Source organism: Paenibacillus taichungensis (assembly GCF_003287275.1).
Taxonomy (GTDB): Bacteria; Bacillota; Bacilli; order Paenibacillales; family Paenibacillaceae; genus Paenibacillus; species Paenibacillus taichungensis_A.
Genome location: NZ_QEVW01000005.1, coordinates 57,672 through 115,342 on the forward strand (window position 1 = coordinate 57,672; position 57,671 = coordinate 115,342).

Annotated in this window: 45 protein-coding genes and 1 other annotated feature (2 of these 46 cut by a window edge); of the genes, 9 read left to right on the top strand and 36 right to left on the bottom strand. The window is 46.1% G+C overall.

Going from position 1 to position 57,671, the window contains the following annotated elements; translation table 11 throughout:
• Positions 1 to 234: the 3' portion of a LysR family transcriptional regulator gene (locus DC345_RS05545; protein ID WP_113052252.1), read on the top strand. The gene continues 717 nt to the left of window position 1, outside the view; 234 of the gene's 951 nt are visible here — the last part of the coding sequence; the start codon falls outside the window, past its left edge; the stop codon is at positions 232 to 234.
• Positions 235 to 282: 48 nt separating this feature from the next.
• Here the strand turns inward: DC345_RS05545 and DC345_RS05550 are convergent, their stop codons facing one another.
• From DC345_RS05550 to DC345_RS05585, 8 genes are all read right to left on the bottom strand, one after another.
• Positions 283 to 1,047, bottom strand: coding sequence for an SDR family NAD(P)-dependent oxidoreductase (locus DC345_RS05550; RefSeq protein ID WP_113052253.1), 765 nt, complete (start codon positions 1,045 to 1,047; stop codon positions 283 to 285).
• Positions 1,048 to 1,105: 58 nt separating this feature from the next.
• Complete coding sequence (locus DC345_RS05555) at positions 1,106 to 2,869, bottom strand: M28 family metallopeptidase (protein WP_258530568.1); 1,764 nt, start codon at positions 2,867 to 2,869, stop codon at positions 1,106 to 1,108.
• Entirely contained in the window at positions 2,805 to 4,058 is a 1,254-nt protein-coding gene (locus DC345_RS05560) for a M20 metallopeptidase family protein (RefSeq protein ID WP_113052255.1), read from the bottom strand. The genes DC345_RS05555 and DC345_RS05560 overlap by 65 nt, the downstream gene beginning before the upstream one ends.
• A gap of 15 nt (positions 4,059 to 4,073) precedes the next feature.
• A complete protein-coding gene (locus DC345_RS05565; RefSeq protein ID WP_113052256.1) occupies positions 4,074 to 5,063 on the bottom strand; it encodes an ABC transporter ATP-binding protein in 990 nt (329 codons plus the stop codon).
• Complete coding sequence (locus DC345_RS05570; protein ID WP_113052257.1) at positions 5,041 to 6,057, bottom strand: ABC transporter ATP-binding protein; 1,017 nt, start codon at positions 6,055 to 6,057, stop codon at positions 5,041 to 5,043. The genes DC345_RS05565 and DC345_RS05570 overlap by 23 nt, the downstream gene beginning before the upstream one ends.
• Positions 6,035 to 6,958 carry an ABC transporter permease gene (locus DC345_RS05575; RefSeq protein WP_397333634.1) on the bottom strand — a complete coding sequence of 308 codons (924 nt, stop codon included), beginning with the start codon at positions 6,956 to 6,958 and terminating at the stop codon, positions 6,035 to 6,037. Before DC345_RS05575 ends, DC345_RS05570 begins: the two co-directional genes overlap by 23 nt.
• Positions 6,959 to 6,974: 16 nt before the next feature.
• Positions 6,975 to 7,925, bottom strand: a complete 951-nt coding sequence (locus tag DC345_RS05580) for an ABC transporter permease (protein WP_113052258.1) — start codon at positions 7,923 to 7,925, stop codon at positions 6,975 to 6,977.
• Positions 7,926 to 8,018: 93 nt separating this feature from the next.
• Positions 8,019 to 9,626: an ABC transporter substrate-binding protein gene (locus DC345_RS05585; RefSeq protein ID WP_258530569.1), complete on the bottom strand. Its 1,608-nt coding sequence runs from the start codon at positions 9,624 to 9,626 to the stop codon at positions 8,019 to 8,021.
• A gap of 256 nt (positions 9,627 to 9,882) precedes the next feature.
• Here DC345_RS05585 and DC345_RS05590 point away from each other — a divergent pair, with 256 nt between their 5' ends.
• Positions 9,883 to 11,385, top strand: coding sequence for a carboxypeptidase M32 (locus DC345_RS05590; protein ID WP_181586496.1), 1,503 nt, complete (start codon positions 9,883 to 9,885; stop codon positions 11,383 to 11,385).
• Positions 11,386 to 11,482: 97 nt separating this feature from the next.
• Here the strand turns inward: DC345_RS05590 and DC345_RS05595 are convergent, their stop codons facing one another.
• The 3 genes from DC345_RS05595 to DC345_RS05605 all read right to left on the bottom strand — a co-directional run bounded on the left by DC345_RS05595 (position 11,483) and on the right by DC345_RS05605 (position 17,374).
• Positions 11,483 to 12,700 (bottom strand): MFS transporter, encoded by a 1,218-nt coding sequence (locus DC345_RS05595; RefSeq protein ID WP_113052261.1) that lies wholly within the window; start codon positions 12,698 to 12,700, stop codon positions 11,483 to 11,485.
• Between the two features lie 230 nt (positions 12,701 to 12,930).
• Complete coding sequence (locus tag DC345_RS05600; protein ID WP_113052262.1) at positions 12,931 to 16,182, bottom strand: bifunctional cytochrome P450/NADPH--P450 reductase; 3,252 nt, start codon at positions 16,180 to 16,182, stop codon at positions 12,931 to 12,933.
• A 262-nt stretch (positions 16,183 to 16,444) separates the two neighbouring features.
• Entirely contained in the window at positions 16,445 to 17,374 is a 930-nt protein-coding gene (locus DC345_RS05605; RefSeq protein WP_113052263.1) for an NAD(P)/FAD-dependent oxidoreductase, read from the bottom strand.
• A gap of 396 nt (positions 17,375 to 17,770) precedes the next feature.
• Between DC345_RS05605 and cyoE the strand changes: the two genes are divergently transcribed.
• Positions 17,771 to 18,694 (top strand): heme o synthase, encoded by a 924-nt coding sequence (gene cyoE / locus DC345_RS05610; RefSeq protein WP_373561693.1) that lies wholly within the window; start codon positions 17,771 to 17,773, stop codon positions 18,692 to 18,694.
• A 106-nt stretch (positions 18,695 to 18,800) separates the two neighbouring features.
• Here the strand turns inward: cyoE and DC345_RS05615 are convergent, their stop codons facing one another.
• The 4 genes from DC345_RS05615 to DC345_RS05630 form a co-directional block, all read right to left on the bottom strand.
• Positions 18,801 to 20,570 carry an ABC transporter ATP-binding protein gene (locus DC345_RS05615; RefSeq protein ID WP_113052264.1) on the bottom strand — a complete coding sequence of 590 codons (1,770 nt, stop codon included), beginning with the start codon at positions 20,568 to 20,570 and terminating at the stop codon, positions 18,801 to 18,803.
• Positions 20,567 to 22,312 carry an ABC transporter ATP-binding protein gene (locus DC345_RS05620; RefSeq protein WP_113052265.1) on the bottom strand — a complete coding sequence of 582 codons (1,746 nt, stop codon included), beginning with the start codon at positions 22,310 to 22,312 and terminating at the stop codon, positions 20,567 to 20,569. Before DC345_RS05620 ends, DC345_RS05615 begins: the two co-directional genes overlap by 4 nt.
• Before the next feature lie 137 nt (positions 22,313 to 22,449).
• A complete protein-coding gene (locus DC345_RS05625) occupies positions 22,450 to 23,181 on the bottom strand; it encodes a Stf0 family sulfotransferase (protein ID WP_113052266.1) in 732 nt (243 codons plus the stop codon).
• A gap of 482 nt (positions 23,182 to 23,663) precedes the next feature.
• A complete protein-coding gene (locus tag DC345_RS05630) occupies positions 23,664 to 24,884 on the bottom strand; it encodes an MDR family MFS transporter (protein WP_113052267.1) in 1,221 nt (406 codons plus the stop codon).
• A gap of 148 nt (positions 24,885 to 25,032) precedes the next feature.
• Here DC345_RS05630 and DC345_RS05635 point away from each other — a divergent pair, with 148 nt between their 5' ends.
• Positions 25,033 to 26,799 carry an ABC transporter substrate-binding protein gene (locus DC345_RS05635; protein WP_113052268.1) on the top strand — a complete coding sequence of 589 codons (1,767 nt, stop codon included), beginning with the start codon at positions 25,033 to 25,035 and terminating at the stop codon, positions 26,797 to 26,799.
• Positions 26,800 to 26,903: 104 nt separating this feature from the next.
• Here DC345_RS05635 and DC345_RS05640 read toward each other — a convergent pair whose 3' ends face one another.
• From DC345_RS05640 to uvrA, 6 genes are all read right to left on the bottom strand, one after another.
• Positions 26,904 to 29,543 (bottom strand): PAS domain S-box protein, encoded by a 2,640-nt coding sequence (locus DC345_RS05640; protein WP_181586497.1) that lies wholly within the window; start codon positions 29,541 to 29,543, stop codon positions 26,904 to 26,906.
• Between the two features lie 202 nt (positions 29,544 to 29,745).
• Positions 29,746 to 32,130, bottom strand: a complete 2,385-nt coding sequence (locus DC345_RS05645) for a polyprenyl synthetase family protein (protein WP_113052270.1) — start codon at positions 32,128 to 32,130, stop codon at positions 29,746 to 29,748.
• 189 nt (positions 32,131 to 32,319) lie between these two features.
• Positions 32,320 to 33,117, bottom strand: a complete 798-nt coding sequence (locus DC345_RS05650) for a sulfite exporter TauE/SafE family protein (protein WP_113052271.1) — start codon at positions 33,115 to 33,117, stop codon at positions 32,320 to 32,322.
• 471 nt (positions 33,118 to 33,588) lie between these two features.
• Entirely contained in the window at positions 33,589 to 34,344 is a 756-nt protein-coding gene (locus tag DC345_RS05655) for an SDR family NAD(P)-dependent oxidoreductase (protein WP_113052272.1), read from the bottom strand.
• 66 nt (positions 34,345 to 34,410) lie between these two features.
• The gene (locus DC345_RS05660; RefSeq protein ID WP_113052273.1) at positions 34,411 to 35,940 is read right to left on the bottom strand and encodes an MDR family MFS transporter; all 1,530 of its coding nucleotides are present in this window, start codon (positions 35,938 to 35,940) and stop codon (positions 34,411 to 34,413) included.
• 27 nt (positions 35,941 to 35,967) lie between these two features.
• A complete protein-coding gene (uvrA, locus tag DC345_RS05665; protein ID WP_113052274.1) occupies positions 35,968 to 38,472 on the bottom strand; it encodes an excinuclease ABC subunit UvrA in 2,505 nt (834 codons plus the stop codon).
• 209 nt (positions 38,473 to 38,681) lie between these two features.
• Here uvrA and DC345_RS05670 point away from each other — a divergent pair, with 209 nt between their 5' ends.
• The gene (locus tag DC345_RS05670; RefSeq protein WP_181586532.1) at positions 38,682 to 39,119 is read left to right on the top strand and encodes a MarR family winged helix-turn-helix transcriptional regulator; all 438 of its coding nucleotides are present in this window, start codon (positions 38,682 to 38,684) and stop codon (positions 39,117 to 39,119) included.
• Positions 39,120 to 39,236: 117 nt separating this feature from the next.
• On the opposite strand, the gene DC345_RS05675 is transcribed toward DC345_RS05670, so the two are convergent.
• A complete protein-coding gene (locus DC345_RS05675; protein WP_113052276.1) occupies positions 39,237 to 39,683 on the bottom strand; it encodes a DUF6376 family protein in 447 nt (148 codons plus the stop codon).
• Positions 39,684 to 39,854: 171 nt separating this feature from the next.
• On the opposite strand from DC345_RS05675, the gene DC345_RS05680 reads away from it, so the two are divergent.
• Positions 39,855 to 40,823, top strand: a complete 969-nt coding sequence (locus DC345_RS05680; protein ID WP_113052277.1) for a bile acid:sodium symporter family protein — start codon at positions 39,855 to 39,857, stop codon at positions 40,821 to 40,823.
• Positions 40,824 to 40,905: 82 nt separating this feature from the next.
• On the opposite strand, the gene DC345_RS05685 is transcribed toward DC345_RS05680, so the two are convergent.
• The 7 genes from DC345_RS05685 to DC345_RS05715 all read right to left on the bottom strand — a co-directional run bounded on the left by DC345_RS05685 (position 40,906) and on the right by DC345_RS05715 (position 48,782).
• The gene (locus DC345_RS05685) at positions 40,906 to 41,166 is read right to left on the bottom strand and encodes a hypothetical protein (RefSeq protein ID WP_240342874.1); all 261 of its coding nucleotides are present in this window, start codon (positions 41,164 to 41,166) and stop codon (positions 40,906 to 40,908) included.
• A gap of 376 nt (positions 41,167 to 41,542) precedes the next feature.
• Positions 41,543 to 42,628, bottom strand: coding sequence for an aspartate-semialdehyde dehydrogenase (gene asd, locus DC345_RS05690; protein ID WP_113052278.1), 1,086 nt, complete (start codon positions 42,626 to 42,628; stop codon positions 41,543 to 41,545).
• Between the two features lie 117 nt (positions 42,629 to 42,745).
• Positions 42,746 to 43,022 (bottom strand) — a binding site (T-box leader).
• Positions 43,023 to 43,212: 190 nt separating this feature from the next.
• On the bottom strand, positions 43,213 to 44,058 hold the full coding sequence (locus DC345_RS05695) for a class I SAM-dependent methyltransferase (RefSeq protein WP_113052279.1): 846 nt from the start codon (positions 44,056 to 44,058) through the stop codon (positions 43,213 to 43,215).
• Between the two features lie 148 nt (positions 44,059 to 44,206).
• Positions 44,207 to 45,079, bottom strand: a complete 873-nt coding sequence (galU, locus tag DC345_RS05700) for a UTP--glucose-1-phosphate uridylyltransferase GalU (RefSeq protein ID WP_113052280.1) — start codon at positions 45,077 to 45,079, stop codon at positions 44,207 to 44,209.
• A 1-nt stretch (position 45,080) separates the two neighbouring features.
• Entirely contained in the window at positions 45,081 to 45,518 is a 438-nt protein-coding gene (locus DC345_RS05705) for a GtrA family protein (RefSeq protein ID WP_113052281.1), read from the bottom strand.
• Complete coding sequence (locus tag DC345_RS05710; RefSeq protein ID WP_113052282.1) at positions 45,511 to 46,497, bottom strand: glycosyltransferase family 2 protein; 987 nt, start codon at positions 46,495 to 46,497, stop codon at positions 45,511 to 45,513. Before DC345_RS05710 ends, DC345_RS05705 begins: the two co-directional genes overlap by 8 nt.
• Before the next feature lie 32 nt (positions 46,498 to 46,529).
• Positions 46,530 to 48,782: a glycosyltransferase family 39 protein gene (locus DC345_RS05715; RefSeq protein WP_113052283.1), complete on the bottom strand. Its 2,253-nt coding sequence runs from the start codon at positions 48,780 to 48,782 to the stop codon at positions 46,530 to 46,532.
• 203 nt (positions 48,783 to 48,985) lie between these two features.
• On the opposite strand from DC345_RS05715, the gene DC345_RS05720 reads away from it, so the two are divergent.
• Together DC345_RS05720 and DC345_RS05725 are read left to right on the top strand one after the other, a co-directional pair.
• Complete coding sequence (locus DC345_RS05720; protein WP_063563521.1) at positions 48,986 to 49,669, top strand: response regulator transcription factor; 684 nt, start codon at positions 48,986 to 48,988, stop codon at positions 49,667 to 49,669.
• Positions 49,669 to 51,195, top strand: a complete 1,527-nt coding sequence (locus tag DC345_RS05725) for a sensor histidine kinase (RefSeq protein WP_113052284.1) — start codon at positions 49,669 to 49,671, stop codon at positions 51,193 to 51,195. Before DC345_RS05720 ends, DC345_RS05725 begins: the two co-directional genes overlap by 1 nt.
• A gap of 159 nt (positions 51,196 to 51,354) precedes the next feature.
• Here DC345_RS05725 and DC345_RS05730 read toward each other — a convergent pair whose 3' ends face one another.
• The 7 genes from DC345_RS05730 to DC345_RS05760 form a co-directional block, all read right to left on the bottom strand.
• Entirely contained in the window at positions 51,355 to 51,903 is a 549-nt protein-coding gene (locus DC345_RS05730) for an HAD-IA family hydrolase (protein ID WP_258530570.1), read from the bottom strand.
• Positions 51,904 to 51,985: 82 nt separating this feature from the next.
• Positions 51,986 to 52,561, bottom strand: coding sequence for a GNAT family N-acetyltransferase (locus tag DC345_RS05735; RefSeq protein ID WP_113052286.1), 576 nt, complete (start codon positions 52,559 to 52,561; stop codon positions 51,986 to 51,988).
• Between the two features lie 65 nt (positions 52,562 to 52,626).
• The gene (locus DC345_RS05740) at positions 52,627 to 53,130 is read right to left on the bottom strand and encodes a hypothetical protein (RefSeq protein ID WP_146752110.1); all 504 of its coding nucleotides are present in this window, start codon (positions 53,128 to 53,130) and stop codon (positions 52,627 to 52,629) included.
• 127 nt (positions 53,131 to 53,257) lie between these two features.
• A complete protein-coding gene (locus tag DC345_RS05745) occupies positions 53,258 to 53,833 on the bottom strand; it encodes a GNAT family N-acetyltransferase (protein WP_113052288.1) in 576 nt (191 codons plus the stop codon).
• A 644-nt stretch (positions 53,834 to 54,477) separates the two neighbouring features.
• A complete protein-coding gene (locus DC345_RS05750; RefSeq protein WP_113052289.1) occupies positions 54,478 to 54,783 on the bottom strand; it encodes a hypothetical protein in 306 nt (101 codons plus the stop codon).
• Between the two features lie 97 nt (positions 54,784 to 54,880).
• Complete coding sequence (locus DC345_RS05755; protein WP_113052290.1) at positions 54,881 to 56,647, bottom strand: ATP-binding cassette domain-containing protein; 1,767 nt, start codon at positions 56,645 to 56,647, stop codon at positions 54,881 to 54,883.
• On the bottom strand, positions 56,632 to 57,555 hold the full coding sequence (locus DC345_RS05760; RefSeq protein WP_113052291.1) for an ATP-binding cassette domain-containing protein: 924 nt from the start codon (positions 57,553 to 57,555) through the stop codon (positions 56,632 to 56,634). The genes DC345_RS05755 and DC345_RS05760 overlap by 16 nt, the downstream gene beginning before the upstream one ends.
• Positions 57,556 to 57,607: 52 nt before the next feature.
• Here DC345_RS05760 and DC345_RS05765 point away from each other — a divergent pair, with 52 nt between their 5' ends.
• Positions 57,608 to 57,671: the start of a biotin transporter BioY gene (locus DC345_RS05765; RefSeq protein WP_113052292.1), read on the top strand. It continues 527 nt past the right edge of the window; only the first 64 of its 591 coding nucleotides appear in the window; its start codon is at positions 57,608 to 57,610; the stop codon falls past the right edge of the window.

Here is a 57,671-nt window from a genome sequence, read left to right on the forward strand (position 1 = left end):
AAATTAGGCATAACTATTGCTCCGGTTGCAACAATCTGCCCCGCCATTCCAGGTACCGTTATTCAGAAAATTGCCGATCTCAAGGTTGGGCCCATTGCTGGCATTTTGCGTAAGCGAAATATACCGCTTGGCTCCGCGAGTGAAAAGCTCATGCTGGACATTCGGGCTGCGCTGCTTCAGAGCAATCTATATGTTCCCGAATTTGAACTCCCTTCACAGCTGGCTATACCGTAAATGGACTCACCAGCTGCCATTCTATTTTCTTTATTAGGGCGCAAACAGTTACTTAAGTCTCCCTGCCGTGCGTCCACCATCTACCGTTAATATGCTGCCTGTAATGAATGATGCCTGGTCAGAAGTCAGATACAATATCGCTTGGGGAGCGTCATCCGGACCTGATGTCCGGCCTAGCGGTGTAATTTTGATCATATGTTCCGTATGCTCCTTCGTCATCACACTAACCTCGCTGCCGGGTGCGTAACCCGGCACAACCGCATTTACCCGAATGCGATAGGGCGACAACTCCAGGGCAAAGGTTTTGGTCAGCATCTCGATTCCTACTTTCGAAACCGAATAATTCCCCATGCCGACTCCTGCGGTGGAAGCTGCTCCAGAGCTTATATTAATGAAGGAACCTTCTACTTCACTCGCAATCATCTGTTTGGCAAAATGCTGAGTGAGCAGGAACGGTGCTGCCAGATTCAGATCCATCGTCTCATTCCAATGTTGAAGCGTCATGTTCATGAGTGTGCGGTATGGATATATTCCCGCATTATTGATGACAATATCCGGCGCTTTCCATTGCTGCTTCACCGCTTGAACCAATTCATTAATGGAGTGTTCATCCACAAGATTCGTTACATGCCAGTGTACATCCACTCCCTCCTGCTTCAGCTTATCTACTGTACCCCTCAAAGCTTCCTCCCGGATATCGGACAAATAAAGGCTCGCGCCTTCGGCGGCGTATGCTTGTGCAATCCATTGGCCAAAAACACCTGCCCCTCCGGTAATGACTACCCTTTTCCCTGCAAATGTTCGTTCCGGCATGACAGTCGCTCCTCTATATCATGATGTTCTTGCTGTAAATAGGCTGCTTCAACTTGGGTTAATTCAAAACGAGATTCTTTTCGGCCTCAACGACAAGTCGCTCTGCCTGCTTTATTTCATAACCAATCCGATTCACCTGACGTATAAGTGATGTTTGGAGTCTGAGAAAGGCTTCACTGCCTACTTCGGCTGCCGCCAGAAGTTCGATGTCTGATAGCGCAGGTACAAGCGAATGACTGCCTGCGGCATCATGATCATACCGGCTGCCTCGAACATAATTGATGGGCACCAGCCATCTGCTAAGTGACAATATCGTTCGGTTCGCTTTTGTAATAGAAGCAGCCGGTAAGGACGTGGAACCTATCCGGTCATAGAAATGCTCCGTGGCATTCTGTAGCTGCTGGACCCTGCTTGTTAAGCGTGAAAGGTCAAACTTGTCTCCAATAAGCTCCGTATAATAGCCAATTCGTTCGGAAAGCGTTTGGATCGCCTGTCTCTGATCAATGGGAATAATGGGAGCAGAGGCAGCATTATGGACGGCTGCTACGTACACCTTGCAATCACGTGCCAGATAATCTGCGTCAATTTTGTCCAGCGTGTCCTCAGTCGTATGCCACCACCAGCCAAACCAGCCCTCAGGCTGATAGGACAGCCCCATAAAAGCAGACGGAAGTCCAGCACCCCAGAAGGACTGATCTCCCGACCTTCCAAACGGTGATCCGCGAAAAGGTTCATCCGTGACGATACGTATGGCATCTGCACAAAGTATCCGTGTCTCTGCCATTGTATTGGCTGCACCGAGATGACTCGCTCCCTTGGCGCCCACGGAATCAATATTGATATGCAACACCCCGTTTTCATGCAAATCTTCCCAATGAAGATCACTGTATAATGCAGAGCCGGCATATCTGCCGTGGGAATGGCCTGACCAAAATGCAAACCGAACGGAGCGCCGCAGCGTGTCACGATGTAATGATAGTACCCGCGCTGTCTCCACCATGACGGCGTTGGCGGAGCCGTTATCCATTGCGCCATAATGCCATGAATCCACATGCCCGCTAAACAGCACAAAAGATTCGGGCTCTTCCGTCCCCTGAATCTCAGCAATCAGGGTTGGAATGTTCACCCATTCTGTGCGAACTTCCACAGTCAATGTAATTGCTATAGTCTCTCCTTCTTCCGAGGCGATCAAAGACTTGATCTGCTCTCCATCCGAATGGTTGACCGACAGAACTGGAATGGACGGATAGCCATCATCCTGTGGTGTCGGATTTCCCCAAACGGAGGAAACAATCATTTCATGCGTATACGCACCGCTATTGATAAATATGACGGCTGCTGCGCCCAACTGCTGCAAACGATAAATCGTGGGTCCATTCGCAAGTCCGTGAACGATCACCGCATGACCTGTCACTTGATTGGTCCAGTCGGTCTGGTCTGAATCCTTTAGCTCTATGCATCTCAAAAACGTGTTCAACTGTTTCGCCTGGGCTGACATGGAATGCGTAATAGCTGCAAAAGAAATGCCGCCGACCTTAAGTTCTGCTCTGACAGGGATACTGATATAGGCTTTGTTAAACGTAAGCCCGGTGGTCAACCCAAAATCCTCAAGCTGTTCCTTAATATAATGGAAAGCCCGCAGTTCCTCTTCGGAACCCGACAAACGAATTTCCTTCGCAATCTGTCTGTTGTATTCAAGCAGGAGATCACGGTCGACCTCGTGCAATATGGAGTCTACCTCCAGTCGTTGCTGCAACTCAGTCATGTCGATCCCCCCTGTGCTCATTGCCTGCTGCAACGCCCAGCTCAATACTTGATTCATCATCACTGTTCTGATCCAAGTAACGGATGGCTGCTTCTCCAAGAACCGATATGCCTGTAACAATCGCTTGCTCATCAAAAATGATGGAATCACTGTGAAGGGGCAGTTCTGATCGGGCATCTTCTTCTGTAATCGTGCCGAGACGGAATATGGCACCCGGTACATATTCGAGATACGCACCAAAATCTTCGGCGCCCATGGATGGCTCCTTCAAATACACCACAGCTTCCCGGCCAATGGTATCTGCCGCTGCCTGTTCAATCACATCAACGATACGATCATCGTTTATTACAGGAGAACCGCCGCGGTAGTAATCAAATTCCGCTTTACCACCGAACCCTTCCGCAATGGTCTCAATGAGTCGCTTCATATATACGGGCACAGCTTCACGCGTCTCAGGATTGTGCGTACGAATGGTACCTCTGAGTTGGACCTCCCCAGCGATAACGTTATAAGCATGGCTATTGCTTTGCAGTTTCGTGATCGAGATGACGGAAGAATCAAGCGGAGACAAGTTTCGGGAGACTACCGTTTGCAACGCAGTTATAATCTGGGCTGCAATGATGACCGGATCGACGGTTCGATGCGGATAGGCAGCATGTCCACCTTTTCCCGTCACTCGAATATCAAAGGCATCGGCCGCCGCCAGCATGGCCCCTTTTCTCAAACCAATCTTGCCAGCAGGCAAATCCGGCCACACGTGGAGCGCAATGATCGCATTCACCTCCGGATTAAGCAATACACCTGCCTCAATCAGATCCGTTGCACCTCCCTGTACTTCCTCAGCAGGCTGGAAAATGAACTTCACCGTTCCCTGAAGCTCATCCCTGTGCTCGCTTAATGCCGCTGCTGTTCCAAGAAGAATGGCGGTATGCACATCATGCCCGCAAGCATGCATCACCCCTTCGTGAACACTGGCAAACGGCAATCCTGTCTTTTCTAAGATTGGCAGTGCATCCATATCGGCGCGAATTCCAATGGTTCTTCCCTCACGTCCACCTTTCAAAAGCCCAACAACTCCTGTGCCGCCTACACCCGTCTGGACTTCGAGACCAGCGTCCTCCAAAAATTGGGCAATCAGCTTGGCCGTTTCAAACTCCTGGTGACCAAGCTCAGGATTCTGGTGTATATGGCGGCGAAGCCGTATAGCTTCGTCCTTCCACTTTTCGGCTGAACTACGAAAACTCATTGTTTCATTCCTCCTCTATTCATCGTATAAATGACACTGCACTTCACGGTCTGGAGCGACGAATCGTTTCTGTGGAACGACCTGTCGGCATGTCTCCATAACGTATGGGCATCGGGTATGAAAAACACAGCCGGCAGGCGGATGAAGTGGCGATGGGATCTCACCGCTCAATACAACTCTTTCCCTTTTGACCCGAGGATTCGGGATCGGTACCGCAGACAATAATGATCTGGTATAGGGGTGCAAAGGTTCGGCGAACAAAGCTTCCGCTGGTCCCTGTTCCACCATCTCGCCCAAATACATCACACCAATGCGATCTGCAATATGGCGTACAACGCTAAGGTCATGTGCAATGAATAAATAAGAAATGCCGAGCTCCTCCTGAACCTCTTCCAGCAAATTAATGACCTGGGATTGAATCGACACGTCCAGCGCTGACACGGGTTCATCACATATAATGAGCTTCGGTCCAAGGGCCAACGCTTTGGCGATGCCCAGCCTTTGACGCTGACCACCTGAGAATTCATGGGGAAACCGCTCGTAATGTTCTTCACTGAATCCAACTTTGCGCAGCAACGACATGGCTGTTTCCATTCTGTCCCGTTTGTTGCCCTTGTTGTGGATTAATAGCGGTTCTTCAATGGAATAACCGATGCGTTTGCGAGGGTCCAGCGAGGTGTATGGGTCCTGAAATACCATCTGCATATGCTGCCTGTAGCTTCGCAGTTCTTTTTTACTTAACCCCAGGATATCCGTGCCCTCATAAAATGCTTCCCCTGACGTTGGCTCAACAAGTCTGAGAATCGACCGACCGAGTGTGCTTTTACCGCAGCCGGATTCGCCAACCAGGCCAAAGGTTTGTCCTGTGTGGATGTCGAAGGATACACCATTAACTGCCTTGACTTGCCCTCTGGTTCTGCCAAAAGAAGATCGAACAGGGAAATGTTTGTTCAGATTGCTAACCTGTAGCAGCGGCTTCGACTCAACCAATGATTTCGAGTTCATGTGTCTCCTCCTGAATCGTTGCTATTCCGGGATACCAGCAGCGTACCGAATGGTTCTCGTCCACCTGTTTCAAAGAAGGCGCTGCTCGCAGGCATTGTTCATCCGCATAAGCACATCTTGGAGCGAATCGGCAGCCTGCTGGAACCTGATGCAGCGCGGGTACCGTTCCCTCAATGACATGGAGCCTGCTGTGCTGCTCGCCATCAATACGGGGAATGGATTTCATTAAGCCTGACGTATATGGATGCTGGGGATTGAAAAATAAATCGTCCACGCTCGCCTCCTCCACGACCTGTCCAAGATACATGACCGCCACTCTTGTACATGTCTCTGCGACTACACCAAGGTCATGTGTAATCAGGATGACACCAAGTCCCGTCTTCGCTTGCAGACTTTCGATAAGCTCCAGTATTTGCGCCTGAATCGTCACATCCAGTGCCGTTGTCGGTTCGTCTGCGATAAGCAGTTTTGGATTACAGGCAAGTGCCATGGCAATCATGACCCGCTGTCTCATCCCTCCCGAGATTTCATGCGGATGCTCATCTACCCTCTTTTCAGGTGAGGGGATACCTGTCATACGCAGCAGATCCACGGCAGCCCGACGCGCCTGTCTGCCATTCATGCCTTGATGCAGCTTCAAGCTCTCGGCAATTTGTTTGCCAATCGTCTGAACCGGATTCAGGGAAGACATAGGGTCTTGAAAGATCATGGAGAGTTCATTGCCACGAATGCGTTCCATTTGTCTTTTGGACAAAGTTAAGAGATCGGTACCTTCGTAGAGGACTTCACCCGAATAATCCACGTAATCTTCATCAAACAGTCTGAGAATGGATTCGGCGGTTACGCTTTTCCCGCAGCCGGACTCACCTACGATGCCCAGCGTCTCCCCGGCAAGGACGTGGAAGGATACGCCTTCCACCGGGTGGATGGTTCCTTTTTCGGTTGAGATGGATACTTTCAGGTCCTTCACCTCAAGCAGCGGTTGTTTTCCCACGACGTCTCCCCCTTTTCACCTTATTTGCCTGCGGGTCGAGTAGATCTCTAAGGCCATCGCCGAACAGGTTCAGACCCAGTACAACGAGCACCAGGAAAATGCCCGGGAAGACAGTCATCCACCAAGCGTTGTAGATCACCGTTTTTCCGTCAAAAAGCATATTCCCGAGACTTGGGGACGGGGAAGGAATACCCGCTCCAAGAAAACTTAGAGAAGCTTCCGTCAGGATCGATACGGCAAAAATGAAGCTGGATTGGATAATGAGCGGAGACAGCGTATTGGGCGCCATATGAATCCAAATGATGCGCCAGCTGCTTGCTCCCTGCGCATGCAACGCTTCAATATAAGTTAACTCCCGAATGACCAGCGCCTTGGAACGAATAATCCGGGCCATCGATGGAATGAAGATAATACTTAGGGCGATAATGACATTGCCCGCATTCGGGCCAAGAGCCGCCATAATGGAGATAGCTAGCAAAATGGACGGAAAAGCGAACAAACCATCACAGATGCGCATAAAGATATGATCCAGTACCGAATAACTTGCGGATAATAACCCCACAATCATTCCGATCAAAGAAGATACAACCGTAACAGCGAAACCAACCGCAACCGAAATACGCAAACCATATACGGCGCGAGTGAATACATCACGTCCAAAGTTATCTGTGCCAAATATGTGCTGCCCGTTGGGCCCTTTAAGTCGATTCACCGGATCAATCTGTAACGGCCCGTATGGTGTAAGCATCGGCCCTATGATTACCAGAAGCACAACAACAAGCAGAATTCCCGCCCCTGTGCTTAACAACTGATTATGCATAAAGCGCCTGAATGCGCTGCGTCTGCTCTTCCCTTTTTGATATGCTGACGCAGCAATGGTGGTATCCGGGTTGGTTATCAAGTTGTCTCCACCCCCTTCATTTCTTGCTTAATCGAACTCGTGGATCGACCAAACCATACAACAAATCAACGATTAGATTTACGAATACATAAGCCACCGTAACCAGCAGCACTGAACCCTGAATAACCGAGTAATCCCTTCTGCTGATCGAATTGACGATGAGCTGCCCCACTCCCGGAATATTGAATAGCGTTTCTATAACCGCAGCACCAGTAACCAGCCCACCGAACGATTCCCCAATAACTGTGAGAATAGGGATGAATGCAACGCGTAATGCGTGTGTATACACGATCGTTTTTTCTTTCACACCCTTGGCTTTGGCGGTTTTGATAAAATTGCCGGACATCACATCCAGGATGGAGGATCTTGTCATTCGGGTAATGAGCGCTGCCTGAATGATGCCAAGCACGATGCCAGGGAGCAACAGATACTTGATATGCTGCCACAGACCCTCTGTGAGCGGCTGATACCCTGCAACGGGAAGCCAGCGCAGCTTCACGCTAAAGAACATGACCAGCAGTGATCCCAACAGAAAACTCGGAATGGAGATGCCCAGCATGGAAAAACCCATCACCGATTGGTCCACGATGGTTCCTCTTCGCTTAACCGCTGTAATGCCAAGGAACAAGGCAAGGAACACACCAATCACCTGGGCAATGATCGCTAGGGACAATGTAGGCGCCAGTCGTTCAAAAAAAGCCTCTGTCACAGGTTTGTCCAGAAAGATGGACTCCCCCAAATTCCCGGATAACAGCCCCAGCAACCAAATACCGAATTGCTCATAGATCGGTCTGTCCAACCCCAGCTTGCTTCTTAGCTCATCGATATCGGCTTTGCTCGCCTCTTCACCCAGCAGAATCGCAGCGGGATCCCCCGGTGTAACATGAATGATGGAGAACACCACGATTGCCACCACAAAAAGGACAGGTATCAAGGACAATAACCGACGAACAATATATCCACCCATATGAGGGCCACCTCACTTTCCAATGGCAAGCGGAAAGGCGTATTCCCGTGGAAGCGATGCTACGCCTTTTCATCCGCTGTCCTTTCCTTTTAACTATTTGTTATTGGTTGTATTCCAGAAGATCGGGCCCAAAATGTTCTGGAAACCACTGATATTTTTCGATAGCGCTGTAACCTGTTTGGTGTGCCCAATCTGAGAGAATGGAACTTCGGTCCATACAAATTGCTGCAATTCATCAATGAGCGGCCTTGCGGCCTCTACTGAATCTGACGTCCGGATTCCTTGAAGCAGCTCGCTCATTTTCTCACTCTTCAGCAGCCCTGCTCCGCCTCCCCAGAACGCATACTGGTAGAACGTAGGCCGGAACGCATAACTCATGGGGTAAATATCCCACTCTGTACCTGTCCCGAGTTTTTCCTGCAAAGTAGGCCAATCATAGACATCCAGCTTGACCCTGATACCAATCGACTCCAGCTCCTGCTGCAAAACAACGGCTACGTTATATTGATCCACATAATCTCTTGTTGTGAAAATTTTGATTTCTTCGCCGTTATAGCCTGCTTCCTGAAGCAATTGCTTTGCTTTATCCGCGTTCGCCTGGCTGTACGATTCCTTGCCCGCTTCTGAATACCAATTTGGATATTCCGGCAAGACCAGAGAGGATGTCTTCACATAAAATTGTGGATCACGGAATGCCGATGTCAGGATGTCATCCACGTTCTGAATGGCATTGACAGCCTGACGAAGTTTGACGTTCTTGAACAAGCCGTCATTACTGTTATAGAAATATCCAATCATGCCTCCCGGACTGAGGAAGGTTTGCAAATCAGGATTGTCCGCAATCTGCTGTTCATTATCCACAGAGATATTCAGCGCAATGTCGTATTCCCCGGAAGTAATCCCGGCAAGACGGGTCGACTCGTCCGTTACAAAGCGGAAGTACAGGTCATCAACCAGCGCTTCCTTTTTACCGCCTGCTCCATCACTCGGCTCGGTACGGGCGGAGTAATCGTCATACTTTTTCAAATGAATATACTGATCCTGCTTCCACTCCTCCAATTGAAACGGACCTGTACCGATGAATGATTTGATCCCTTTATCATCTGCTTCATCAACCACTTCTTTCGGGTAGATCGCCGCTGCGGGAATCGGATCAGCAAGAAGTTGCAGTGTTAGCAGAAATGGTGTTTTCAATTGAAGTACCACGGTATAGGGGTCTGTTTCTTTGGCCTCTGCACCCACAAAGTTTGCTTTACCATGACTCGACAGTTTGATCCAACGGTTAAGGGAAGCGACAACATCCTCCGCCTGAAGTTCTTTGCCATTATGGAACTTCACATCTTGACGCAGATGGAACGTATAGGATAACTTGTCGTCGCTGATCTCATAGGATTCTGCAAGCAGCGGAATGACCTGTGCATCTTTATCTAACGTTACCAGCTGCTCATAGATCTCGCGTGAAATATCCTTGACCGCTGTATTGGAAGACACATGTGCATCCAGTGTGACCGGTTGTGTTGGATAGCCAATGTTCAGTGTCCCGCCTGTCTTGCCTTCTGCCGATGTCTGCTGTGACGAGCTTTCTCCGGTTGATGAAGAGGCCTGTGTACTCTGCTGGCCTTCTCCACTTGAAGCGCAACCTGCCAGAAGCAGGAATGCCAGAATCATCATTAAAGCAGGCTTGGTATGTTTTCTCATCATGTAACCCCTCTCGCTCTCATGCATAATGTTAAATCCGATTTAACTGTCCTGAATGATATACAAGTGTTCATGTCGGATTAGTGAAAATTGGTATTTTCAGGCTAAGGGAACAGAGGTCTTTTGTAAAATAAGCAATCCTAATGGGTTGATTCATTTTTTGTAATCTACGAAAAAAGCGTGATTCTATGTACTTCCAACTATTCCGATGGTAATATACAACTTAAATTTCATCCTTTATCTGGAAGGAGACACGAACATGACAACGATACAACGTTTGGATGCTGCACTTGCGGCACATATCGAGAAGGTTGAGCATTATAAACAGGTACAAACCCTGCTTGCCTGGGATGCTCGCACAGGTGCACCTCGAAAGGGCGCACCCTACGCCGCACGAGCCAAAGCAACATTGGCTGGAGAACTTTTCAAGTTACAGACCGATGCTGAATTCGGTTCGCGATTAGAGGAAACAGCACAACAAGAGGACCTTGATGAGCTATCCAAGCGAATTATTGCAGAGCATTGGAAAACGTATAAACGCTGGAGTGCCATTCCGTTAGAGGAATATCAGGCATTTGTACAGCAGCAAGGTTTTGCAAACGCCGCTTGGCTGGAAGCCAGAGCTGCCAATGATTTTTCCATTTTCGCCCCGCATTTGAAACAGATCTTTGATGCAAGCTTGAAGTTTGCCGGATACTGGGGATACGAGCAGCATGCATACGATCCACTCGTGCAGCAGTTTGATCCTGATCTGGATAAGGTCACGTTGGATCGCATTTTCAGTGAACTCAAATCCGCTCTAATACCGTTAATCCGTCGTGTCACATCTGCCGCTAAACAACCGGATACATCCATATTCACTCATCCCTTCCCACTTGAACAGCAGTGGCAGCTAGGGATCGAGCTGTTACAAGCCATTCGCTACGACTTTGATGCCGGGCAATTCGGCGCAACCGTGCACCCATTCAGTTCTGCCATCAATCCTTACGATGCACGGCTCGCAGCCAAATTTGTTGAAAATGACGTTCGCGTTTCCCTTTGGAGTGCTTTACATGAAGGAGGCCACTCACTCTATACACAGAATATTGACCCCAACCTGATACATACCGGCCTTGGGATCTTCACTTCGTACGGCATTCATGAATCCCAGTCGATCTTTTTCGAGAAATTTATTGGCAGACACAAGGGCTTCTGGGAAAACAACTATTTTATTTTGCAAAAAATCAAACCTGAAACGTTTGGCCATGTGAGTTTGGATGACTTTTATTTTGCTTTAAATGCAGTAAAACCAACGTTTAACCGTTTTGAGGCCGATGAGCTTACCTACAACCTGCATCTCATTATTCGGTATGAGCTGGAGCAAGCCATTATTGCCGGAGAAGTGGATTACGAGGGATTGCCTGAAGCATGGAATGATAAATATGAGGAATACCTGGGCATTCGTCCCCCGACTCATCTGGAGGGCATTTTACAGGATGGACACTGGAGCGCCGGATTTGGACTATTCCCTTCCTATACACTCGGGTTTGTCTATGCAGCACAAATACACAAAGTCATTCGCCGCGAACTTCCCGATTATGATCATTTAATTGAATCAGATAACATTGAGACGATTACCGGATGGCTAACAACTCATATTCATCAATTTGGCAAATCAAGATCGGCGGACGAGCTAATCAAGTCCATCACCGGAAAAAGCATTGATACCGCTCCATTAATTCATTACTTAACGGATAAATATGAACAGCTCTACGAGTTGTAATGATTGTGCAAATAAAAAAAGCGAGGATTGATCCTCGCTTTTTTGTGTATCATTCTTTTAATGGAATGTTATATGGCTTGTTATACCCCTGCCAGCTCTACCCATTTAGAATCCTCTTTTTCAAAATACGATTCACTTGCTCTGAGCTAGCCAACATCAAGATAAGGAAAACAAGTACAACCAGCGGGAAAAAGCCGATATTGGTTTGCGCAGCAAGAACGCCAAAAAGTGGAGGAAGCAATGTAGTTCCTGTGTATGCCAGTGCCATCTGGTAGCCCATTAATCGGGCAGAATTCGCTTTGCCGAATCGAGCTGGAGTTTCATGAAGAAGTCCGGGATAGATGGGTGCAAGCCCCAATCCAATCAGCATAAATCCAGCCAAGGCAAACGAAATGGATAATGGAAGCAATAAAATGACTCCACCCACAATGGCGGTCACTTGACCAGCCAGAATTAACACCCGATTTTTTATTTTTAACGTGATAAAGCCTGTAATCAACCTACCTATCGTAATACCACCGTAGTATAAGGAGATCCATCCTGCAGCCGTTTCTGCCGAGATATTTCTTGCTCCTACCAGATAGCTGGCTCCCCATAAACCAACCGTCGTCTCCACGCCACAATAAAATAGGAATGCGATCAGTGAGTTTTTGACTCCCTTAATCTTCAATACATTCCGTTCGGGTCTGTCCTCACGCTGTACTAACGTGTTGTCTACTTGCACATGATCTGAATCCTTGTTCATACTTGCTCTCTCTCGACTTGCAGCAACACGCTTCCACAACGGCAACGTGGCAAACAAAATCAGAACGAGACAGCACTGGACCACGGCTACAGCTGTATACCCACTTCTCCAGGAATGATGTTCCGTAATGTAATACGACATAATGATCGGCCCTGTCGTCGCGCCCACGCCCCAGAAACAGTGCAGCCAGTTCATATGGTGTGCCTTGTAATGCTCTGCTACATAATTATTCAGCGCAGCATCAACGGCGCCGGCCCCTAGACCGAGCGGAATGGCAAGAATGACGAGCCATGCCAATGAAGGTGCGAAGGAAAATCCAAGGAGTGCTCCGGCAGTCAGACAACAGCTAATTAACGTAACCTTTCCTGTTCCCCACTTCTGAATCACCGTACCGCTGGCCAAGCTTGAAACGATAGTTCCCCCTGCAACGACCATGGACAATATTCCTGCTGACCCAAACGAAGCGCCAAGTTCAGGCCACATGACTGGCCATGCTGAACCAAGCAAGGAGTCCGGAATTCCCAAACTGATAAACGCAAGGTAGATAATGATAAGAAACCAAGTTGCCATAAATAGATCCCTTCCCTGCATATAAATTAAAAGTAAATGAAACACAATAATACTGGTTAACTACTTTATTTATATACTTTATAAAGTTCATTTATTATATTGCTTTAAAAATTCATCTTTGTCAATAGATCGTATCAGCCAAATTAAAACAGCCCGTGATCTGGATGAAAACTCCAGATCACGGGCTGTTTTTCGACATAAGAAAAAGGCGGCTTATCGCCGCCTCCTTCTTAAAGTGTCTCAACATACAGGGGCTTAGACAATTCAGCAGTTCGTTTACCTGCCCACACGTCCTGAACGTAACGGCCTTCCGACTGAAGCTGATTGAGCCAATCTTTCGCTTCCTGGCGAGTTGCCCCCTTCGCCTTCTGATATGCTTGCAGCAAAGTCTCTTCCACAGCGGGAGCCATATGGCTTCCATCCCCGCATACGTAAATTCTTCCTTTGGCATCAAGTAAATGAAGCAAATGTTCCGCTTCCTGCAACATCAGATGCTGCACATACGTTTTGGGTTTACCCTCAACACGTGAAAAAGCCAAATGCAGCTTGACAATGCCTGCCTGTTCGTATTGTTCAAGTTCTTGACGATATATGAAATCCGAATCATTCCTGCAACCAAAAAACAAATGTGCTTCACTCAGTCGCAATCCTCTCTCTTTCAGGGCAGATCTAGCCTGAAGAAAACCTCTGAACGGTGCAACCCCCGTCCCTGGACCGACCATAATAATTGGAACATCCGGCCCTTCTGACAGCTCAAATCCGGATTCTGGCGTACGTACAAACATCAGAACACTCTCTCCCGTCTGGCAGTCGGCCAAATAAGATGAAGCCACACCACGGAATTCACCGTTGCCGCTCCATGCAGGCTCTCTCACCACAGACACTGTGATACTCGCTCGCTTGTCATTGAAGTGTGGAGAGCTGGAGATGGAGTAATACCTGGGCTTGAGTGGAGGCAGCAGTTCAAGGAACCTTTCGAACGGCAGCTCACAGGCCTCATACTTTTCAAGTAGTTCCAGCATGGTAGTTCTATTTTGAAGTATATGTTCTCTATAGTTGCTCTCTTCCATCATCAGCTCCAGTTCGCGCTTATGAGGCGGGCACACCGTATGGTTCGCCAGCTCCTGCAACTGAGCTCTAGTAACAGGTGCTTGCAGCTCAACACAGGAACGGAGCAATTCATTCACTTTGACTGGACGGTTCAGCGGAAGATGTGTCAACAGTGTTTCGTTCGAAGTTAATTGGATCTGAACGTCTCCTTTTAATCGGAAACGATGAAGAATGCGATTTGCGATTTCATTGGCATTTAGCGGCAGTACGCCAAGATGATCGCCTTCTTTATAGGTCATGCCTTCAGGCAGCAGCATCTCAATGTGACGTGTACTCCGTTCACTATCCATTGCCTGAAGTTCTTCATTTACCACTATAGTCGCACAGCTGGCATGGTAGGCTTGTGCAAGTGGAAGATCGGCTTTCTCGTGAACAAATTCCATTTGAAGTGTATTTCGTGAGGAGTGCTCCATCGATTCCTTGCTAATCCCCAACGTGTTGAATATCTGAGTCCACAACACCCGCTGCCACTCTTCCACTTGTTTCTCCATATCCCCGCCAGCATCGACTTCTCCCCGAGATATCAGCCTGTTGCCCCCCAAGCTCGCTAGCTTCTCATCGACCAATCGAGGAATGCTCTGGTAGGTACCGGACCAACTCCGATCCCCGCAGCCCAGAACTGTATAGGTCACACCATGCACCTTCTCTGACTCCGCTTCCTTTAACCATTCGATAAATGCCGCTGCATTTTGCGGAGGTTTACCATTGTACGAAGATGTCACGATGAGAACGATCCCCTCTTTAGGCAAACGGCCCATCCATTCATTCAATGTTGCTGCTTCGCTTGGAATTCCATAGGTACGGGCTTTTTCTGCAATCGCTCTGGCAATGCCTTCTGCCGTCCCCAGATTGGAGCCGTACAGTACCAGTAATGTTGGATTGGTATTCGCCGGAGTCGAAGTCGTCATCGATACCGTAATAGGGCTGTGACCAGCTACACTTGTATGAAGTTCCTGATTATGCTTTTCATTTAAGGGTGTAACAGACGCACTCAGTTTCGGTGATACAGTACGTGTTCTCACCTGTATTCGAAAATCGCCTGGTTTTAACGTTAACGTTTGTTTCACGTCCAACTGATAGTTACTATAGTCTACCAATTCAAAATGTTTAAGTACCATACCCAGCACAAGCGTAGCTTCATATAGAGCAAACTGCATGCCGATACATGCTCTCTCCCCATTGCCAAACGGTTTATACGCATGATGAGGTACTTGAGTCGTATCTTCAAAACGTTCCGGGCGAAATAGCTCTGCATCCTCTCCCCAGGCGCCTTTGTCACGGTGAAGCTGAGGTAGAAGAATACTGCAGCTCTCCCCTTTTTTCAGTGGAAATTTGCCACCTATGACGGTGTCTTCTTTGGCATAGACGTCAAATCCGGGAGCGGTCGGCCATAGACGCAGCGATTCACTGAGAATCATGCGAATATAAGGGAGTTGAAGGATTTCCTCGTACTGTGGAGAGTCACTTACCAACACCCGGTCCACCTCATCATAGGCCTTTTGGAGTGCTTCGGGATTGTTTAACAAAAAATAAAGGGCAAAAGATAACAAACCACTCGTCGTTTCATGTCCGGCAATGAGGAACGTGATAATCTGATACCGAATGTTCTCATCGTCCAGCGTTTCTCCGGTTTCCGGATCTTTGCCATTCAGCATACGAGCAAGCAAGTCAACCTCTTCAGGAGCAGCACTTGCTTTACGTTCTTCAATAATCTGATCAACCAATGAGAACATCGTTTGGATGTCTTCCTCGAACTGTCGTTTGGTTTTCACCATCAGTAGATTTTGGATTTTCAAGCGCGAGCTTTTCTGCATAGCTTCATTTAATGCACGGACCATACTTTCGATAAAAGGACTGTGGTCCTGTCTGTAAAAGCTGTTAAATCGATAATTGAACCCGCACAGTCCAATGGTATCCAGTGTAAGACGTGTCATGTCATCTGCTACATCAATGGTGTCGTTGGAATTCAAACGTGCCCATTTGTTTATCAATTGTTCCGCAATGTCGACCATCATCGGATGATAACCCTTCATCGCCTGTTTACTAAAGGTCGGAAGCAAAATATTATGGGCCTTTTTCCAGTTCGGTTCGGATGTTCTGCTTGTAAATAAACCATCACCTCCAAAGGCGCGTACATTTTCGAGTTCATTGTATACAAATTTATCAAAACGAGACACGTCACATAATTCAGCCACCAGATCTGGACCAGATACAATCAATCCAGAATAACCAGGAACGGTCAATCGATATATCGGTCCATACTCCTCTGCTAATTTCCCAAGGGACAATGTTGGTTTTTCTTTATCAATCAAGGGCAGATTCCCGAGTGGTCCATACATCTTGGGCTGTGGAACATTAGTTGCAATACTCATTTTAAACACCCTCTCCCAGAGTTTAAAATGATAGTATCATCTATCATTTGATACAATAATAAACCGTAAACGAATGAAAATCAAATATTGATTTTATGTCAAAAACGGTCGGAATTAATCCACTTATCGATGGAGAAGATCTACTAAATGATCGATTAAACACAAAAAGGGAATTGCGTTTGCAATCCCCTTTTTGATCAGATCTATTTTGTTGACTTTTTGTTTGTGCAAAGTACTGAACAAGAAATTGTACAACGCTACTCTACGGGTTTAAATGTTTACCGCGCTCATCCCAGGCTTCCTGATTAAGTTCACTGTTAATTGTTACAGCGGTTAATGCACCAAGGGACGCCGCAGTAATGGCTTGGTACAACTCCGATGCTGCATCTCCAGCGCTGAACAGACCCGGCACGGTTGTTTTGCCGAAATCATCTACAACGACTGTACCCGCATCCGTAACCTCACAGCCTATTGTCTGCGGAAGTTCTGATCCAGCCGTAAGTTTCGGTCCAAAGAAAATCCCCGTGCACGAAATTTCGGTACCATCTTCTAACACAACCTGCTGCACCATACCATTGCTTGATTCAATAGATTGAATTGGAGAGTCCCATATCGGGACACCATGCTGCTTCAATTCATCCCGCTGCTCATCCGTCAATTCATCCGGTCCATTTGTGCAAATGGTAAACTGACTTGTCCAGCCGGAAATGGTCTTGGCCATATGAAATGCCTTGGCTCCATTCACAATGATGACAAGCCGTTGATCTCTTAATTCCCATCCATCGCAATAAGGGCATACAAAAGCACTCTTGCCATATACCTCTTTCAACCCGCTAATATCCAGTGGAAGATCTTTTTTCCCCACTGCAAACAAAATTTTCTTCGTGCGATAGACGACTCCATGGGCCGTTGTAACTTGGAAATCACCATCTGTTCCTGTCACTGAAGTCGCTGTGTCCCCTACAAAATGAACGGACGGATAAGCGCTAATCTGTTCTTTTGCAACCTTCCGAAATTCACGTGGACTTGCACCATCTCGCGTCAGGAAACCGTGTGTTTCACGCGTGACCCAATTACGTGGGCGTTCATCATCTATGACCACAACATGTTTGCGAGCTCGTCCTAGTACAAGTGCGGCATTAAGACCCGCCGGTCCTCCGCCTATAATTAATACATCCATCTTTTGATCCATATTTAACACCCTTTCCAGATATTTAATATCCTTTATTGATACAAAAAAAGGTCTATCCTGATTACATCTTGCCGCTTACAGCTGTTCTCTAATAGAAACAATGCAAGAAGAAATCAATCATACCATTAAAGACCTCTTATATCTACATTAAACAAATAAAATTCATTATGCAAGAAAAATTTTCTTTTCTCGTTATTGCTGCTGCTCAACTTCAATGACCTGTATCACAGAAAATCATTTTTAACAATTAAAAAAAACCTTGTTTTTAAATTGTTCACAATCAAATGACATTATTTTAAATACTAAATCGTTAATTTATTCACATAGTGTATTGAATGCTATAATAAAAACACGAGATATATAAGTATAGATATAGGAAGTGAGTTCTTGAAAACATTGAATAAAGGGGCACGGCCCGAAATCAGCCTGGAGTATACTAGCTCGATTCCGAAAGTATTTTTTGATACGATCAAGATCGGAATTATCAAATCCAATCTGATCGCCATGTTTGCCGGTTTAAGTTTGGCTTTGTATGTATTTGATGCATCTATCTTAGCTAATATTGTACCCATTATCCTCTCTGTCATCGGGTCTTCCCTGATTATCGGAGCGGCGGGGGTGTTTAACAATTTGTATGATCGGGATATCGATGCGATCATGGAGCGCACCAAAACACGTCCAACGGTAACGGGTCGTGTTGATACCAAAACAGGTTTGATCCTCGGTATTGCCATTACGATTATCGGGGGCATCATGTTGTATATCGCTTCCCCTTCGGCTGCCGTATTCGGCATATTGGGACTGTTGTTGTACGTGTTCCCTTATACGATGTGGACCAAGCGGACAACGGTATACAATACGGAAGTAGGGAGTCTTTCAGGCGCTGTTCCTCCACTCATTGGTTGGGCAGCCATTTCGCCAGAACTGGGTCATTATGAAATTTGGGCTTTGGTTGTTACCATGCTGTTGTGGCAGATGCCTCACTTCTATGGCATTGCCATCCGGAGATTTGATGAGTACAAAGCGGCTGGCGTTCCCATGCTTCCTGTTGTAAAAGGAATCAGACGAACATACATCCAGACAAATGTTTATCTGGTATTGTTGTTATTCTCCAGCTTCTTGTTCTGGCCGATGAGTCCGTTCATTGCCATTGTTGCGTTTCTGGTAAGTTTGGCATGGCTTATCCTTAGTGTGGCAACCTTCGATAAGAAAGAAACGAAGAAATGGTCACATAAAATGTTTATTTTCTCCATAAACCACATTACGATCATCTTCCTGGTCATTATTGCGTATTCATTAATTGCGCCGCTGATCAAATAAAGATTGACCAAATGAGCAATAATAAAAGCCGTACAGATCTTAACTCTTTCAAAAGAAGAGTTGTCTGTACGGCTTTTATTATTTGTTATATATCGTATACCTTATTCTATCCCACTTTAACCGGTGTTTGCTCACCTTGCCAAAGCAGCTGCATCTCTTCATTAGTAGCAAGCAAATCTGATAAGCTGCCTTCGGCCTCAATTCGTCCATCCTTCATGACGATGATATGATCTGCCTTCGCAAGTGCTGCTCTGCGGTGAGACACCGCAATACATGTGACATCTGGTTCTTGGAACAGGCCTTCCCAGACCTGTTGCTCGGTTTCCACATCCAACGCACTGGACAGATCATCGAAGATGAACAGATCTGCTTCCGTCATCAGCATACGTCCGGTAGCCGCACGTTGAATCTGACCACCAGACAACATCACACCTCTTGGACCTACGGACGTTTCGAGACCTTGATCCAGGTTTTGAATATCCTTATCCATAACAGCCAAACGAATGGCTTTTGCAAGCGTGACTTCCGTACGGCCCTGTTTACCCTGAACAATATTCTCTTTCAGCGTATCACTGAACAGTCGGGGTACTTGCGGCGTATATGCTGCTCTGGGCGGCATCAGGAAGGTAGCGGGGTCTACATCTTTACCATTCCAACGAATCGTGCCCTCCTGTTTGGGCAGCAGTCCCAGAAGTGTGCGGACCAGAGTCGACTTGCCAGAACCGATCCGTCCAGTAATGACCAGAAACTGTCCCCGCTTCACACGGAAGCTGATATCCTTTATTCCATTTGCAGAATGAGGGTATTGGTACGCCAGATTGCTGATCTCCAGCTCTCTTAGCTTCTCTTTGGGATCTCTCTGTTCATTGGGAAGCTCAGGCGGATCTTCATTCAGATACGTCTCTCTGAAATCCATGATCCGGTCTTCCTCCCCAGGACGAAACAAGGTTCGCATCCGGTCAAAAGATACTTTGAGCCGTTTATGTTGAAATACCATATAGCCAAACAATGAAATACTAAAACCAATATTGGCAAGATAACTGGTGAACAAAGCAAAATTACCTACGGTGAAATTGCCGGATTTCATCTCGGCTGCACACATCAGGAGAATGAGACCTGTACAGATACTGAGCACATGTTGATTAAGTGATCTCATCCACTGTTTGAACAGATTATCCCGGAGTGCGGCTTGACGACGTTCTTCATTCAGTTTGTTAAAACGAGCAGAGACATGCTCTTCTGCCTGCCCAAGTTTCAGTGCCTGCACCGCTCCAAATGTTTCAGCAATGAAACTGGTGATTCGTCCTGTCGACTCACGATTAACCTGTGCATATCGACGAGCCCGATTACCAGACAAGTTATTTAGTAACGTTACGATTACCAGCGGCAATACCGCAACGAGAGTGATTTTCCAGTTAATGTTCGCCATGATGACGATGGATACGATGGCGAACACGAGCCGTCCCCAGAAATCCACCCAGGATTCTATATACTCAACCACTTCATCCACATCATCTCGAAAGCGGCTCATCGCCTCCCCCGGTGAAGCCGGCAGATTACGTCCTGGCCAGCGCATAATCCCAGCGAGCATATTGGTACGCAGAATGGCCTGAATATGGTAGATATACGTGATCCATGCATAGAATGCGGCAAAAAACGTTCCTACTCTTACCGCTCTGACCAAAGCAATGAAGATCAGCGGAGCTGCCAGCCACATATAATCACTGGAACCCGCCGTTGCCCGGTCAAAAAACCACTGCATCCCAATCCCTATTGCCAGCGGTAAAGAATGAAATATGCACCACGACAATCCGTTGATCAAAAATAGAAAAGGCCTGAATCGAAACAAACGGCCTATAAATCCGGTTACATTCACGCCAATTCCTCCTCTCGCCCTGTAATCAGCAATCTGGCATAATGTGAGGCTGGATCGCTTGCGAGTACTTCTCTGGCTCCGAATTCCAGTACCTTGCCATCACCCAGAACCATAATCTGATCGACCTTCTCCAAAGTAGCCAGGCGATGTGCAATAATAATTCCCGTACATTGCTTCATCAACTGATCGATGGCAGACTGAAGCATACTCTCCGTAGCGGCATCCAGCCGTGAGGAAGGCTCATCGAGAATAACCAGGCTAGGTTCAGTCAGAAATACTCGCGTCAGGGCAAACAATTGAGCTTCCCCAGCGGATAATGAAGAACCGCCTGCTTTTAGATGTGTGTCCAACCCTGCGGGCTGTGATTCAATCCAGTGACTTAATCCAAGTCGATCCGTTGTCTCCTTGATGATCTGATCCGAGACGTCCTGGTTGAACAGCGTTAAATTGTCTCGCAACGTACCATCGAACAGCTGTACATCCTGCGTAACCATACCAACCCTGCGGTAAAGTGCAGGCAAGGTAAGCTCTGTAATATCTTTGCCACCCACACGGATTGTTCCGCTATCCAGATTGTACAGGCGCAGAAGTACCCGACTGAGACTTGATTTTCCACTACCCGTACGACCGATGATACCAAGCCGCTCGCCAGGTTTAATGGCAAAGTTAATATTCTGCAATACAGGTTTAGCATCGTTATAACTGAAGTTCACCTGTCTGAATTCCAGACCAAGCGGCCCTTCTGGCAGCTCATCTTCTCTTCCGTTTTCGATCTCGCTGCGTAAAGACAACAGTTCTCTCGAACGAAGCATACCTGATTTCGCCTTCTGAAACTCTTGAACCTGATCACCCAACATCTCAATCGGATCATTAAGCATCTGAGTGTATTGATATATCAGAAACAGAGTTCCGATGCTGATGATACCTTGCATGTAGTAATGAACACCGAGCAGAAGTACCGCCGTGACTGCAAGTGCGAACAGAATGACTGTTGTATTCCATGGAATCACCCGAAGCAGCCAGGCTTTCCTTCCTTTTTGAAATACAACACGCATCGTGCGATAAAAACGATTCATTACATACGGGACATGCCCGTTCGCTTGAACATCTTCAATTCCCGCAATACGCTCTTCAATTAATCCGAACAAAGATGCACTCGCTTCCCGCTCATTTTTGGAAGAGTTTACTCCCAGATTCCGAATGAACACCATAAACAGAATCGATAATAATGTAAACACCGTCATGACGATCGCAATCGGTACGTTGACAGTGAACATAAATCCAAGAATTCCGGCAAGCAAGACAAAGCTCCCCACCACCTGCACAATGAACATCGCGAAGAAGTTGGAGATACTCGTCACATCACCATCCACCCGTTCGATCATCTCTCCCGGCGTCTTTACATTATGAAACCGCATATCGAGACGCAGACAATGCTTCAGGAGATCTCCCCGTAATCGGTTCGTTGCTCGCCAGGCCACGTCATTCCCCAGATAACTGACAGCTACAGTAATCAATTGATTGACGATGGCAACAATCAGAAACAATCCCGCAAGCTGGATCAGGTTAGAAAGGATTCCCCCACTTGCCGCTGTATCGATGAATCGTTTGATAATCTGTGGATTTAGGAGCTGCAGTCCTGTTGAAGTTAGCAACATCACCATAAGTATGGCCAATCGGCCTTTGACTGGTTTTAGATATTGCAGCAGCCAGGACATGGAGCGTTTCTCTGTTTTGGGCATAGCCCCTCACCCCTTCGTATAACATTTCTATTTGATTTTGGTGATTCAAAGCATTTTGCTTCCTCACTAAGATGAATCATACATAATAACAATAAATGCAACATTTCCTACCCGTGGATGAATCTTACCAAGTGTGTTTACCATTTAACATTCTCCCAATCCCTCTGGCATTCTTCCCGAAATCTTTGCACCCATTGTTCAGAAATCTCGTCTGCAATCTGGTCAAAGAACGGGGGCGATACGATTACACCGTCAGTTTGAACATCCAAAAACGCTAGCACTTTCATGACGGTCCCTTCGTAATCTTGTATAAAATCCTCATAAACAATTGTCAACGACACAATACCTGACTCGGACAGAAAATCTTCAATGGCAGCTTCGCACATATTACTCTCCACAAGCAGGTGTTTAATCGCATCAAAGTTATATTGATCTGCAATATCTTGTAACTGGGGGCTGTCTCCGTGCTTGCGGTGCCATTCACCCGAGACAATGGCTCTCCACCATGACACAGCCAATCTGACTTTGTTGCGACGCGTCATGTAAATATGCTTTGTGCAATTTGGAAAGCCCGTACTCCATACCTCAGCACGCGATAACGCTGTTGGTAGACTATAGAGACTGCGGAATGCGTCTATCCATCGTTGTTCAAAATTAATTTTGATTCCGAATACTCCGTTCGATGTTGTACCCTGATCCCAGATCTGCTCCAGATCTTCACGCTTTAATGTGTCTGGACTCTTATGCTGATAATGCAGCCACTCACTCGGATATCCTGCGACACCCGTAGAACTTAAGGCTTCACCCAGCAGAGTACTGCCGGTTCGTTGAGAAAACCATATGGTATAACTTTGAGTAGGTCGTTTCATATTGCTGCCTCTCTTTCTCCCCTTAGGGGTGATTCCCCACCAAAAAGCACTACAAAATCTCCCTTCCATGTGCAACAAATTGGGTGGAATGCATGCAAAAAAGCCATAGATGAACTAATGTTCATCTACAGCTTGTAACAATAAGAGAACCATATGAAATAAGAAGCGTTTCCGGATTTCTCCTCTGCACGCAATAATGATGAGCGTCCACGACAGGGGTGCACAAACATGACTGTCCAAACGCCAACACAAAAAAATTGGTTAAGTCACTTGCTCATGCGTATTCAGTTATCGATTCAGAATGCGCCCTGTCTGGAACATGTTCATCTTAACCACCCGTCACACATATTTGTTGTTTATTGTATTCGCTCCACTGTAATCCGTCAAGATAATATTAACTTAATTGTTATTTCCTTCATGACACTGAACATCATATGCAGCGATTTCAACGATCATAACCCAGATAGGGAATTTCTCTGAGATTAAACATTAACTTCCCTCTCCCTGACGACAAGGCGCTTATGCGCTACGATAAGAAAAGGCAGTCCAAGTGCAGTGGTCAGTGCCAGCGGTACAAAAACGAACAGACCATTCCCCGTCCCAAATTGGGTTAATAGGAGCCCTCCAAGAATCGGTGCCATGACGCTCCCCAAGTTATTGAATCCAATCGTGCCAAAGTAGGTCCCTTTCCATTCAGGTTTGGCAATACGGTCAATCAGCATATCCATCATGGTGAACATGAGCACTTCCCCAATGGTGAACAGAATGACACTGATCATCAGCAGCATAACACCTTCAGCTATGCCAAATAGGAACAGACTTGTTGCGACCAGCACGTTTCCAAGTATGAGGGGTACAACTGGCGGGAATTTGCTGGCCACTCGCACAATCGGGAATTGGATTACAAGCACAGTCAACGCATTGAGTGAAAGCATATAGGAAAACACTTGACTTCCATGTTCAAAGAGAGGATTCTGGGCCACATACTGAGCCAAGGTCGAGCTAAAGTGCCCATACCCGAGTACGCAAAACGTAGTTCCGATAAGTACTGGCAAAAATACACGGTCGCGTCCCGTAGTAGCCAGTGCATCTCGTAAACGAGGTGCTGCGACCTGAACATGTTCCGGCAGATTTGCACGCTGCAATCGAAATTGCAGGAACAAAACCAAGCCGTAAACGATATATACCAACCCGGAGATCATGAACGGAAATGTAGACTCCGCTGATCCAAGCTGAAGACCGATAATCGGTCCAAACACGACACCCAGATTAATGGCCGCATATCTGAGATTGAAGACAAGCAGTTTATTTTGCGATGGAGTAATATCCGATAGAAGTGCACGTGAAGTGGGCTCAAACACGGCGCGGCATAAACCGTTTAACGTATTGGCTACAAAAAATACCCACAGATGCTCAGCTGCTGAAAAGATAAAGAAAACACAGGCCCAGCCAAATACAGAGATCATCATGACCACTTTACGGCCGATCCGATCGGAAATATAACCTCCATAAAAGCTGACCATAACCCCCGCCAGAGAACTGACCGCGACGGTAATTCCAGTCTGTGTGGGTGTAGCTCCCAGTACCTGAGTCAGATAAATGGATAAAAACGGGATGCTCATGGACGTAACGAGACGTCCAAACATCGTTCCAACAATGATTGTCCAGGCTAAAGGGTGAATTTGACGTAAATGCTGCTTCATGCGTATGGTTCTCCTGTTCTAGATGTTTTTGTCTCAGATGGGCTACCTTTGCCCTATCCCTTTATGTATAATTGTATGGATCAAAGGGGGAAATAAAAGTGTAAGAAAACGCGAGCACATTTCACCTTTTATGAAGGAGCACATTCATATGGATACAGCAACAACTCACTATCTGCGTCTCGCCACAGCAAAAGAACTTTCTCTTCAATTGCATGAAGCGGTTCCGGTAACGATCGAAAGTCTTTCCGCCGCCCTATGCTGCACTCCACGAAACGTGAAGTTTATTCTGCGCAAGCTGGAAGAACAAAGCTTTATTCACTGGCAGCCTGGGCGAGGCCGCGGACATCATTCTGAGATGACATTGCTGCGCAGTGTGAATGAGGCGCTCGAGGAGAGCTTTTTGGAACTCATGGGCAGAGGTAAAATGAAGGAAGCGATCGAGTTGATTGGCAGCACAGAGAAGAACGACGCTCTCCGGGAACGGCTGCTGAATTCATTAAATAAACAGATGGGATTCCACAGTCATGCCGAGAGCTCTTCCGGTCAGGACGTGCTTCGCATGGTAAGGTCACGAAGATTGTCAGAGCTGGACCCTGCCTTTGTGTACACTGCTTTTGAAACCTACCTGCTTGGGCAGGTATGCAGCACGCTAATTACCTATGACGCCAAAACAGGAACCTTCCTGCCGGATCTGGCGCATATGTGGGAGTACAACGAGGATCAAAGAGTTTGGATTTTCTATCTTCGCAAAGGTGTGCGATTCCACCATGGTCGGGTAATGACATCCCTAGATGTCCAAGCTACATTGCAACGCTTGTGCACTGTAGACAGTCCATTCATTTGGCTATACCGTGATATTGAGCGTACCGAAGTTGTCGGGGATTACTGCATTCGTTTTTATCTAAGTCGGCCTAATCGTTTTTTCCTGAACTTGCTTAGTTGTGTCTCAATGACGATTCTCCCCTATGATGTCGATGTATCCCAACAATTGATCGGTACCGGACCTTTTCGGATCAATGAAATAAATGAAACGGTGCTGACAATAAGCGCATTCGATGCCTATTATGGAATCCGCCCTCATCTGGATCGAGTAGATATTTGGTTTGTCCCGAATCTGGGTCCATATGAACGTCATTATGAATTGCCGGGAACAGACCGACTGAAATTGGCTGCAGACGAGACGGGGAGTAACAGTGTTGATTATCCAGCAACAGGATGCCGATACATGCTGATTAATTTTCGTAAAATCGGTATTCATCATCAACTGGAATTTCGGCAAGCCATGCGAATGGTTTTCGATCCAGTCGCTTTGGTGAGAGAACTGGGCAGCAATCGAATTACACCGGCAAACAGCTTTCTTCCCTGGAAAAGCGCGGAGCACGCTTGGCGCGAGTCTTCTCTTGAGGATGCACGTGACCTCCTGCACAGCAGCGGATACCGGGGAGAAAAAATCATCCTTGCGTATACTGTAGCTAAAGACCAAAAAGAAGCAGAATGGCTTAAACAACGCGGAGCAAGCATTGGTTTATGTATTGAGTTGCAACCCTTCGTTGAATTTCCCAATGTGAGGGAAACAAGCGAAGCCGACCTAATTATCGCAGAAGAAGTTTTGGAAGATGACTGGCAATTTGGCATGATTAATTTCTTCATCAACAAACGTAACTATTTTCATATCTGTTTATCACCTGATTTACAGTCCGTATTCTATCGAAAAATGGAGAATTTCCTACAGCAGAATGAAGAACAAAGGTCATCGCTGCTTAACGAAGCTGAGGATTTGCTCCGTGATAACTGCTGGATATTGTATGGCTGCCACATGAATAAAAAAGCATTGCTTAATCAAAGTCTGTTTGGTCTTCATACCGCTGAGTTTGGGTTCATGGATATCTCCAAACTATGGATCAAAAACCAGTAGTTTAGCATTCCGCAAAATGAACATGCAAAAAAAGCCGCTCCTTTATCCATTGATAAAAGAGCGGCCATTGCCAATCAAGAATCCGTTCCTACGGAATGTTGATTTCAATTGTATGCAGTGGGATATTTCTTTATTTTGTAAAACTCCTCCATCACTTGCATAATGGATTCACTTTTAATTGGTTTGCTTACATAAGCATCCATTCCAGCCTTCAGACATTTGTCCATATCCCCTCGAACTGCGTTTGCGGTAACCGCAACAATATAAGGGCATGCCTCTGGCCGCATCAATTCCTTAATCGCTTTGGTCGCTTCGAATCCGTTCAGCCTAGGCATGTGCACATCCATGAACACAATATCGTACGCACTTCGTTTGACAGCTTCCACTGCCTCGATTCCATTTACTACATAATCGACAAGATGCCCTTTCTTCTCAATCATCCGGCGCAGAACAAGTTGGTTCACCTCATTGTCCTCGGCAATCAGAATTCGAAGTTGATCTGTTTTATTCTTTTTCTGTTGTAGATCGTATCTGTTGAAATCCTCCATGTTGCTGGCTTTAAACGACGCTGTAAACATAAATGTGGTCCCCGTAGCGTCCGAATCCTCAATCCAGATATCCCCCTGCATAAGCTCTACAAGCTTTTTGCTGATAGCTAGTCCAAGTCCGGTACCTTGAGGCTTGCGTGTCATGAAATTCTCCAATTGGTAGAAGGCTTCGAATAAATGCTCTCTTTTCTCCACTGGAATTCCAATCCCTGTATCCTTCACCTTGAACTGAAATTGAACGTCATTATATTCTTGTCCAATAACCTTCACTTCGATCTCAATACTACCTTCCGGGGTGAACTTTACTGCATTACCAATGATGTTGGTTAGGACTTGTTTTAGACGGTAAGCATCCCCAAACAAGGGAACAGGAATGGCGTCATCCAGGCTTAAACGAAGATCCAACTGTTTCTCCCGAATCATTGGTGTTACGATCTTAACCGTCTCTGTCACAATCTCTTTCAGATCAAAGGGCTCATCCACCAGATCGGTTTTACCTGACTCTATTTTGGAAAAGTCCAGAATATCATTGATAATCGCAAGCAGTGAATCCCCGCTCTTTTGAATGATCTCAATGTATTCCTTTTGTTCTCCGCTAAGTCCAGGCGTATCCAGAAGCAAATCCGTCATCCCAATCACGCCGTTCATGGGTGTACGGATCTCATGACTCATCATCGCCAAAAACTCACTTTTGGCCTTATTCATTCGTTCAGCAGTCTCTTTGGCTACAAGAAGCTTTTTCTGTTCCGTAATATCCTTGGCAATCAGGTAGAATCCTACGTTTTTCTCATTAATAATGATAGGCGCAAGCGTTGCCAAAACTTCTGTCTCAGAACCATTTACGTGCTGAACAGCATTGATTTCTTTTTCAGCCATCTCATACTGGCTATTGAGAATAAGTCCAAGATGATACGGTCCGATAAATCGACATATACTTGTCCCAATCATTTCCGCAACCGGGCATCCAGTCATTTTCATAGCTACCGGGTTGGCATTTATAATATTGCCGTCCATATCAAAAGAAATGATGGCATCATGATTATATTTTTTGAGTGAAGTATAACGTTCCACCGATTCCTGAAGTTTGAATTCGACGAGTTTACGCTCTGTAATATCCTGCAAAGTTCCGTTTAACTGTATCGGTTGTTGATCTTCATCAAATGTAATTAATCCTCGCAGATGAAGATACTTTTCTTTACCATTTGAGCCCAGATGCCGGTATTCAAAATCAAGCGGTTGACCCGTTTTCACCCATTCAATACACTCCTTCAACCGCTGCTCCTCCGCTTGTTCCATGAATGCAAAGATATCGCTGCCCTTATACAGTTTGTTGTTGTCTATTTCGAAAATCTCGAATATCTGCTCAGACATGGAAACATGGTCATTGAGCATGTTCCACTCCCAACTGCCGATCATGGCTATCCGTTCAGCTTCTGCACTAATTTCCTCATGTTTCTTTCTCTCCGATATATCCCGACCAATGGCAAGAATTTGTTGTTCCTGTCCAGAGTCCCCAATAACCTTATAAGTGGTTTCAAACCAAAGACTATGTCCATCTTTATGCTGAACCTGCATATTCAACATATGACCTGTGCTCAAATCGATCTGCGAGACACGATCCAGGTCCTGCGGGTGAAAAATGGCGGTATTATTATTGCCCACCACTTCCTCTGGAGTGTAACCAAGCAACTTATAAATGGAAGGAGAACAATAACGACAAATGCCATCAAAAGTTGCAATATAGATGATTTCCTGTGCATTATCGGAAATGAGTTTGAACATTTCTTCCGTTTGAAGCAACTTTAGTTCGGTTGTTTTATGATCCGTAATATCTACAACATGGCAGATAAAATACAACGGTTCACCGCTGACTTCGTTTCGAGCCAATGATATATGCATTGATATCCATAAAATGTCTCCGTTTTTCTGAATATAACGCTTTTCGTACCTGTACTCTTGTGATTTTCCTTCACACAGTTCACGTTCGTACTTCAGATCCTGTGCAAAATCATCCGCATGGGTGATCTCCTTGTAATGAAGAAGGATTAATTCTTGAGCTGTATAACCCAGCATACTGCAAAAAGCAGGATTCACTTTCATCCACTGTCCTGTTGGAGCAACAAGTGCAATCCCAATAGGTGCTTGATTATAAATCTGCTCAAACAATTCGTGATGATCGACCTTTTGAACCTGCATCTTTAGCTCTCCTTTTGGTGTATAAACACAATATTTGCTTAATACCCGATTTTTCCATTGTTGAAACATCTCATTTTCTAAAAGTTTGTGTCAATAAAGCAAAACAAGGCCTGGATTCTATTCGTATGGAATCCAGGCAACTTTTTTTTGATTTCATATAAACCTTGCTGAACATGGAAATGGGATTTAGTCAAGAACGATTTTACCGCTCCCGTCCAATGATGTAATCCAACAGATGTCTTAAAAAAGAAATCGGCTTTGGCATTTCGTTCAGCGCATCGGTTGCCAGACAATAGTGCTCCCACATCTCTTTCTTCGCACCATCTTCACCCAGAATGGATACAAAGGTTGAACTGTTGTTCCTAACGTCCTGACCTGCCGGCTTACCGAGTATCCGATGATCCCCTTCCAGATCCAGCAGGTCATCCTTAATTTGAAAGGCAATACCTGCATGATACGCAAACTTTTTTAAGGCTTCAATCTCTACGTCCTTCACCTGAGCCAGAATGGCGGGCATCACAAGTGCAGCCTCGAAAGCAATACCTGTTTTGTAGAAACAGATCATGTTCAATTGTTCCAGGGTCAGCGTTTTTCCTTTGGCATTCAGATCCATCGCCTGTCCCATACACATATCCTCTGCTTTTTCAGCGGAATATTGAATCAGGGTAAGCACGGTTGCGGCATCAAATTGATTGAGGGAAGATTGCTCGCCAATGGCCTTTTGGATGAGAAATAATCCTGTTAATTCCGCAGTTGCGCTATTATGCACCTGATGTAAGGTGGAACGGCCTCGCCGGGTCGAAGCATTATCCTGGGTCGGCAGATCATCAAAGATCAGTGATGCGGTATGCATGTATTCCAGTGATCTCAGAAGAGGAATGATTGACGATTCATGCAGTCCATATTCACGTACACCCATCACCCAGGTCAGGATCGGCCTAAGCCGTTTTCCATCTCCCTGCAGACTGTAATTCGCTGCATCAATAAGCGTTCCTTTCATCTCTGGAAGTCCACCCGGCTTGGAAATCTGTAATTCAATATTAATCTGTTCACGAACCGTACGAATCGTATCCAGAAAATCCTGTTTTTCGCGCTTGTCATTTTGCAATTGGAGGATGACCTGATCCCGCAGCAATTTATCCAGAAAATCAACATCATCGGCTTTTCGTACCATTTGCTGAATGAGACGATTGAATTCCGGTTGTCCGGAGGCAAAGATATTCATCACTTCGTTGTATTGTTCTTGACCCAAACGCGCTCTACAACGCTTTAGACCATTAATAGCCCGATCCAGTATGACCTCCCGGGTCTTCGCATCCGAATGGTATACTTCATGAATCAGATAGGAAATAACCGCCCAGTATAGCTCATACGGATTGATCAGATCAGGCCGCAGGTCACGATACTTCAGATAGTAGGTATACGGAGTCACTGCCCCATCCTCCATATCGTCAAACATATCAGCGAAATCGTCCGCGAGCTGATTATATATGCCATAGTAGAACGTCCGCAGATCAAACCCTTCATCCGCAGATGCACTGAGCACGGAGCGAACAATGAGTCTGGAGGATGAGGATTTAATAATAATCGGAATATAAAGTTCTTCATTGGAATAATTCGCGTTGGACAGTTTTTTGGCACGGTCTATTTCCTGAGACTGAAAGAATACATAAGATTGCTCGAAGAACGTACGCTGCGTCTCAGGGCGCTGGTAGTTCTTAATATACTCAAACGCATCACGAAGCTCGGAGTGAACATATTGAATGACTTGGAGATTGGCTCCCTTCCATTCGCCGATATCGGGCACGATCCCGGTGAGAAGCGCATTGCGAATCAAGAGAGAATATTGCTCCTTCTCTTGTGCAGTCAACGCCTGCGAATCGAGCAGGTCATCAATAAATGGATAGGTCAGTCCGTAAGAATAACCAAGCCGAATCGCAGCATCTAGCCTCTCTGAACGTTCTGCCTGTGGAGTCTCATCATTCATATCATCGTTCACATGCAGAACAACGCCCAGAATAATCTTGAGCAGTTTGCGCTGTGCCTGTTCTGCGTCCAGTTCTTTGGGGATATTGGAAGCGACATTTTTTAATTTGCTGATGACCCAGATAACGGCTGTTTCCACGTTCTCCTTCTGAGCCCAGCGATACAAGGCGGCCAGACTGATATAATCCGGACTTTCCTTGTGATGGGTTGTATTTGAACGCATAAAATACGCTTTGGTATCCTGAGCAACACGCTGTATGCGTGCTTGCGTGTCCGAGGAATCCAGTGCTTTGCCCAGATCTCTCATATAAATGTAAGAAATACTGCGGTCCAGGTAATCATCCAGTTTGCCTGTAACATTCAGCCAATGGATATATCTATGAGCATCCCGGGAATCCGGTTTTTTTCGACTTGGTGATAAAAAAGATAACCAGGAAAAAGATTGAATATGTTTCTTTTGCCACAAGTGAATATCTTGCGTAAGCGCAGTTGTATACGTGTTATTCAGAAGTTGTTCATGAAGAGAAGTAAAATACTGAGCTGCCTTCTGCTCAGCCAGCCGATATCCTGCATCAGCCTGATCTGTAAGTACGTTATTCATAGGATGGATACCTCAACTTCTCAGAATGTTAAACATGTATCCATGAAAGGAGTTTGAGGGTGCTCCATGGACGAAAACTGATGTGAATTCATGCAACAACAAATTCGCCACCTCATGTTCATAACCTTTATACGGCATTCCATCCGTTTGGTTACGAAATCGTCATGGTCGCTTCAATCCTATGTGGTTTTACAATATCGAAGACCATACCTTTACCGCTGTAATGGCAATAAGAACCATCAGTCCATACCGAAGCAGTCTCACATTAATCATTGAGCTTACTTTGGAACCGAGTGAAGCACCAAGCAGACTCCCAATAACCGTATAAATAATCGGCTCCAGCGGAATGTCTCCACCCATAATCTTTCCCACCACCCCACCAATGGCGGAGATGAACACGATCGCAAGTGAAGAAGCAATGGTTGTCCGGGTAGGGATCTTAAGCACGGTGAGCATGATCGGAATCAATATAAAAGCACCACCCGCACCAACAATTCCTGAAACGATCCCCACGGCAAGAGCCGATCCTGCCGCAACATATGTGTTGAATGTCAGCTGTCCAGCCGAGCCTTCTGTTCCCTTACCGGGAATCAGCATAAGTACAATCGCAATAATGGCCAGAATGCCATAGATCAGATTGATGACTTCTCCATTCAAATGACCGGATATGAAACCTCCAATTAGACTGCCGACAAGAATACTGGAGCCCATATAAGCTACCAGACCTTTATGAATAAGAGCTTCGCTCTTCTCCCCTTTCCTTGTTCTCCTAATGTAGGCAACCACACCAGCGAGTGAGGCAAAAAACACCTGAAACATGCTGATCGACGACACCTCATGTGCCGAGAATGGTTCCAGTCCCATGAGAGAAGGTACATACAGCAGCAGCGGGTAATTAATTATGGCTCCACCAATACCCAATAAACCGGAGAAGAAGGAACCGACCAGACCCAGTATAAACATGATGACAAAAAGCAGAGTATCCATCGGTTTTTCTTCCTTTCTTGCGGTATAAAAAAGATGCAAAAAACAGTATACGCAGTTAAAATAATCGGCTATAATAAAAACCAAGTAAATTAATCCGAAATGAGTGATTAAGCATGTTTAACGTGTTGAAGACTCTTTTTGAAAATAAATGCCCGCTGTGTAACGAAAAATTACAAGTTCACAGTGATGCGTTATGTGCTACAAAAACATGCTCCGAATGTCACTACAAAGAAGAGAGCTATGGCTCTCTCGGTGTGCGTATTGTCTATGACACCACAAAATGATAAAAGACGCATGCCTGCTTATTGTATCATGATCTCTGAACTACTGGGATGACTATATAGAATTATTTTCATAATAAATACTCTTCTTATTATGGGATACAAAAAAACGGTGTAGAACGATTTATTCGTTCTGCACCGTTTTTCTTTTATTTTTCAGATACGGAGTGGCAAACTTACAACTCAAATCTTATTTTGTTTTGAAGCTGAGGAATCCATCATCTACTGCAACCGTTGTACCATTCACTGCACTTGCAGCGTCACTGAACAGGAAGGCTACAACACTCGCAACTTTCTCCGGTTGAATGAGCTCTCCGCGCATATGTTGCGTGGCAAGCGCATCCTTCATCGCTTTGTCATCACCCAGAATCGGTGTTTCAATGAAGCCTGGCGCTACACCAACCACACGAATGCCATGTTCGGCAAGTTCCAAGGCACCGGATTTGGACATCATCACGACAGCTGCCTTGGCTGCATTGTAGTTAAAGCTTCCCACCGCAGCAATACTGCCATAGATCGAAGCTGTATTTACAATGGTACCCTGTACATTCAGTTCAACCATTTTTTTTGCGCCATAATACATGCCGTAATACACACTGTGTTGGTCAACATCGATTACTCTGTGATAGGATTCCGGGTCCATCTCCAGAAATGGCTTCACAAGTCCAATGCCCGCATTGTTGAAAATACCACTCAATGTTCCGTATTTCTCTACGGTCCAGTCGATCAGAGCTTTGATCTCGTCTCCTTTGGACACGTCCACTTTGTATGCCCCGGCTGTGCCACCACCTGCTTCAATCTCAGTTGCAAGCTTTCTCGCACCCTCTTCGTTAAAGTCTGCTATGACAATCGTTGCACCCAGATCCGAAAGCTGAAGCGCTGTTTCTTTACCAATACCACTCGCTCCGCCAGTGATAATGATTACTTTTCCATTTTGTTCAGACATAACGTAGGTCTCCTTTGATAAGAACAAATTGTCATATCGAGCATACAAATCCATTACATAGTCTTGCTAGTGTGAAGCAAAATATTCATCTGACTCAGAAGCAGGGTCGAATTTTTCCTTACTCATAAACCACGCAGCCAATAGGGCAATAACGGCCGGAATGATGGCCCAGGCAAACGTATGAACGATGGATGAGGACAATGCTTCTGTAATCTTATCCAACATTGGCGCAGGAATATCAGCACGAGTGTCCGGTTTTAGGACTAAGCTAGGATCACTCAGATTCACGCCACCACCCTGCTCACTACCATTACTATTTCCAAAGAAGGAGACCAATTTACTCGTAAATACGTGACTTTGTACGATACCAAATACCGTGATTCCCAACGTCATACCGAGTTCCCTATTGAAGTTAAGTGTTGAACTGGCCGAACCACGCTGTCTTGCCGAGAAACCGTGAATGGCTGCATTGCTCAATACAGAGAACGAAGACCCAATGCCCAGACCAACCAGAATCATGAAGATAGTCACCATAAATCGGGAGGAATCTGTCGTTAACGTTGTCAGCAAGGCAATACCAATAACCAGCAGCGCGAGTGTAGGTAACATGATGGAGCGGTATCTGAGCTTGGTAAGCATGGCTCCTCCACCCGCAGCTGTCACAACCGATCCAAGCATCATCGGCAGAAGAACAAGACCGGAATTGGTGGCCGATCCACCAAGTACACCCTGAATATAAATGGGGATATAGATGGAAGCTGTAATAAAGGCTGCACCGCTAAATATGGCCATCAGATTGCTGGTGGAATACAGTCGATTTTTGAACATGCTAAATGTAATAATCGGTTCTGCCACTCGGCGCTCTATGAACACAAATGCAGTCATCAGCACGGCGAACGCAGCAAACAAACCCACGATCATGCTGGAATTCCAGGCGTATTCCTTGCCTCCAAGTTCAAGTGCAAACATGAGGCATACGATGGAAGCTACCAGTGTGAATGCGCCAAAATAGTCAATTTTCTGTTTGGAATGCTCTACGGATTCTTTATAGAAGAATGCAATCATGACAAAGGCGATCAGACCAAGTGGCAGGTTGATATAGAAAATCCAGGACCAATGAATGTAATCGGTAAGATAGGCTCCGAGAAGAGGTCCGAAAATACTGGATAAACCAAAGACTGCACCGAATAGTCCCCCCACTTTACCCCGTTTGTCTGCGGGAACGACATCAAACATAATGGTAAATGCGATCGGCATCAACGCCCCGCCGCCGATTCCCTGAATCGCACGATAAATACTGAGCTGAATGATGGAATCCGCCGTCCCGCACAATGCAGAACCAATCATAAATACAATGATTCCAAAAATGAAAAATCGCTTGCGCCCATACATATCCGATAGTTTACCGAAGATCGGCATACCCGCCATCTCTGCAACCATATAGGCAGAGGTGACCCACATTAATTTATCAAATCCACCAAGATCACCTACGATGGTACCAATTGCAGTGGCAACGATGGTGTTATCCATCGAAGCCATAAGAATGGCAAGCAGCAAGCCTGCAAGAATAACGCCTAATTTATTGCTTTTTACCATGATTATTTTTCCCCTTATCCATTCTGATTAAAGCCCTTCGGCTAATATACGCTTCAAAAATTGTCCTGTATGGGAGGCTCTGATCTCCGCCACCTGCTCCGGCGTACCTTCGGCTACCAGCTCGCCACCCGCTGCGCCACCTTCTGGGCCAATGTCAATAACCCAATCGGATTCCCGAATCAATTCCAGACTGTGCTCTACAACGAGAACGGTATTCCCCGATTCAACCAGCTTATCCAGCAAAATATGGAGTTGCTTGATGTCTGACGGATGAAGGCCGGTTGTTGGCTCATCCAACAGATAGAGCGTGTGTTTTTTGGTCTTTTTACTCAGCTCTTTTGCCAGCCTGATCCGCTGTCCCTCACCGCCTGACAATGTTTTAACTGATTGACCCCACTGGAGGTAACCAAGTCCAACTTCACACAACATCTCGACAAGATCGGCGATTTTGGTCTGACTTTTCAAGACAGGCAGACTTTCGGCAACCGACATATTTAGGACATCGGATATCGAGAAGCCTTCGTATTGAACCTGTAACACTTCATCCACGAACCGTCTGCCCTTGCAGTCATGACAAGTTACCTCCAGATCAGGCAGGAAGTTCATGTCTACAGACAATACCCCAAGACCTTGACAGGTTTCACAACGCCCTCCGGGTGTATTGAACGAGAAGTGCTTCGCAGTTAGCTTTCGTGCTTTGGCATCTGGCAAACCAGCGAATAGCTGACGCAGATGCGTAAATACATCGGTGTAGGTGGCAACATTCGACCGTTGCATTCTGCCCATCGGAGTTTGGTCAAAAATAACGATATCACCTACGTGCTCCAAGCCTGTTATCTCTTCACAACCTGTTGGTTTCAGACCTGACTCCAAACCCTGTGCGAGGATATCAAATACAAGCGTGGATTTGCCGGACCCCGAAACACCCGTTACGGAGATCAGTGTTCCTAATGGAAAAGATACAACCGGAATATCGATGTTGCGCAAATGCGCTCCCCGGATGGCAAGATGCTGCCCCGTACCTGTTCTTCGGTTATAAGAAGGACTAGCCAAAGATTCATTTCTCAGATAAGCTCCCGTAACCGAAAGTTCACTTGCCATTAAATCCTCCAGACTCCCTTCACCAACAACTATCCCTCCATTGACTCCAGCACCAGGTCCAATGTCGATCACATGATCGGCAGCACGCATCATCTCAATATCGTGTTCAATGACGAGGATCGTATTGCCCAGATCACGAAGCTCCTGAAGTACACGAATCAGGCCAATGGTATCTTTCGGATGAAGCCCTGTTGTCGGTTCGTCCAGAATATACAATACACCCGTTAAACCAGAGCCCAGAAGCGATGCAAGTCGTAATCGCTGAGCTTCACCACCAGATAAAGTTACGGTCTGACGATCCATGGAGAGATAGCCAAGTCCAACATCCATAATGCGCTTCAATTTGGTGGGCAGATCATGAAGGATTGGATCAAGCAGATGATGTGCCTCGGGTAAGATCACTTCTTGAAGTCCTGCCGTCCATTCCAGCACTTTACTGAATGACCAGTTGGTAACCTCGGAGATAGATGCGCCAGCTACGTTTACCAATAGAATTTCTTTTTTCAAACGGTCCCCCTGACATTCAGGACACTGCTGTTGATGAAAAAAACGTCCGTCTTTTTCCGTTCCACCACCTTCTCCTTCCTTTTCCTTATAGCGTCGCCACAATCCGGGGATTACACCTTCGAACTTGGTTCCCTGGATCGGCTTGATATTAGGGTAATGCTGCTTGAATTCTTCGCTATCGACGCCGTAGTACAGCAAGTCACGGTCGATTTCACCAAGGTCCTTCAATGGCCGATCCGGATCGAATCCGAATCCAAAATGCTCTCCAGCTGCAACCAGAATTCGGATCTGAATATCCCGATGCACACCATTTAACGAAGCTACACCTCCATCCCGCACACTAAGCTCAGGATTGAATACAGCGGCTTCGTTGATTGATGCCACATGCCCCAGTCCACTACATACATCACAAGCACCCTCCGGTTTGTTGAACGAAAAGTGTGACATACCCAATTTCTCCAGCTCGACATTGCAATGCGGGCAATGCATAATCTGATGACCCATGTATTCGTCTTCCTCGGTTAGATGACCAGCCGCTTCCCACGATGGCGAAATGTTGCCGTTACAGAATGGACATGTACGCTCCCCAAGTCTGGAAAAAATGAAACGAACGTAAGTGTAAATGTCTGTCACTGTTCCTACCGTTGAGCGTGGATTCCGGTTAGTAATGTGCTGTCCTACGCTGATGGAAGGAGAAAGACCTGTGATCGACTCCACTTTTGGTTTGCTGATCGAATCCGATGTTAACCCCATCGATTCCATGTATTGTCTCTGGCATTCTCGCTGAAGGGTATCCATTGCCAGCGTGGATTTGCCGGAGCCGGACGGACCCGTTAAAACAACCAATTTATACTTCGGAATCGAAAGTGAAATATTCTTCAGGTTGTTCTCCCGTGCACCTTTAATCATCATTGTGTCTCTCAAAATCGATCGTCCCCTTTGCAAATAAGTACAGAGTTCGTTAAAATAAGTTGAAATTATTCATACGTCAATCTAGTATCTCCAAAATTTATTATCTCGTTAATCTAATATCTCGATAATCAAGATATATGTCATCTTAAGAGGAGGGTTATCTTTTGTCAAGAGAACATCAACAACAACCTACCGAATTACAGGAGAATTTTACGTTACGCATGCGAAGCCTGGGTACACGAACCGTTTTATATCAGCAGCATGTGGCTGCCTCTTTGGGCTTGTACAATAACGATTTCATATCCGTGGATATCCTGCGCGAGAAAGGTCCAATCACTGCAGGTGAGCTGTCAAAACTTACCGGTCTGGCCACAGGGAGTGTCACGACATTAATTGACAGGCTTGAGAAGAACGGCTTTGTTCGCCGGGAAAATGACCCCAATGACCGCCGTAAAGTCATCATTGTGCCTTTGTACGAAAACAAGGAAGAGGTCAGCAGCACATACCTCACCCTTCACGCAGCTATGGTTAAACTGGCTTCCACTTACACTGAGGAAGAACTGGAGCTTATTACAGGGTTTCTAAGCAAAGCAGGAAATGTACTGGATGAACAGATTGATGATCTAAGTTCCAAAATTCGTGGCAAATCAACATCTTGATATTAGAAAAATAAAAAGGACGATATCCGCATGTGATCAAAATCACTCCGGTATATCGTCCTTTTTACATGAGATTAAATTAACTTGCTATTGGTCAAAGCCTAGCCTGTTTAAAACTTAATTGGATTCGTTGCCAAGCCCGCTTAACGGATCTTTTAAACCATTAATATTATTAATCAATTCGGGAATTCCTGTCTTCTCCCAGTTTTCTGCAGTAAAGCCCTGCTCTGCAAGCGTATTCTCAAATTGACCCACCACTTCAGTTAATTGATTGTTGTAACTGACCAGATTTTCATGAATACTTTCTCCTATCACTGGTGCTGTCAGCTGAGAGAATTCACTGGCTTCCGCCTGAATCTGATCTATTTTCTCCTGTACCTGAGTTGTTATTTCCGGGTTACTCACCGCTCCAGATGCGAGTTCTTGCAGATCGGCTCCGGCGTTCGATACTTGTTCTATATAATCAGTAGCCCCACTAACGTAATTCAAACTTTGATTCGCTTGTTCTACAACCGAACAGGCGGATATCACAAGAATACTTGATGCAATGAGGCCTGCCATCATCAATGTATGCTTTCTTTTCCGTTTAATTATGACCCTCTCCCCTTATTCAAATTAAAGTGTTTCTTCCAGATTTATGATAACTGCTCCGTATACTACATTGCAAATGGGTCTGCACTCGGCGTTATTAACATGTATAATAAAGGAATCATACGGTAAAGGGATGTCATGAATATGCTTCAGGCCTTAAATGTACGCTTGAACCGCATCATGCCACTGATTACCCCAATCAGCATTATTATTGGCGTTCTTTGCGGGAGTCTTCTTTCTTCTTATACTTTTTTGTCGCCATGGCTTTTTGCTTTCATGACGTTTGCCGGAAGCATCAGTCTCGGGATACGGGATTTTGTGAACGTGCTGAAGAAGCCTTTCCCACTGTTTGTTTGTCTGTTTATTTTGCATCTGGCGATGCCTCTCATTGCTCTGGGCATGGGTCACCTGGTCTTCCCAACGGATGCCTACACGATAACGGGCCTTGTTCTGGCTGCCGTTATTCCAACAGGTGTGAGCAGTTTTATCTGGGTCAGCATCTATCGGGGCAATATCGCGCTGACACTGTCGATTATCCTGATTGACACCATGCTTGCTCCTTTCGTGGTACCCGGTGTGTTATCCTTGCTGATTGGCACTAGTGTATCGTTGGATATTGCAGCCATGATGAGCAGTCTTTTCTGGATGATCGTTGTCCCCTCCTTGCTCGGAATGCTTTTGAATGAATGGACCAAAGGGGCCATTGTTCCGGTCTGGGGGCCCAGACTGAATCCGTTCTCCAAATTGTTCATGGCAGCGGTTGTCGCGATTAATGGTTCTGTTGTTGCCCCCTATTTGGCTGACTTTAACTGGCAGCTCGCTGGTCTGGCAGCCATCATTATTTTTCTGGCCTCATTTGGCTATGCTCTAAGCTACTTCGTTGCCCGATTACTCGGTTGGAATGAAGCCGATCAGGTTGCACTTGTGTTCAACGGAGGCATGCGCAATATTAGTGCGGGAGCGGTGCTTGCCGTATCTTATTTCCCTCCACCAGTTGCCGTCCCGGTTGTACTAGGCATGGTATTCCAGCAGATGTTGGCCTCGCTTGCAGGATATCTGCTTGGGCGTCGTTCGCAGACTCTTCACAATACTGATAAGACGTCTGCAGCCTAGTACAAAATAAGCAATTCAAAAACGCCGACAATATTGTCGGCGTTTTTTTGGTTAAACTTTATTAAGCTACGTACTCTTAAACCTAGTAATCTGAGAGTGAAATTCCAGCTCCAATGATAAGTACGAACACAAGAATATACACAACAATTCCGATGGCTGCCCACAGCAATGATGCTTTGGCATAATTTGCTTTCGAAGGATTCGAATCTCCAAATGCCCAAACAAACAACATAATAATGTTTACAAGCGGAATCATCATAAGGAACAATGTGAGCATCCAACTACCGAAACTTACTGGTGGTGGTCCTGGCTTATGTACTCTTTGACTAGCAACTTCTGACATACTATTTTTCCTCCTTTCTCCTTCACTTCAATTGCTACCTGCTAAGACAATCTACTTCTACTTTATAGAGGAAAAGTTTGCCGTTAATAAAAATACCGGAATTCTCATGAATTTACAATGTAATATTTACCATATTAGTTTTGCCCTTCATAGAATGATAATTGTAACGACATGAGCAGATCCCTTCTTCCCTTGTAACAGATATGTATAGTAACGATGTCATCCAAATACCGTAGCAAAACGGTTTGGATTTAAAAATACCCCTTTGTTCAACAAAAATAAATTCATCTTCTCAGATGCTCATACTCTTGTCTACTAAAAGGGGTACCTGTCAGTGATATTCTATTACTGCTATTCCCATCTCCACAATGCCTGTTTATTTCGGCTGAATATATCCTTCAGCTTTGAGCAATTCAGCGATCAGAACTGCACCACCTGCTGCTCCGCGCAGCGTGTTGTGAGACAGTCCTACAAACTTGTAATCATACAGGGAGTCTTCGCGCAGTCTGCCCGTTGAAACGCCCATGCCGCGCTCGATGTCACGATCCAGCTTCGTTTGTGGTCTGTTCTCTTCTTCAAAATACGTAATGAACTGTTTCGGTGCGCTTGGCAGACCCAGTTCTTGCGGGCGACCTTTGAATTGCAACCAACGATCCAGAATTTCTTCTTTGGATGGTTTTTTCTCAAAGGATACAAATACTGTCGCCAGGTGACCATCTGTTACTGGAACACGAATACATTGTGTTGTAATTAATGGTGAGGACGCTTTTACAATCTCATTATTTTGAATGCTTCCCCAGATGCGCAGCGGCTCCTGTTCACTTTTTTCTTCCTCGCCACCGATGTATGGAATCACGTTATCCAGCATTTCCGGCCAGTCGGTAAAGTTTTTGCCTGCTCCAGAGATTGCTTGATAAGTGGAAGCCACCACTTGAGTTGGGTTGAACTCGCGCAACGCGTGAAGTGCAGGTACATAGCTCTGAATCGAGCAGTTTGGTTTAACTGCAATGAATCCGGTTTTCGTTCCTAGACGTTTGCGTTGAGCTTCAATCACGTCCAGATGTCCCGGGTTAATTTCAGGAATGACCATAGGTACATCCGCTGTCCAGCGGTGAGCCGAGTTGTTGGAAACAACCGGAGTTCCCGTTTTGGCATAAGCCTCCTCGAGCGCTTGAATTTCATTCTTTTTCATATCTACAGCACAGAATATAAAATCAACCTGGCTCGCAAAAGCTTCCACTTGGGAAGCATCCTGCACAACGATGTTTTTCACTGCTTCCGGGATCGGAACGGCGAGTTTCCATCTGCCATGTACGGATTCTTCGTATGTTTTGCCTGCCGAGTTGGCACTTGCTGAAATAGCCGTTACTTCAAACCATGGGTGTCCATTGAGCAGATCCACAAATCGTTGACCCACCATCCCCGTTCCTCCGACGATACCGACTTTCAATTTTGCTGACATAGAATCATCATTTCCTTTCAGTGTGAGTTTCCTCTTATTAAACACTATTCAGGCGTTTCCAAAGCGTGTAGCCAACATCCCGGAAAAACCAAAAAATCCCATCCCCAAGACAAAAGTCTCAGGGACGAGATTGTTACACTCGTGGTACCACCCAGATTCGCCAATATGTCGCCATACCAGCCTCTTCGAGTTAAGGATACTGCATAAAATCATGCCCATCCGTATATACTCTCGCTCTGTAACAGGAGCTCCTGTCACACCATCCCTCAATCCTTCAAGTTCCGATGTGCTGCTCTGAGTCTTTATTCAATAAAAAATTCTTTACCCCTTTTCAGCTACCGGAGCTCTCTGTGAAAGAAAACCTTTTATCTACTCATCTCTTCGTCGCATTTGATATTGCGATTATAATATCAAAATTACCATCGTGAAGTAAACACATTTTTTTAGATAACGGAATTAATACGTTTTCAGCGGAGCTGAACAATTCAATTATCGCAAGAAAAACTTCAGCTAAACGCGGTCTGTCTTCTGTGAAAGTACGTCGATAGACGTTTTTTTATAAATTGCTGCAAATAGCTATTTCTTTACTGCTTTTTGGCAACAATTGCATACGTTCCCAGTGGACTCCCAGGCCCAGAAACATGATGTGTTCTAAGTAATTTCAGTTCGGAAATTAGAAGTGTTTTTACTTTGTCCGGAATCGGAAGCATCTGCAGTTCCACTGGCGCTTCTGCCAGTGTCATTTCCGTTTCCCAGCGACCGTCCTGCAGCTCGGGAGAATGGATCGAAGCCTCTTCCTTAATCGTCCAGCCTGCCGCAGAGACAAGCTCTCGGATATCCTCCGGTGTAAAGAGCGTGCGCACATTGGAGAAGCTGTTCTCCTTATAGCATTCAACCTGCGACTGAATCAGAACGGATAACCAATGTGAGAGCTGGCTCACATCTGTAACTCGTGTGTCCCATTCGGCGAAACATAGCTGATGTCCCCACGTCCTAACCTTTTTAAGAATCTCCGCGAGTTCTTCAAACGATTTCAGGTACCATGAACAATGGGAAAGTACAATCACATCAAACTCATTTTCAGCGAATTGAGCCTGTCCACTTAGGATGTCAAACTCATAATCCATTCGAATTCGGCCACCTAGCGGAGATTTCCGCAGCTTGGCTGCCGCTTCCCCTACGGTCAGTGGTGCACCATAATCCTCAGGTGCAATGTCTACACCATGAACGTAACCGTGTTCCCCCACCAGATGTGCAAGTACGGCAGTGGTATCTCCCTGACCACAACCAATTTCCAGAACGCGGCTGCCTTCCCGGATTTCCCAAAAGTGACCCAGTTTCAACCGATGCTCGGTCTGAATGTATTGAATAGCCGCGTTGTCCTCCACGTCCATATACTGAATAAGATCCCTGATGATAGACTCATTCATGATTCCTCACTCCTCAAAGAGCAACTTGAACTTCTTGCTCATTGTATCGTGACAGGCTCCATTGTACAATGCTGGAGTCTATGCCAGAACCATGGCAATGAGCAGCCCCCGTCCTACAGCAGATTTAAACCTCAGCTACATATCAATCCTACGCCCACTGCGTAGCGAGCTTCTGAAGATATGGTGTAAGCATGGGCTGTAGTTCCTTACGCATCAGTCCAATCTCCAGGATCGCCTGAATATATCCGAACTGATCACCAATATCGTAGCGACGTCCTTCCAGTTCAAGAGCCAGCAGTTCTTCCACCTGACTTACTTCTTTTAGCGCATCCGTTAGCTGATATTCTCCTCCAGCACCTCTCTCGATTCGATCCAGAATGGGAAAGATGGAAGGCTTCAGAATGTAACGTCCCATCACGGCTGTTCGGGAGGGCGCTTCTGTAATTGAAGGTTTTTCTACCAGATTGGTGATTCGGTGAACCCGATCCTCTGCCCCTTGTGAATCGATAATGCCGTATTTACTCACGTCAGCAGGTTGCACCTGCCGCACGCCAACAATCTGGCTGCCTGTCTTTTCATATAAATGAATCATCTGTGCGAGCGCTGGTGGATCTGACACCATAATATCATCTCCAAGCAGTACGGCGAACGGATCATCTCCCACGAACTGGCGAGCACATCCAATCGCATGGCCCAATCCAAGCGGCTCTTTTTGCCGGATAAAATGAATACTTGCCATTTCGCTGATCGCTTGCACCTCTTCCAGTAGCGCTTGTTTGCCCTTGGCGTACAGGGAATGTTCCAATTCAACCGATTTGTCAAAATGATCTTCAATCGATTTTTTATTCCGTCCGGTTACGATGATGATATTTTCAATGCCAGATTGTACCGCTTCTTCCACAATGTATTGAATAGCCGGTTTGTCCACTATTGGCAGCATTTCTTTCGGTTGTGCCTTGGTTGCCGGCAAAAATCGGGTGCCAAGCCCGGCTGCCGGAATGACTGCTTTTTTAATTCTCATATCATGAAACACTCCTTTCATTCGCATCAGATGAAGGGTCAGATCCTTGAACGGGCTCTGCCCGGAACACCCAATGCCGACTCGCAATATAATTTATAACCATGCCCGAGAGAGTTGCCAGTATTTTACTCATTACCACGCTCCAACCTAATATGCTGTTGCAGATGTACAGAATCAGAGAAGATAACGCAAGAACCACTAGATTGGTAATTACAAAACGCATGATTTCGTTTTTTTTGCCCTGTCTTCCCGAATCCTGGAAGGTCCATCTGCCGTTCCACCAGTAACTGTTTACGACCCCACAGCTATACGAGATTACCTGGGCAATTAGAGCAGGTGCGCCTGCGGTAGCGAGCAACGTGAATACCAATGCATCCACTGCCGTATTCAGGACACCCACAATGCCGAACTTAAATATAGTGACCAACCGGTTAGTCATGATGAGCAACTCTGCCCGTTAACCGTGACTGACTTGACTGACTCTCCATCTGATACACATCTCTTACGATATAGAGGGGGCGCGCCTTCGTTTCATCATAGATTCGGCCGACATACTCGCCAAGAATGCCCAGCATGATCAATATAAAGCCGTTAAATATCAGCATGATACTGACCATCGAAGGCCATCCTTTGATCGTAGAATCTGTGAATATCGCTGAAGCAATGACACTAAGCATATAGATGAAACCGCCGATGGATAGAATAGCTCCTACGTAACCTGCAAGCTTGAGCGGTTTGTATGAGAATGAGGTAATGCCGTCCAAACTCAGCTTCAACATGCGTTTCAGCGGGTATTTTGTCTCCCCTGCCAAACGCTCATCCCGTTCATACTCAATGGCCGTCTGACGGAACCCCACCCAACTGACCAGTCCGCGAACAAATCGATTTTTTTCCGGAAGACGTTTCATCTCATCACACACCTTGCGATCAATCAGTCGGAAATCCCCCGTATCCACTGGAATATCCGTATCCGTCGACGCACGCAGTACGCGGTAGAACATGCTTGCTGACCATTTCTTGAAGCGTGTCTCACCGCTTCGTCGGGTTCGACGGGCATAGACAACCTCATAGCCCTCTTTCCACTTGGCGATCATGTCCAATATCAGCTCGGGAGGGTCCTGAAGATCCGCATCAATAATGACGACGGCATCGCCTGCTGCATAATCCATCCCTGCCGTAATTGCGATCTGGTGACCGAAGTTGCGTGCGAAATCTATCAGCTTCACACTTTCGTCCCAACGGGCGTAGTCACGGATCATCTGTGCACTTTGGTCCACGCTACCGTCGTTGACAAAAAGAAGTTCGTAACTCTCTCCTGTACTGCCCATGACTTTTTTCAGACGCCGATAGGTCTCCTCAATCACCGCTTCTTCGTTATACATCGGAATGATAATGCTGTAACGGCACTTTTGAGCCATGTTCGTTCCCTCCTTTAACCATTCGATCAAGTTTATAATTTCACTTCATATAGAGTGGTTTGACCGCCGAAACCTGAACCGCTGTCCGTACCCGTCTTCCACTCTGACGTTGGAATTTCGGTACCATGCTCCTTGATCCAGTCGCCGATATCAGAACTGCCACCTCGGCCGCCCATGCCACCTACCATGAAGTATTTCACTTGCCCACTCTTCACGAGTTGTTCCAATTTTTCCGTGCTATACACCGGATCTGAACCCGAGAACCCGCCAAGCGTAATGACTGCTTCATTTTCATCGATGATATATGGAGCTGCCTGGTTATAGTCCGTCGTTGCAAAGAGATAGGTTTCACCTGTGTTATGCTCTCTCAGATAATTCAGTGTTGTGGTGTCCACTTCTTCGTTGCGGTTTCCCGCACCACCTCGGCCACCTGTCGTCGGCATGCCTCCTCCGCCATTCATGTTTCCGCCTGAATTCGGAATTGTTCCCATGCCCGCATTGTTAGGGTCAGCTTCATCGGACGATGGGAAAGCCTGATCGGTGTCGGTGTCATTTGATGTATTCGGCTGAGCCATACCCATTCCGCCACCATTGCGATCACCTTGTCTATCTCCCATTGCCATGCCCATTCCGCCAAACATCCCATTGGAACCTGTCGGCCCGGCCGCCGGAATCATGCTGTTGCCTCCATACGTAATAGGGGTAAATGCCCAATAGGTTGGTCCAATCAGCATGACCATGAAGCCTGCGATAATCAAACCCTGTTTCCATGGATGTGAACGATTAAGCATCACAATCAGGATAACCGTGATCAGAATGCCTGCAATTAACTCACCTATGGACCAACCTGCTCCGATAGTTTCGTTATACACCTGCATGATATACCAGCCGAAGATGGTCGTAAGCAGTACGGATAACGGAAGCAGCCAGGCTTGCCAGCCATTGCGTTCACGATATGCCGACCACATGGCTGCAAACCCTGCTCCGGTTAATGCCGCTACCGGAGGTGCGAGCATAATCAGATAATATTGATGAAAGAAACCAGCCACACTGAAGAATGCAGCTACCGGAAGCAGCCAGGCCAGCCAGAACAGGGCTTCCTTATGCTTATCGGTTATATTTCTCCGTCTTAACCCGGCAAATATGGCGATGCAGCCAAGTAATACAATAGGCAAAAACCAACTGGCCTGACCGGACAGTTCGGTCTGGAATAACCGCAGAGGACCTTTCTCCCCGGTACCAAACATGCCACCCATGCCTCCGCCGCCATTACCACCTCCAAAATTTCTTCCATTAGGCATCTCGCCACCGTTTGGCATCTGACCGCCTGGGAAAGTCATTCCGTTCATGCCACCCATTTCACCATTCCCCGGTGCATTGCCTGTTGGAGCCGAGCCGCTGCCCGATTGACCGGATGCTGAGGTCTGGGAAGCTGCGTTGCCACGGGCCTTGCCTTCATCAGAGGCGTTTGGCATGCCTGCATTCGCTGATCTGTTCTGTTGTCCCGTGAGACGGGATAAGCCGTTATATCCAAAAGCCAGCTCCAGCACCGAATTGGTTTCACTGCTGCCGATATAAGGCCGTTCATCTGTCGGTATAGAATCCACGGTGACTGCCCAGGATAAGGAAACAACTGCCAGCACCGCCGTACTTCCGATCAGCAGAATGATTTTTCTTCTCCACTTTGCGTTGAATGCAAGCAGATAGAACAAGTAGAAAGCCGGAAGAATCATGTAGGCTTGCAGCATTTTCATATTAAAAGCAAGTCCGATGAGTGCAAAGGCAACCAGAATACGCCACGTACTGCCTTGCTTGCTTCCCTTGAACAAAAACCATGAACCCAGCAGCAACGTGAATACCAGCATGCTATCAATATTGTTGGTACGGCTGACCGCTGCCACGACAGGAACAGTCGCCATCGCAAGTGCCGAGATTCGCGCCGCGGCAAGACCAAATGTAGGCTTGACCATGAAATATATCAGCAGCACCGAACCGATCCCCGCTAACGCTTGCGGTAAAATAACACTCCATCCATGCAATCCAAAAACGTAAGCAAAAGCGGTTTGAATCCAGAAGACAACCGGTGGTTTGTCTACGGTTACCGAACCAGCCGAGTCGAGCGATGCATAGAAAAAGTTATGGAAATTCCTCAGCATGCTCCCGACGGCGGTCGTATAATAGGAATTGGCATATTGGTCGTTCCAGATGCCATACCCGTTCAGAAATGCCGCCAGTAAAACAATCGGCAGAAGGACAAGGTCAATCCTTCGTTTGGCGTTATTCAATCTCAATCACTCCTTCAAGTTCTTCATATCAACTATTGTGACAGGCCAAAGTAAAACTGGGATGAGTGCCCGCTGAATGTTGCCTGAGGATAACTTGCAAACTTTTCAGCTAATTTTCAGTTTGGCGAGCGATAATACAGCATATAGACCTCTAGAATTGAGGGTATGTAATCGATGGATTTAACGGGAGGGAACGCCTGCTTATGAAGCTAAGTACTGGCATTAAAATACTATTGGCCGATGATGAACCACATATTTTGCAATTTCTGGAGCTTGGACTAAGCAACGAAGGCTTTGATGTACGTACAGCCCCGGATGGAGCTGCTGCGCTTGAATTGGCACTCGACTTTCGTCCACATATGGCCATTCTGGATGTCATGATGCCCGAGATGGATGGGTTTGAAGTTGTTGAGCGTCTGCGCAAGAGCGGAGCTCAGGTCGGAGTGATCATGCTGACAGCCAAAGATGAAGTTGAAAATCGGGTAAAAGGCCTATGGCTTGGTGCTGACGATTATATGATTAAGCCTTTTGCGTTCGATGAACTGCTTGCACGGATTCAGGCAAGGCTTCGAAATCAGTTTCCTTTATTAATAGGGGCAGTGACTCATGGTCCATTCCGAATTGATGATCAACGCAAAGAGATTACCTATCACGATCAGATTCTGGAGTTATCTCCAACCGAATATGAACTATTAAAATTCATCGTGCTCAATCATGGTATTGTCCTGAGTAAAGCGACCATTCTGAACCGCGTGTGGGGATACGATTTTGGTGGAGAAGAGAATATTGTGGAGGTGTACGTCCGCTCCTTGCGTGACAAACTGGGGGATAAAGAGCATAAACTCATTCGTACACTTCGAGGTGTCGGATACAGGGTGGATCTCTGATGGTCTCTTTATTAAAGAAGGACAAACATCTTTGGACATGGCTGCATCAATGGATATCGCCACGTTCGCTTCGCTCTCAATTACTCGCACGCTCCCTGTTCATTATGGCAGCTCTGTTATTATTAATTGGCATTCTTCAATTCTGGATTATGGAAAGTTTTCTGTATCGCAACCAGGCGAAAACCATGGAAGAGCAGCTCATGTCCATGCCTCCTGTGTGGCTCGGATCGTCTTCACGAAGTGGTGCGACAAGCAATCCTTTTGGTGGGCAATCTGGATCAGATCCAAGAGGATCAGGCAATCGTTTCTTATACATTCCCGATCGTTCACTCGCCTTATTCGATAATCAAAGTGGCTTCGAGGATATTTTTGGTGAAGACGGTCTGACCGCTCCTCGCTTGACATCCGTTGAATATCAGAACATCACAGATCGGATCAACGATAAACAACATGTTCCGTACCGGATTGTAACGGATAATCAAGGCAATGAGCAGTTAATCGTCTTCTCTTCGCCTGGACCACGTAATCGCGGCTTACCCATGGTGCAGATGGGCACTGCTACGAAACCGCTAAAAGACCTGATCGTAAAACAGCTTCTGATCTTCTTGATGTTATCTCTGCTGGCTATGGTGGCCGGACTCGTTCTATACGCTAAAGCACTTCGCCGGACACTGATTCCCTTGTCCAGTATGGTAGATACTGTGCAACGAATTGATGCAGGCAGCCTGGCCGAACGACTTCCTTCTGTCCAGGGACAACAGGAAGTGGATCAGCTGGCGCTTTCATTTAACGGTATGCTTGAGAGACTTGAAGACTCGTTTGAAGCAGAGCGGGAATCGAAGGAGCAGATGCAGCGTTTTTTGTCCGATGCTTCCCATGAATTGCGTACCCCTCTTACCTCCATTCACGGATTCATTGAGGTGCTCAAACGCGGCGCAGCCTCCAACAGCGAGCAATTATATAGTGCTTTGAACAGCATGTATGGTGAATCGATGCGGATTAACAAACTTGTAGAGGATCTGCTGATGCTGACCAAGCTGGATCAGGCGCCTCAGCAGGAGCAGGAAGTCATTCAACTCGACAGTCTGCTGCTCGAAATGCAGCCACAGCTGATCATGATGGCTCAGGAAAGACAGGTTCATCTCGACCTGACCGCTGAAGTTCATGTAATGGCCGATGCTCACAAATTGAAACAGGTTGTACTTAATCTGTTCCACAATGCAGTACAGCACACCGATTCAGATCGGGGAGCCATCAGCATGACGTTATATGCCGCTCAGCATAAAGCCGAGTTAACTGTCAAAGATAACGGCTCCGGGATTGAACCGGAACATCTCCCTCATATCTTTGAACGCTTCTATCGCACAAGCTCTTCCCGTTCAAGAAAACAAGGGGGCGCGGGTCTAGGCCTTGCCATTACACTTTCGATTGTGGAATCGTATGGCGGGAAAATTACAGTACGCAGCCAAATAGGTGCAGGAACGGAATTTACGATTTTGCTGCCATTGGTCAAGAGTGAATCCTAAGCTGAACGAAAGCGTGAGATGCGGATTTTCGTTTATTGCGGCTCTTATCATATGACAAATACCCGTATCATTTCTACAGAGAAATGATATGGGTATTTGTTTAGTATCGAATTGGTGGATAGGTGGATTTGTATGTAGTGGCATCTGTATCGCTAATTATCATTGGTCTGCGAGCCATCCGTCAATTTCAGCAATCCATTGATGCTGTTCATCCGCAAGTAATGTTTCCCATCCCAGCTCAGCAGCAGGCTTCAAATTTTTAGCCTGATCATCCACATATATAATAGGTGCATCCTTGGCTAAATGAGATTGTACAAGTTCATATATTTCTGTATTTGGCTTGCAATATCCCACCTGATTGGATATCGTTATGCTCTTGCAATATGGTTGGATCAACGGCAAAATCGGTTGAATCCATTCTTGACAATGATTGCTCAAGAGATGAAGTTCTGCCTGCTTGCTCCATCGTTCAAGACGATGCATGGCAGGTAGCAACTCTGTTGTTTTTTCAAGTAATTCATATGCATACATCTTTTCCATATTGGGATATTGTGTTTGCATCCAGATCCAGAACTGTTCCTCTGTCATCCTTCCTGTCCACAAGTCCTTGCGTATACCACTTAATTGCTCGATTAATACAGGAAAAGGAGTACCTGCATAGCTAGCAAGCTCCTGCCAGAATGAGGAGGAAAGATTGGTGATCAGCACACCGGCCAGATCTAAAACAAGCTGAGGTTTGGAATCTATGGTATCACTCCTGTGCAGTCTTCTTGAGCCAATTACAGTAGGGTTATTGTTGGTGCTTCAACAATTGGTAATGGTTGTACGGTTCATTTTCGATTTCAATCATATTCAGATATTCAAAATTGCATTTCTGTATTACCTTGTTGGATGCCTGATTCGTTAATAAAGCAATGGCATTCAATACTTCAACGTTTGTATTTTCAAATAAATACTGTGTTATTCCTTTTACTGCCTGCGTTGTATAGCCACGGTTCCGGAAGTGTTTCGAAATGCCGTACATAATCTCCCGATTGGGCGCTGGCAGTTCATCCTTGATCCCCGAACAGCACCATCCAATAAACTCATCATTTTCTTTGAGCACGATAGCCAACCGTAAACAGAGGTCTCCGATGTCTCCTCCCGCCAAAACAGCTTGTTTAAAATTCCGATTCTCAGGGATTTCGTATTGAGTCAGCCAAAGTACTCTCTCTTCAACCGCAGCATTCCATCCTGGCAAAAATTCGTATACCTCAGGTTGCCAGGTGATTTCCTGCAATTTCTCCAAATCCTCAAGTCGATACTCGCGCAAATATATATCTTTGCAATCAATGATTAATTCATCACTTTGGTTGGTTTGTTTCATAAAGCCTCCTGGTGTACATCTTATCTACCTTGTTGCGTTTCACTTTAAAGCTCGATAACCAAAAATCAATTCAAATTATAAGCTCTTATTACGTTGTTCTCTTCATCAAGAGCATACACATTCGTGAACGTTGTCATTAACATCATTTTGTCTTCACTCTGGTAAGCTTCCGGCATTTTCATGATAAACGTATTATTACTTGACTCAACCTCCTGAGTCTCACCGTTTGTGTATTCAATCTTAAACTTGTGTACAGGCATATTGGAATATAAAGCGCCCCATATAAAATTTCCTTTGTTGTTCTTCGGTTCCGCTTGTACCAAAAAGGCGGGCCCCACATCTGAACTCGCTGTCCAACCTGATTCACTATCGGTATCATAGTGATATCTCCCATTCTTATGTTCATAAGCAGCGAAAACATATTGTGTTTGGTCCAGTGACAAAACCAGTTCATTTTGCTGATCTACATTAACCACTTGAAGAGGGTATTTCCAAGTAGACTGAACAGCCTTCTCTAACGTTTTATATCCAAAAATATCATTCCAGAAGAATGCAGTAACACTAACCAATACACATACAACAACGCACGAACTTATCCATAACAGCTTCCTCATATTTCACCCCTTGCACATTGTCAGTTACCGAACTAACATTGGCAGATCATAAACATCGGGCCGCTCTGATTTAAAATGGGACTCACACGAGTCCTTCCTTATCAATAAACTCGTCTTTGGTTAATCCGAACAGGATCAGATCCTGATATTTCCCATCGGTATAAATCACCTGACGACGCACGCCCTCCTGCACACATCCAAGCTTTCTCATCATGGCTGCAGAAGGTTCATTGCCTTCCAGAACATAATCATTGAATTTATTAAGCCTGCGCTCGAAAAAGGCATATTTGAGCAAAATACGAATGGCTCTCGTCCCGTATCCTTTTCCGCGATGGTCCCTGTCAATTTGAATTCCAATGCTAAAGGTACCATTCCGCTCATCAATGCTGTTCAGGTTCACTCCCCCAACATTCTCACCATCCATATTCTCAATCGTGAACATGATTCGTCCTCTGTCTAAAGAGAACTCGGAGAAGGCTTCCGTAAATTTCTTCGCATCAGCATTCGTAGGTGGCAGTTCTACTGCACATTCCAGTAAACGACGAGCGGGTGAATCAAACCGGTTATAATAATGATCCTCCCAATCTTCCTCACGCAAAGCACGTAATCTGACCTTATCATCCTGCCAAAAATAATTGCTATAGTTAATCTCTCTCATTCTGATACCCCCCAATTTATAAGTATGTCTTCAAACCTACTGAACGCCGAAATGGAACTGAGCATGCTCGGTAGCAGAAGGTGGAGCGAGCGCTAACAAATCTGAGACGTCTTATTCATGGATTTGAGGTGAACGCAGAAATCTAAGGAACCTGAGGCGCGCTATATTAGAATAAACAGACGTTTGTAGCGTTTTTATCAGAGATTTCTGCAAATAGCGTCTCTGAAGTTCCTTACTTTTTTAAAAGAGGACTTGAAGGCGAAATAAGACGTCCTGAGTTCCTTAGAAATTCTTCTACCCACTCGCCACAATAAGCCGACTTGGAAGATACTCTCCATCATCGGTAATCTTTCCTGAATTGAAAGACGCACCTAGTTTCCCGCTTTCCAAATTCATCTTCTTTGTTCCTCAAATCAACTTCATCCCACAAATGACCGCATATACTGAATATAGTCCTGATCCATGGTTATCTCCTTATATTGTTAGAAATGATATACCACAAACATTCCTTATACGAAGTACACCTATGATAACCCATATTGTGGAATTTGAGGAGAATTGTTTTCATAAGCGATACAACTAAAAATAGCCCCCGGACAGGAGGAACCTGCCGAAGGCTATCATCTATTTTATATAGTACGTGATTACAAATCTTCTTCTTCCGGGTATTGAGGCTTGGTTACATTATCGGGGACCGTTTCATCGTAGACATCCTGGCCGGGGTAATCCCGAACCTCCCCTTCGTGCAGCTCATGATTTTCATAATCGAAACGGTGCGCGGTCCTTTGATCCACTCGCCACGGCGAGCTTTTGCCAAGAGATTCAGACATTAGAGATGAGCCGTAAGGACCTTCAGGGAACTCTTCGAGTGTGATATCATTTCGCTGCGACTCCACCGTGGACACATCGGTATATTCTTGCCTTTCTTCTTGCAGAAATTTATCCTTCATCGTTCGTCCCTCCATATCTGCTTCGTGGTGATCAAAGCATGTTTATTTTGAACGGAAATGAAAGGATTTATGCATGATGCATGGCAAACAATGCGTTTCAGTCTCTGATCCAGATATAAAATACAAAAACAATAAGTCCAATCATGCAAATCCATGTATCTCGTTTGGTCCATACCAATAAGGAGGAGCGTGCTCCGAGCAAGGAATTCTCCCTAACTTTCCGCATTTCCATCGCAATCGTCATATCTTCTGCACGCTGAAACAGCGCCATTAGCAAGGGAATGACCATTGGACCAAGATCACGTATACGTACCGTATTCGGTCTTAATGCAGCTTTGCCGCGTGCCCGGACGATTAGCGAGAATCGCTGCCATTCACTCCAGATCATCGGGATAAAACGAAAGATTAAGGACACGGCGAGTGCAAACGACGACACGGGCAGTTTAATTTTTTTGCCAACACCAAGCACCCAATTCAGTCCCTCAACCATGCGCCCATATGGCGTAGTCAGTGAAAACCAAAGGCTTGCCAACGTAACGATAAACAAACGGTATACATTCAGTAACGTCGCCTCCGCCTGCATCAGGGAAAATCCAAACTGTAGGCCGCCACCTTCTGTAGAAAGAGTCGTGCCCGACAACGCGGTAGATACGAGAAAGAACAGTACGAGCGGCTTCATTAATTTCAAGCATCCCATCAGAGCCTGCCGTGGCAACACAACAAGCGCCAAGATGACCGGCACCAACGTAAGAGAGAGACCTAACCAGTGGCGCTGAAGCATCGCAGCGGTCACGAGCAAAATGTATAAAACCCATTTCAGACGCGGGTCCATGGCACCGTACAATCCTCTGCTTGATCCTGATTCAGCGTGGGCGTATATGGACTCCTGTGTGCCTTCTCCTCCCGAAGTGTCGGAGCTTGAAAAGGCAAGCTTTGCTTCATCTACTCTGAATTCTACTCTGAATGGTTCCTCATTACCAATAACATTAACCTTCTGCTCTAAAGGCTCATTGACGAACTGAACAATAGCTTCAGCCATTTCCTCCGGGGTCAACACAGTAGAAGGAAAATGAATGCCCGACGCCGCAAATTGTTGTGCCAGTTGCATGGATGGTGGCAGCCCAATTCCCGCAAGTTCCAGCAGATCTGGTCTTGTATGAAGTTCTCGTGGCGTGAGATCAGCAACCAGACGCCCATCCTTCAACAAAAGAACCCGATCCGCATGTGGTAAAAATGAGTCCAGGTCGTGTGTAGCCACAATGGCTCCCTCACCTGCAGTTCGATGCTGATTCAATACATCCAGCAGCATGATCACACTTTGTGCTTCCAATCCGGCGCTGGGTTCATCAAGCAATAGCCATGAAGGCTGCGTAGCAGTTCCCAGGGCAAGCCCCAGTCTTCTCCGTTCTCCCCCACTTAGTGCAAAAGGTGATCTGTCCGAATGGAACCGTTCTTCTTCTCCCTGACCCGCTGGGGAGTCCCAGTGCTCCAGTGCTTCGGAAATCTGCTTTTTCTTTTGCTCATCCGGTAGCCGATATGGACGCAGGGAATAAGCAAATTCTCGACCAATGCTTCGGGCGAACAACTGTTGCTCCGGGAATTGAAAGACCAAGCCCATTTGCAGCAAAATGGACTGCGGCACTTTACCGTTCTGCCAGAAAAACTCTCCATCCAGCTTGAGGCTGCCCACATCTGGAGGCTTTAGACCGGCGATTGTTTGCAGCAGTGTTGTTTTGCCTGATCCTGTGCAGCCTAACAATAAAGTGACTTCGCCACGGTTCAGTTGGACTGTGATATCTTGAAGCAGCGCTCTTTTGTCAGGTTGTGACGAAGCTACACCTACATGTTCTAATTCGATTGCCAAAGGGCTACCTCCTTAACCAACTGCTCTGGTCGCAGAGGTGTCGCATGATGGAGCAGACCTTTCCGTTTCAGAAGTAGAGCCGTCTGCACCGTAAAAGGTGGAGCAAGCCCCAGCTGTTCGCAGGGTGATGGTGGTTGTGCTTCTTTTCCAGCCTCAGCAGTCGTCTCTTCCTTATCTTTTCCATAGAAGAAAGCTGCAGGAGCTCCATCGTAAACACAGCGTCCCTGTTCCATGGCAATAATTCGATCGCAAAGGGTCGCTTCCTCCAAATGATGCGTAATCCAGATTACCGCCGTCCCTTGCTGGACAATAGTTTGAACTACAGCTTCCATTCGATCTCTGGCTCCTGGATCAAGCATGGCCGTAGGTTCGTCCAGAATGAGCACATCTGGCTTAGCCGCCAGCGCTACCGCGATATTAAGCAGCTGCTTCTGTCCTCCAGACAGCATCGATATTGACGCCTCTGGCGGGTGTTCAAGTCCAACCGTATGTAATGCGTGCTCTCTCCGGCGTAATTGTTCATCAGGAGATTCCAGCAGAGAGGATAAAGCAAAATGGAACTCCTCCTCAATGGTATCTCCCAGTACCTGTGCATCAGGCTGCTGGAGGACTCCACGAACAACCAGTTCTGGAGTAGCCTTTCTTTCTCCGCCGGATAACGGAGTGAATCCAATCAGTAGTCCAGCCAGCGTGCTCTTGCCACTACCATTGGCTCCCACAATACTTATCCACTCTCCCGGAGCTAATTCCAGCGTAACCCCATCCACTGCCTTACGAATACGTCCTGACTCGGAGGCATAATGAACACGGACTTGATCTAGTGTAATCAAAGGTGTAACGTCTTGCATCGCAAATTGGTCCTTTCCCTTTTGAATCTTTTGTGGTACGATCCAAATCGTTAACCACATCCGTTTGATCGGTTAACAATAAGATTACCAAAATTGAAAGGAATGTTCAAACATGAAATTATCTTTGCGAGGTATTGTATTCAGCGCACTGATGGCAGCCATACTGGTTCTTTTTG

Excerpts from the sequence above, each read along its gene's own strand:
- DC345_RS05650 (WP_113052271.1), bottom strand. The coding sequence starts at position 33,117 with ATGGATACTCTGCTTTTTGTCATCATGTTTATACTGGGTCTGGTCGGT.
- asd (WP_113052278.1), bottom strand. The coding sequence starts at position 42,628 with ATGTCAGCAAAATTGAAAGTCGGTATCGTCGGAGGAACGGGGATGGTG.
- DC345_RS05620 (WP_113052265.1), bottom strand. The coding sequence starts at position 22,312 with ATGCCCAAAACAGAGAAACGCTCCATGTCCTGGCTGCTGCAATATCTA.
- DC345_RS05710 (WP_113052282.1), bottom strand. The coding sequence starts at position 46,497 with ATGGCTCAAAAGTGCCGTTACAGCATTATCATTCCGATGTATAACGAA.
- DC345_RS05555 (WP_258530568.1), bottom strand. The coding sequence starts at position 2,869 with ATGAATCAAGTATTGAGCTGGGCGTTGCAGCAGGCAATGAGCACAGGG.
- DC345_RS05600 (WP_113052262.1), bottom strand. The coding sequence starts at position 16,182 with ATGAGTATTGCAACTAATGTTCCACAGCCCAAGATGTATGGACCACTC.
- DC345_RS05670 (WP_181586532.1), top strand. The coding sequence starts at position 38,682 with ATGCGAAGCCTGGGTACACGAACCGTTTTATATCAGCAGCATGTGGCT.
- DC345_RS05660 (WP_113052273.1), bottom strand. The coding sequence starts at position 35,940 with ATGGTAAAAAGCAATAAATTAGGCGTTATTCTTGCAGGCTTGCTGCTT.
- DC345_RS05645 (WP_113052270.1), bottom strand. The coding sequence starts at position 32,130 with ATGAATAACGTACTTACAGATCAGGCTGATGCAGGATATCGGCTGGCT.
- DC345_RS05550 (WP_113052253.1), bottom strand. The coding sequence starts at position 1,047 with ATGCCGGAACGAACATTTGCAGGGAAAAGGGTAGTCATTACCGGAGGG.
- DC345_RS05745 (WP_113052288.1), bottom strand. The coding sequence starts at position 53,833 with ATGAGAGAGATTAACTATAGCAATTATTTTTGGCAGGATGATAAGGTC.
- DC345_RS05590 (WP_181586496.1), top strand. The coding sequence starts at position 9,883 with ATGACAACGATACAACGTTTGGATGCTGCACTTGCGGCACATATCGAG.
- DC345_RS05725 (WP_113052284.1), top strand. The coding sequence starts at position 49,669 with ATGGTCTCTTTATTAAAGAAGGACAAACATCTTTGGACATGGCTGCAT.
- DC345_RS05635 (WP_113052268.1), top strand. The coding sequence starts at position 25,033 with ATGGATACAGCAACAACTCACTATCTGCGTCTCGCCACAGCAAAAGAA.
- DC345_RS05655 (WP_113052272.1), bottom strand. The coding sequence starts at position 34,344 with ATGTCTGAACAAAATGGAAAAGTAATCATTATCACTGGCGGAGCGAGT.
- DC345_RS05585 (WP_258530569.1), bottom strand. The coding sequence starts at position 9,626 with ATGATGAGAAAACATACCAAGCCTGCTTTAATGATGATTCTGGCATTC.
- DC345_RS05595 (WP_113052261.1), bottom strand. The coding sequence starts at position 12,700 with ATGGCAACTTGGTTTCTTATCATTATCTACCTTGCGTTTATCAGTTTG.
- DC345_RS05705 (WP_113052281.1), bottom strand. The coding sequence starts at position 45,518 with ATGACTAACCGGTTGGTCACTATATTTAAGTTCGGCATTGTGGGTGTC.
- DC345_RS05640 (WP_181586497.1), bottom strand. The coding sequence starts at position 29,543 with ATGCAGGTTCAAAAGGTCGATCATCACGAATTGTTTGAGCAGATTTAT.
- DC345_RS05605 (WP_113052263.1), bottom strand. The coding sequence starts at position 17,374 with ATGGATCAAAAGATGGATGTATTAATTATAGGCGGAGGACCGGCGGGT.
- DC345_RS05580 (WP_113052258.1), bottom strand. The coding sequence starts at position 7,925 with ATGGGTGGATATATTGTTCGTCGGTTATTGTCCTTGATACCTGTCCTT.
- DC345_RS05735 (WP_113052286.1), bottom strand. The coding sequence starts at position 52,561 with ATGAAACAAACCAACCAAAGTGATGAATTAATCATTGATTGCAAAGAT.
- DC345_RS05675 (WP_113052276.1), bottom strand. The coding sequence starts at position 39,683 with ATGATGGCAGGCCTCATTGCATCAAGTATTCTTGTGATATCCGCCTGT.
- galU (WP_113052280.1), bottom strand. The coding sequence starts at position 45,079 with ATGAGAATTAAAAAAGCAGTCATTCCGGCAGCCGGGCTTGGCACCCGA.
- DC345_RS05560 (WP_113052255.1), bottom strand. The coding sequence starts at position 4,058 with ATGAGTTTTCGTAGTTCAGCCGAAAAGTGGAAGGACGAAGCTATACGG.
- DC345_RS05565 (WP_113052256.1), bottom strand. The coding sequence starts at position 5,063 with ATGAACTCGAAATCATTGGTTGAGTCGAAGCCGCTGCTACAGGTTAGC.
- DC345_RS05695 (WP_113052279.1), bottom strand. The coding sequence starts at position 44,058 with ATGAATGAGTCTATCATCAGGGATCTTATTCAGTATATGGACGTGGAG.
- DC345_RS05625 (WP_113052266.1), bottom strand. The coding sequence starts at position 23,181 with ATGAAACGACCTACTCAAAGTTATACCATATGGTTTTCTCAACGAACC.
- DC345_RS05720 (WP_063563521.1), top strand. The coding sequence starts at position 48,986 with ATGAAGCTAAGTACTGGCATTAAAATACTATTGGCCGATGATGAACCA.
- DC345_RS05630 (WP_113052267.1), bottom strand. The coding sequence starts at position 24,884 with ATGAAGCAGCATTTACGTCAAATTCACCCTTTAGCCTGGACAATCATT.
- DC345_RS05685 (WP_240342874.1), bottom strand. The coding sequence starts at position 41,166 with ATGTCAGAAGTTGCTAGTCAAAGAGTACATAAGCCAGGACCACCACCA.
- DC345_RS05680 (WP_113052277.1), top strand. The coding sequence starts at position 39,855 with ATGCTTCAGGCCTTAAATGTACGCTTGAACCGCATCATGCCACTGATT.
- DC345_RS05760 (WP_113052291.1), bottom strand. The coding sequence starts at position 57,555 with ATGTGGTTAACGATTTGGATCGTACCACAAAAGATTCAAAAGGGAAAG.
- DC345_RS05750 (WP_113052289.1), bottom strand. The coding sequence starts at position 54,783 with ATGAAGGATAAATTTCTGCAAGAAGAAAGGCAAGAATATACCGATGTG.